At 63.0% G+C, this 56487-nt stretch carries 51 protein-coding genes (1 of these 51 only partly in view); 26 read left to right on the forward strand and 25 right to left on the reverse strand.

Going from position 1 to position 56487, the window contains the following annotated elements; genetic code table 11:
• A protein-coding gene (locus tag H621_RS0123680; protein WP_028945758.1) for a response regulator crosses the window boundary here: on the reverse strand, positions 1-892 show its 5' portion. The gene continues 722 nt to the left of window position 1, outside the view; the window shows 892 of its 1614 coding nt (coding positions 1-892); the start codon lies at positions 890-892; its stop codon lies off the left edge, out of view.
• Between the two features lie 282 nt (positions 893-1174).
• On the opposite strand from H621_RS0123680, the gene H621_RS0123685 reads away from it, so the two are divergent.
• From H621_RS0123685 to speA, 4 genes are all read left to right on the forward strand, one after another.
• Positions 1175-2248 (forward strand): DUF2333 family protein, encoded by a 1074-nt coding sequence (locus tag H621_RS0123685; RefSeq protein WP_028945759.1) that lies wholly within the window; start codon positions 1175-1177, stop codon positions 2246-2248.
• Positions 2249-2251: 3 nt separating this feature from the next.
• The gene (locus H621_RS0123690) at positions 2252-2788 is read left to right on the forward strand and encodes an NUDIX hydrolase (RefSeq protein WP_028945760.1); all 537 of its coding nucleotides are present in this window, start codon (positions 2252-2254) and stop codon (positions 2786-2788) included.
• A gap of 194 nt (positions 2789-2982) precedes the next feature.
• Complete coding sequence (locus tag H621_RS0123695; protein ID WP_010221702.1) at positions 2983-3354, forward strand: translation initiation factor Sui1; 372 nt, start codon at positions 2983-2985, stop codon at positions 3352-3354.
• Between the two features lie 153 nt (positions 3355-3507).
• Positions 3508-5421: an arginine decarboxylase gene (speA, locus tag H621_RS0123700; protein ID WP_028945761.1), complete on the forward strand. Its 1914-nt coding sequence runs from the start codon at positions 3508-3510 to the stop codon at positions 5419-5421.
• A 121-nt stretch (positions 5422-5542) separates the two neighbouring features.
• On the opposite strand, the gene H621_RS0123705 is transcribed toward speA, so the two are convergent.
• Positions 5543-6886: an MATE family efflux transporter gene (locus H621_RS0123705; RefSeq protein ID WP_028945762.1), complete on the reverse strand. Its 1344-nt coding sequence runs from the start codon at positions 6884-6886 to the stop codon at positions 5543-5545.
• A gap of 142 nt (positions 6887-7028) precedes the next feature.
• On the opposite strand from H621_RS0123705, the gene H621_RS0123710 reads away from it, so the two are divergent.
• Positions 7029-11936: an alpha-2-macroglobulin family protein gene (locus H621_RS0123710; RefSeq protein ID WP_028945763.1), complete on the forward strand. Its 4908-nt coding sequence runs from the start codon at positions 7029-7031 to the stop codon at positions 11934-11936.
• 119 nt (positions 11937-12055) lie between these two features.
• Here H621_RS0123710 and H621_RS0123715 read toward each other — a convergent pair whose 3' ends face one another.
• Positions 12056-12349, reverse strand: coding sequence for a hypothetical protein (locus tag H621_RS0123715; protein WP_028945764.1), 294 nt, complete (start codon positions 12347-12349; stop codon positions 12056-12058).
• Between the two features lie 104 nt (positions 12350-12453).
• Between H621_RS0123715 and pbpC the strand changes: the two genes are divergently transcribed.
• The 3 genes from pbpC (at position 12454) to H621_RS0123730 (ending at position 18393) form a co-directional block, all read left to right on the forward strand.
• The gene (gene pbpC / locus H621_RS0123720; RefSeq protein WP_028945765.1) at positions 12454-14808 is read left to right on the forward strand and encodes a peptidoglycan glycosyltransferase PbpC; all 2355 of its coding nucleotides are present in this window, start codon (positions 12454-12456) and stop codon (positions 14806-14808) included.
• Positions 14809-15047: 239 nt separating this feature from the next.
• Complete coding sequence (locus tag H621_RS0123725) at positions 15048-16622, forward strand: collagen-like triple helix repeat-containing protein (protein WP_028945766.1); 1575 nt, start codon at positions 15048-15050, stop codon at positions 16620-16622.
• Positions 16623-16725: 103 nt separating this feature from the next.
• Positions 16726-18393 (forward strand): ShlB/FhaC/HecB family hemolysin secretion/activation protein, encoded by a 1668-nt coding sequence (locus H621_RS0123730; protein ID WP_028945767.1) that lies wholly within the window; start codon positions 16726-16728, stop codon positions 18391-18393.
• Positions 18394-18565: 172 nt separating this feature from the next.
• On the opposite strand, the gene H621_RS0123735 is transcribed toward H621_RS0123730, so the two are convergent.
• On the reverse strand, positions 18566-18973 hold the full coding sequence (locus tag H621_RS0123735) for a response regulator (protein ID WP_028945768.1): 408 nt from the start codon (positions 18971-18973) through the stop codon (positions 18566-18568).
• A gap of 45 nt (positions 18974-19018) precedes the next feature.
• A complete protein-coding gene (locus tag H621_RS0123740) occupies positions 19019-19225 on the reverse strand; it encodes a Flp family type IVb pilin (RefSeq protein WP_028945769.1) in 207 nt (68 codons plus the stop codon).
• A 319-nt stretch (positions 19226-19544) separates the two neighbouring features.
• Between H621_RS0123740 and cpaB the strand changes: the two genes are divergently transcribed.
• From cpaB to H621_RS0123780, 8 genes are read left to right on the forward strand one after another with little or no spacing between them, the layout of a single operon-like run.
• Positions 19545-20465: a Flp pilus assembly protein CpaB gene (cpaB, locus tag H621_RS0123745; protein ID WP_028945770.1), complete on the forward strand. Its 921-nt coding sequence runs from the start codon at positions 19545-19547 to the stop codon at positions 20463-20465.
• Between the two features lie 24 nt (positions 20466-20489).
• A complete protein-coding gene (locus tag H621_RS0123750) occupies positions 20490-21770 on the forward strand; it encodes a type II and III secretion system protein family protein (protein ID WP_028945771.1) in 1281 nt (426 codons plus the stop codon).
• Positions 21767-22957: a CpaE/TadZ family protein gene (locus H621_RS0123755; RefSeq protein ID WP_028945772.1), complete on the forward strand. Its 1191-nt coding sequence runs from the start codon at positions 21767-21769 to the stop codon at positions 22955-22957. Before H621_RS0123750 ends, H621_RS0123755 begins: the two co-directional genes overlap by 4 nt.
• Positions 22954-24225, forward strand: coding sequence for a TadA family conjugal transfer-associated ATPase (locus tag H621_RS0123760; protein WP_036990356.1), 1272 nt, complete (start codon positions 22954-22956; stop codon positions 24223-24225). The genes H621_RS0123755 and H621_RS0123760 overlap by 4 nt, the downstream gene beginning before the upstream one ends.
• Positions 24222-25106, forward strand: coding sequence for a type II secretion system F family protein (locus H621_RS0123765; RefSeq protein WP_028945774.1), 885 nt, complete (start codon positions 24222-24224; stop codon positions 25104-25106). Before H621_RS0123760 ends, H621_RS0123765 begins: the two co-directional genes overlap by 4 nt.
• A 1-nt stretch (position 25107) precedes the next feature.
• Positions 25108-25998 (forward strand): type II secretion system F family protein, encoded by an 891-nt coding sequence (locus H621_RS0123770; protein WP_028945775.1) that lies wholly within the window; start codon positions 25108-25110, stop codon positions 25996-25998.
• Positions 25999-26012: 14 nt separating this feature from the next.
• On the forward strand, positions 26013-26717 hold the full coding sequence (locus H621_RS0123775) for a tetratricopeptide repeat protein (protein WP_028945776.1): 705 nt from the start codon (positions 26013-26015) through the stop codon (positions 26715-26717).
• 7 nt (positions 26718-26724) lie between these two features.
• Entirely contained in the window at positions 26725-26988 is a 264-nt protein-coding gene (locus H621_RS0123780; protein WP_028945777.1) for a DUF3613 domain-containing protein, read from the forward strand.
• Positions 26989-26997: 9 nt separating this feature from the next.
• Here the strand turns inward: H621_RS0123780 and H621_RS0123785 are convergent, their stop codons facing one another.
• Together H621_RS0123785 and H621_RS0123790 are read right to left on the reverse strand one after the other, a co-directional pair.
• Positions 26998-27780 carry a response regulator transcription factor gene (locus tag H621_RS0123785; protein ID WP_028945778.1) on the reverse strand — a complete coding sequence of 261 codons (783 nt, stop codon included), beginning with the start codon at positions 27778-27780 and terminating at the stop codon, positions 26998-27000.
• A gap of 135 nt (positions 27781-27915) precedes the next feature.
• Positions 27916-28386 carry a prepilin peptidase gene (locus tag H621_RS0123790; protein WP_028945779.1) on the reverse strand — a complete coding sequence of 157 codons (471 nt, stop codon included), beginning with the start codon at positions 28384-28386 and terminating at the stop codon, positions 27916-27918.
• Positions 28387-28459: 73 nt separating this feature from the next.
• On the opposite strand from H621_RS0123790, the gene H621_RS0123795 reads away from it, so the two are divergent.
• Positions 28460-28900 carry a TadE/TadG family type IV pilus assembly protein gene (locus H621_RS0123795; protein WP_028945780.1) on the forward strand — a complete coding sequence of 147 codons (441 nt, stop codon included), beginning with the start codon at positions 28460-28462 and terminating at the stop codon, positions 28898-28900.
• The gene (locus H621_RS0123800) at positions 28897-31590 is read left to right on the forward strand and encodes a PAS domain-containing sensor histidine kinase (protein ID WP_051270704.1); all 2694 of its coding nucleotides are present in this window, start codon (positions 28897-28899) and stop codon (positions 31588-31590) included. The genes H621_RS0123795 and H621_RS0123800 overlap by 4 nt, the downstream gene beginning before the upstream one ends.
• Here H621_RS0123800 and H621_RS0123805 read toward each other — a convergent pair.
• The 7 genes from H621_RS0123805 to H621_RS0123835 all read right to left on the reverse strand — a co-directional run bounded on the left by H621_RS0123805 (position 31575) and on the right by H621_RS0123835 (position 38177).
• Complete coding sequence (locus tag H621_RS0123805) at positions 31575-33506, reverse strand: pilus assembly protein TadG-related protein (RefSeq protein WP_028945782.1); 1932 nt, start codon at positions 33504-33506, stop codon at positions 31575-31577. The genes H621_RS0123800 and H621_RS0123805 overlap by 16 nt on opposite strands.
• Positions 33507-33607: 101 nt before the next feature.
• Positions 33608-34168, reverse strand: coding sequence for a DUF4136 domain-containing protein (locus tag H621_RS0123810; protein ID WP_028945783.1), 561 nt, complete (start codon positions 34166-34168; stop codon positions 33608-33610).
• Positions 34169-34187: 19 nt separating this feature from the next.
• Positions 34188-34835: a DUF4136 domain-containing protein gene (locus tag H621_RS0123815; RefSeq protein ID WP_028945784.1), complete on the reverse strand. Its 648-nt coding sequence runs from the start codon at positions 34833-34835 to the stop codon at positions 34188-34190.
• A gap of 19 nt (positions 34836-34854) precedes the next feature.
• Entirely contained in the window at positions 34855-35604 is a 750-nt protein-coding gene (locus tag H621_RS0123820; RefSeq protein WP_028945785.1) for a methyltransferase domain-containing protein, read from the reverse strand.
• The gene (locus H621_RS0123825; RefSeq protein WP_028945786.1) at positions 35601-35906 is read right to left on the reverse strand and encodes a MazG-like family protein; all 306 of its coding nucleotides are present in this window, start codon (positions 35904-35906) and stop codon (positions 35601-35603) included. The genes H621_RS0123820 and H621_RS0123825 overlap by 4 nt, the downstream gene beginning before the upstream one ends.
• A gap of 61 nt (positions 35907-35967) precedes the next feature.
• Complete coding sequence (locus H621_RS0123830; RefSeq protein ID WP_028945787.1) at positions 35968-36822, reverse strand: MaoC family dehydratase; 855 nt, start codon at positions 36820-36822, stop codon at positions 35968-35970.
• Positions 36823-36824: 2 nt separating this feature from the next.
• Positions 36825-38177, reverse strand: coding sequence for a 3-oxoacyl-ACP reductase (locus H621_RS0123835; RefSeq protein ID WP_028945788.1), 1353 nt, complete (start codon positions 38175-38177; stop codon positions 36825-36827).
• A 119-nt stretch (positions 38178-38296) separates the two neighbouring features.
• Between H621_RS0123835 and H621_RS0123840 the strand changes: the two genes are divergently transcribed.
• Positions 38297-39574: an acetyl-CoA C-acetyltransferase gene (locus H621_RS0123840; RefSeq protein WP_028945789.1), complete on the forward strand. Its 1278-nt coding sequence runs from the start codon at positions 38297-38299 to the stop codon at positions 39572-39574.
• On the opposite strand, the gene H621_RS0123845 is transcribed toward H621_RS0123840, so the two are convergent.
• Entirely contained in the window at positions 39561-40580 is a 1020-nt protein-coding gene (locus tag H621_RS0123845; RefSeq protein ID WP_028945790.1) for a bile acid:sodium symporter family protein, read from the reverse strand. The genes H621_RS0123840 and H621_RS0123845 overlap by 14 nt on opposite strands.
• An 87-nt stretch (positions 40581-40667) precedes the next feature.
• Between H621_RS0123845 and H621_RS0123850 the strand changes: the two genes are divergently transcribed.
• Positions 40668-41456 carry an AraC family transcriptional regulator gene (locus H621_RS0123850; RefSeq protein WP_028945791.1) on the forward strand — a complete coding sequence of 263 codons (789 nt, stop codon included), beginning with the start codon at positions 40668-40670 and terminating at the stop codon, positions 41454-41456.
• Between the two features lie 182 nt (positions 41457-41638).
• Complete coding sequence (locus H621_RS0123855; protein ID WP_028945792.1) at positions 41639-42532, forward strand: PA4780 family RIO1-like protein kinase; 894 nt, start codon at positions 41639-41641, stop codon at positions 42530-42532.
• 4 nt (positions 42533-42536) lie between these two features.
• Here the strand turns inward: H621_RS0123855 and cueR are convergent, their stop codons facing one another.
• Genes cueR through H621_RS0123870 form a run of 3 tightly spaced genes read right to left on the reverse strand, consistent with a single transcriptional unit; the run spans position 42537 to position 45780 of the window.
• Entirely contained in the window at positions 42537-42941 is a 405-nt protein-coding gene (cueR, locus tag H621_RS0123860) for a Cu(I)-responsive transcriptional regulator (protein ID WP_028945793.1), read from the reverse strand.
• Entirely contained in the window at positions 42938-45340 is a 2403-nt protein-coding gene (locus tag H621_RS0123865) for a heavy metal translocating P-type ATPase (protein ID WP_028945794.1), read from the reverse strand. The genes cueR and H621_RS0123865 overlap by 4 nt, the downstream gene beginning before the upstream one ends.
• A 53-nt stretch (positions 45341-45393) precedes the next feature.
• Entirely contained in the window at positions 45394-45780 is a 387-nt protein-coding gene (locus H621_RS0123870) for a hypothetical protein (protein ID WP_028945795.1), read from the reverse strand.
• Positions 45781-45927: 147 nt separating this feature from the next.
• Between H621_RS0123870 and H621_RS0123875 the strand changes: the two genes are divergently transcribed.
• Positions 45928-46125, forward strand: coding sequence for a heavy-metal-associated domain-containing protein (locus tag H621_RS0123875; protein ID WP_028945796.1), 198 nt, complete (start codon positions 45928-45930; stop codon positions 46123-46125).
• 111 nt (positions 46126-46236) lie between these two features.
• On the forward strand, positions 46237-47418 hold the full coding sequence (locus H621_RS0123880; protein ID WP_028945797.1) for a multidrug effflux MFS transporter: 1182 nt from the start codon (positions 46237-46239) through the stop codon (positions 47416-47418).
• Here the strand turns inward: H621_RS0123880 and H621_RS28800 are convergent.
• Both H621_RS28800 and H621_RS0123890 read right to left on the reverse strand, forming a co-directional pair.
• Positions 47402-47566, reverse strand: coding sequence for a hypothetical protein (locus H621_RS28800; protein WP_167332139.1), 165 nt, complete (start codon positions 47564-47566; stop codon positions 47402-47404). The genes H621_RS0123880 and H621_RS28800 overlap by 17 nt on opposite strands.
• Positions 47567-47691: 125 nt before the next feature.
• A complete protein-coding gene (locus H621_RS0123890) occupies positions 47692-48705 on the reverse strand; it encodes a zinc-binding alcohol dehydrogenase family protein (protein ID WP_028945798.1) in 1014 nt (337 codons plus the stop codon).
• A gap of 113 nt (positions 48706-48818) precedes the next feature.
• Between H621_RS0123890 and H621_RS0123895 the strand changes: the two genes are divergently transcribed.
• Together H621_RS0123895 and H621_RS0123905 are read left to right on the forward strand one after the other, a co-directional pair.
• Entirely contained in the window at positions 48819-49733 is a 915-nt protein-coding gene (locus H621_RS0123895) for a LysR family transcriptional regulator (protein ID WP_028945799.1), read from the forward strand.
• A 495-nt stretch (positions 49734-50228) separates the two neighbouring features.
• Positions 50229-50945, forward strand: a complete 717-nt coding sequence (locus tag H621_RS0123905) for an ArsR/SmtB family transcription factor (RefSeq protein ID WP_028945800.1) — start codon at positions 50229-50231, stop codon at positions 50943-50945.
• Positions 50946-51017: 72 nt separating this feature from the next.
• Here H621_RS0123905 and H621_RS0123910 read toward each other — a convergent pair whose 3' ends face one another.
• Positions 51018-51971, reverse strand: coding sequence for an adenosine deaminase (locus tag H621_RS0123910; RefSeq protein WP_028945801.1), 954 nt, complete (start codon positions 51969-51971; stop codon positions 51018-51020).
• A gap of 146 nt (positions 51972-52117) precedes the next feature.
• On the opposite strand from H621_RS0123910, the gene H621_RS0123915 reads away from it, so the two are divergent.
• Entirely contained in the window at positions 52118-53197 is a 1080-nt protein-coding gene (locus tag H621_RS0123915; protein ID WP_028945802.1) for a calcium:cation antiporter, read from the forward strand.
• Positions 53198-53202: 5 nt separating this feature from the next.
• On the opposite strand, the gene H621_RS0123920 is transcribed toward H621_RS0123915, so the two are convergent.
• From H621_RS0123920 to H621_RS0123935, 4 genes are all read right to left on the reverse strand, one after another.
• Positions 53203-53889 (reverse strand): SDR family oxidoreductase, encoded by a 687-nt coding sequence (locus H621_RS0123920; protein ID WP_028945803.1) that lies wholly within the window; start codon positions 53887-53889, stop codon positions 53203-53205.
• Between the two features lie 336 nt (positions 53890-54225).
• Positions 54226-54810: an IMPACT family protein gene (locus H621_RS0123925; protein WP_028945804.1), complete on the reverse strand. Its 585-nt coding sequence runs from the start codon at positions 54808-54810 to the stop codon at positions 54226-54228.
• A 10-nt stretch (positions 54811-54820) separates the two neighbouring features.
• Positions 54821-55483 (reverse strand): TetR/AcrR family transcriptional regulator, encoded by a 663-nt coding sequence (locus H621_RS0123930; protein ID WP_028945805.1) that lies wholly within the window; start codon positions 55481-55483, stop codon positions 54821-54823.
• A 62-nt stretch (positions 55484-55545) separates the two neighbouring features.
• Complete coding sequence (locus H621_RS0123935; protein ID WP_028945806.1) at positions 55546-56463, reverse strand: LysR family transcriptional regulator; 918 nt, start codon at positions 56461-56463, stop codon at positions 55546-55548.
• Positions 56464-56487 lie beyond the last annotated feature (24 nt).

Raw genomic sequence — 56487 nt, forward strand, 5'->3', positions numbered from 1 at the left:
GGATGATCAGGTCGGGCTGGAAATCCGCAAGCTCGGCCATGGTGCGGATCGGGTCGGTCAGGGTTCGGGTAACGATACCGGCACTGTTGAGCAGGCGCTCGGTGTGCATGGCCTGGGCCCGGGAGTCATCGATGATCAGCACTTTGAACGGTTCGTACTGGGTGACGCTGGTCAGCAGCTCGACCTTTTCCAGCAGGCTGGAGGCTTCCAGGGTGCCGGTGAGGAACTCCAGGCCGCCGGCGCGCACTGCGGCCAGGCGTGTTGGCGTGTCGGTTTCATCGAGGCTGAAGAACAACAGCGGTACCCGCTGCTCAAGGCCTTGCTGGGCCTGGGCCGCCAGATGCAAGCCGACACCCGTGCCGGTGAAATCGACATCCATGACGATGGCCGACGGCAGCCGTTCGATCATCGAGGCGCGAAAGGCATCGGCGCTGTACAAGGCTTGTACACCCAGGCCGAAGAACTCCAGCTGCTGGGCCAGGCGCTCGGCCCGATCGTGATCCTGGAGCAGGATATACACGGGTTTGCGCAGCGGCGGCAAAGGCACTTGCTCAAGCTGGTCGCCCTGGCGCAGGCCCGTGCGTGACAGGCGCTGCATCAGGCGATTGAGTTCGCTGATCAGCGGGCTGCTCAGGCGCGCGCTATTGGCTTCGACCGCTGCCAGGGTCTGGCCGATGGCTTCAGCCAGCAGGCTGTGCTCCGGTTGCTCGAAACGCTCGGCATAGCGCTGCAGGCGCAGGTTGGCTTCGCACAGTTCACCCAGGTCACTCGTCGACCACTCGCTGCGCTGCAGGCGTTGCCAGATCTCGAGTATCTGCCGAGCCTGATGAATGACCCGCTGGGCAAAGTGTTGCTTGAGGCGCTCACGATTGGGGTCTTCTGGCTCGGTCATGTCCTGACTACTTATAAGAGGGTGAGGCAGTTCGAGTGATGGCTCTATGCTAGCACCACTTGCTGGACAATCGAGTGCCTTGTATCAATTTACTGTACAAGTCTGTTTATTCAGTTGCCGACCCGCTAGTCGCTTATGCGAACCGGCGCGCTTGATTTATAGTGCTGCGATACTTGCCCACCCCGGCAGGCGGCGCGCTGCACAAAGCTCGCATAGCGCTGGCACGAAGCCCGGGGGTTGCGGTCGAACCCCTTGAACCGACGTGACATAAAGGACAACGCCATGCTGGACTGGAAAAACCGTACAGGCAAAGCCGAGGCGCGCGAGCGGGTCGAACCCCGCGGTGCCGCTACCCGCAGCTATTTCGGCGGGTTGTTTTTCAGCCGCGCCCTGGGCTCGCTGATCGGCATCTACCTGCTGGTGTGCGTGGGTCTGGGCTGGTACTGGAGTGCAGAGCCTGACCTGTTCCCGGTCCAGCAGAACGCGCAGATCGCCGCCGAACAGACCGGCAAACAGATGGTAGTGGGCTACACCACCGTCGAAACCCTCAAGACCGTTGCCGGCACCCTGCTGCACAAGCCGGGCGGCTACATTTCCAACGACCGCTTCCCGCCGGGCCTGTGGATGGACAACATGCCCAGTTGGGAATACGGCGTGCTGGTCCAGGTGCGCGACCTGAGCCGTGCCATGCGCAAGGACTTCGCTCGCTCGCAGTCGCAGTCCACTGAAGACGCCGACCTGGCCAAGGCCGAGCCGCGCTTCAACTTCGACAACAAGAGCTGGATCCTGCCATCGAGCGAGTCCGAGTTTCAGGAAGGCATCAACTCCCTGACCCGCTACCAGAACCGCCTGGCCGCACCGGACCAGCCGGGTGCGCTGTTCTATACCCGGGCCGACAACCTCAACAACTGGCTGGGCGATGTCGCCACCCGTCTGGGTTCGCTGTCGCAGCGCCTGTCGGCCAGCGTTGGCCGGGTCAAGCTCAACAGCACCCTGAAAACCGAAGTCGTGGTTGCAGGCCAGGCGCCGCAGCTGGACGAGGAAGTGGTCGAAACGCCATGGCTGCAGATCGACAACGTCTTCTATGAAGCCCGCGGCCAGGCCTGGGCCCTGTCGCACCTGCTGCGTGCCATTGAAGTGGACTTCGCCGACGTGCTGGCCAAGAAGAACGCCACTGTCAGCGTGCGCCAGATCATTCGTGAACTGGAAGCGTCCCAGGAGCCGCTGTGGAGCCCTATGGTGCTCAATGGCAGCGGCTTTGGCATGTGGGCCAACCACTCGCTGGTCATGGCCAACTACATTTCTCGCGCCAACGCTGCAGTGATCGACCTGCGCCAGCTGCTGTCCCAGGGCTGATTGATGGCCATCTCCAAGCAAGAGGCGGCGCATCGCGCTGCCTCCGACGCCGAACTGATCGCCTGGGTAGACGAACACGACCAGCCGCTGGGGGCCTTGCCCCGGGTCGAGTTGCGCGAGAAGGGCCTTATCGGTCGCGGAACCTACATCCTGTTGTTCAATTCGGTCGGTGAGCTGTGCGTACACCGGCGCACGGAAAGCAAGGCGATCTATCCGGGTTATTGGGACGTAGCCGCCGGCGGCATGGTGCAGGCCGACGAGAGCTTTGCCGCGTCGGCTGCCCGGGAGCTGGAGGAGGAGCTGGGCGTGGCCGGGGTCGAACTGACCTTCCATGAGCGGTTCTTCTTCGACCAGCCTGGCAACCGACTCTGGTGCGCGGTGTTCTCGGCCGTCTGGGACGGCCCTTTGCGCCTGCAGCCAGAGGAGGTCAGCGAAGCGCGCTTCCTGCCGCTCGAACAGGCCCTGGCCGACAGCCGGCAGCAGCCGTATTGCCCCGATTCGCTGGCTGCCCTGCAGCGCTACATCGACCGTCAAGCCTGACGTCGCTAAACCTGTGCAAAATGGCGCAGTTTTGTACTTAGCAATCGCGGCATTTATCGTTACACTGCGCGGCCTTTTAAGGCTGCCGCACCCTGGTGTGGCAGTTGCGCTGCCCCTGCCAGAGTGGGGCTTCGCGGTCGGTACCCTGCCCGGGGCGTCGACCAGTTTTTGTCCTCACCTTACGAGGATCAAAAGTGGCCAAGAAAGCCGCATCATTCGCCGCCCTCGGTGGCCTGGTGTTCTCCACTGATGCAGGTCGGCATTGTCCGGACTGCAGCAAACCCATAGATGCCTGCATCTGCAAACAGACGCTCATCCCCGAAGGCGATGGCATTGCTCGCGTGCGCCGCGAAAGCAAAGGCCGTGGCGGCAAGACGGTGACGACCATCAGCGGTGTTCCGCTGCCCCTGGAACAGCTCAAGGACCTGGCCAGCACGCTCAAGCGCCGCTGCGGTACCGGCGGCGCGTTGAAAGACGGGGTCATCGAAATCCAGGGCGATCACGTCGAGCTATTGTTGGCAGAGCTGATCAAGCAAGGCTTCAAAGCGAAAAAGTCCGGCGGCTAGAGACCGCATCGCGATTTTTTGCAATTCGCTTTCTAAACTCGTTCCCGTAGGAAGGGTCTATCCCTGAACACGGAAAATCGTCATTTCCAGGTTTTACACTGCGCCCGCCGATTGCTGGCCGGTGTTTTTCGACTTTTTATATAGGGGACTTCAATGTCCGTACGACGCACACGCAAAGACGATGGCAGCCAATGGACAGTTGCGGACAGCCGCAGTGTTTACGGGATTCGCCATTGGGGGGCCGGTTACTTCGCAATCAACGAGGCCGGCCGCGTCGAAGTTCGCCCCAACGGGCCAGGCAGTGCGCCGATCGATCTGTTCGAGCAGGTCGACGAGCTGCGCAAGAGCGGCCTGTCGCTGCCGCTGCTGGTGCGTTTCCCGGACATCCTGCAAGACCGCGTGCGCCAGCTGACCGGCGCCTTCGATGCCAACATCGCGCGCCTTGAGTACCAGAACGTGTACACCGCCCTGTACCCGATCAAGGTCAACCAGCAAGAAGCGGTGGTGGAAAACATCATCGCCACCCAGAACGTGTCTATCGGCCTTGAGGCCGGCTCCAAGCCCGAGCTGCTGGCCGTACTGGCCCTGGCACCCAAGGGCGGCACCATCGTCTGCAACGGTTACAAGGACCGTGAGTTCATTCGCCTGGCGCTGATGGGCCAGAAGCTGGGTCACAACGTATTCATCGTCATTGAGAAAGAGTCGGAAGTGGCGCTGGTGATCGAAGAAGCGGCCGAGCTGAAGGTCAAGCCGCAGGTCGGCCTGCGCGTGCGCCTGTCGTCGCTGGCGTCGAGCAAGTGGGCCGACACGGGTGGCGAGAAGTCCAAGTTCGGCCTGTCGGCTGCGCAGCTCATCTCGGTCGTGCAGCGCTTCCGTGATGCCGGCCTGGACCAGGGCATTCGCCTGCTGCACTTCCACATGGGCTCGCAGATCGCCAACCTTGCCGACTACCAGCACGGCTTCAAGGAAGCGATCCGTTACTACGGTGAGCTGCGTGCCTTGAACTTGCCGGTCGATCACATCGACGTCGGTGGCGGCCTGGGTGTCGACTACGACGGTACCCATTCGCGCAACGCCAGCTCCATCAACTACGACATGGACGACTACGCCGGTGTCGTGGTCGGCATGCTCAAGGAGTTCTGCGATGCCCAGGGCCTACCACATCCGCACATCTTCTCGGAAAGCGGCCGCTCGCTGACTGCCCACCACGCCATGCTGGTGGTGCAGGTGACCGACGTCGAGAAGCACAACGACGAAGTGCCGGTGATCGAAAACAAGGAAAGCCTGCCGGAAACTGTGCAGTGGCTGGCTGACCTGCTGGGCCCGACCGACATCGAGATGGTCACCGAGACTTACTGGCGCGCCACCCACTACATGAGCGACGTGGCAGCCCAGTATGCCGACGGCAAGATCACCCTGGCCGAAAAAGCCCTGGCCGAGCAGTGCTACTTCGCGGTCTGCCGCCGCCTGCACAACTCGCTCAAGGCCCGCCAGCGTTCGCACCGCCAGGTGCTGGATGAGCTCAACGACAAACTGGCCGACAAGTACATCTGCAACTTCTCGGTGTTCCAGAGCCTGCCGGATACCTGGGCCATCGGCCAGGTACTGCCGATCCTGCCGCTGCACCGCCTGGACGAAGAGCCCATGCGCCGCGCCGTGCTGCAGGACCTGACCTGTGACTCGGACGGCAAGATCAACCAGTACGTCGACGAGCAGAGCATCGAGACCAGCCTGCCGGTCCACGGGATCAATGAGGGTGAGGACTACCTGCTGGGGATCTTCCTGGTGGGTGCCTACCAGGAGATCCTGGGCGACATGCACAACCTGTTCGGTGATACCGACTCGGTGAACATCTACCAGAACCCCAACGGCAGTGTTTACCACGCAGGCATCGAGACCCACGATACCATCGAGGACATGCTGCGCTACGTGCACCTGTCGCCGGAGGAGTTGATGACGCACTACCGCGACAAGTGCGCCAGCGCCAAGATCACTGCGCGTGAGAAGACTCAGTTCCTGGATGCGTTGCGCCTTGGGCTGACCCGCTCGTCCTACCTGTCGAGCTGATGTGATCGGGGCTGGTGGGCATCTCCATTTTTGTGGTGATGCCACTGGCCATCGCGGGGCAAGCCCGCTTCCACCGAGGATGGATAGATTCGGTGGAAGCGGGCTTGCCCCGCGATGCTTTTCAGCGCTTCACAAACCACCCATCGATCCGCTGCAGCCGCCACCCCATCAGCGCCAGTGTCACTGCCCTCAGCGCCATGAACAGCAAGAATGCCATCCACAGCCCATGGTTGCCCAACCCCGTGGCCAGCCAGGCGAATGGCAAGGCGGTGGTCACGCTGATCAGCATGCCGTTGCGCATTTCCCGCGCCCGTGTCGCGCCAATGAACAAACCATCGAGCAAGTAGCTCCAGACCGCCACCAATGGCAACAGCGCCAGGTACGGCAGGTACTGGTACGCCGTTTCGCGCACGCTGGCGATATCGGTCTGCATATTGATGAACAGGTGTCCGCCAAACAGGAACAGTACGGCAAAGCCGCTGCTGGCCAGCAACGACCAGCCGCAGGCCACGGTCAATGAGCGACGCAATGCCTGGCGATCCCCGGCGCCGATGGCGTGACCGCACAAGGCCTCGACCGCATGGGCCAGGCCATCGAGGGCATAGGCGGTGAGCAGCAGGCCATTGAGCAGCAGTGCATTGGCCGCAACCGTGGATTCGCCCAGCCGCGCACCTTGCACGGTGATCAGGAAGAACACCGCTTGCAGGGCCAGGCTGCGAATGAAGATGTCGCGGTTGACCGCCAGCAACGGCCGCCAGCTCTGCCAACGGGTCAGCAGGGCCCAGGCGATGTGACCGGGGTAGGCGCGCAGGGCTGGGCGGGTGAGGGCCAGGCCCAGCAGGGCAGCGCTCCATTCGGCGATCACCGAGGCACGGGCCGAGCCCAGGACGCCCCAGTCCAGGCCCAGCACGAACCACAGGTTCAGGGCGATGTTGAGCAGGTTGGTGGTCAGCAGGATGGCCAAGGGGGCCCGGGCATTCTGGGTACCGAGGAACCAGCCCACCAGGGCGAAGCTGGCAAGCGCTGCCGGCAGGCCCAGCAGGCGGGTCTGGAAGAAGTCCTGGGTGGATTGCTCCAGCGCCGCCGACGGTTGCATCAATTGCAGCGCCAGGTGGCTGAAGGGCACGGCCAACAAACCCAGCAGCAAGGCGAACAGCATCGCCAGGATCAAGCCCTGCACCAGCACCTGACGCAATGCAGCGCCATCGGAGCGCCCGGCCGCCTGGGCGGCGAAGCCGGTGGAACCCATACGCAGAAAACCCATCACCCAGGCCAGGAAGGTGTACAGGCTGGCGCCCACGGCCACCGCCCCAAGCTGGTGGGCATGGGGCAAGTGGCCGATGACGGCGCTGTCGACCAGGGCCACCAGCGGTACGGAAATATTCGAAAGAATCATTGGCGCGGCCAGGGCCCAGACCTTGGTGTGGGTCGGGCGGTCGCGCCAGTCGCTCAGCAATCGGGACATGTCGGCTCCAGGCAAGCCGCACATTGTAGCCGCTACGGGCACCAAATCATCGGATTGCGGTCTGAGCCGGGTTGCCACGCTCGGATGCGGCGTGGGTGATATATAGTTCTTCCTTCAGATCTGCTGCCAAAGAGTGATTTCCATGCTCAACAAAGGATTGTTGCTGGCCTGCGCGCTGGCCTTGCTCAGTGCCTGCGACTCGTCTGCGCCGGACAAGCCCGCCACTGCGCCAACGCCCACCCCGACCCAGGAGGCCGCACCGGCACCCAAGCCTGCGCGGGAAAGCGCCGAAACCCTGGCCAAGCGTTATGCCGGTCGTGAGTTGAGCGTGGTGGATGTTTCCGAAGTCCAGGTCGATGGTGCCAGTGCATTGTCTCTGACCTTCTCGGTGCCGCTGGATGCCGAGCAGAATTTTGCCGACCGAGTGCACCTGGTCGACACCGTCAAAGGCAAGGTCGATGGCGCCTGGGAACTCTCCGACAACGGCATGGAACTGCGCCTGCGCCACCTTGAGCCGCAACGCAAGCTGGTGCTGACGGTCGATGCCGGCCTGCAGGCCGTCAACGGCAATCGCTTGGCGGCAGAATCGGTGAGCCGTCTGGAAACCCGTGACATGCAGGCCACCATCGGTTTTGCCAGCCGTGGCTCGCTGCTGCCGACCCGCCTGGCCGAAGGCCTGCCGGTAATCGCGCTGAACGTCGACAAGGTCGATGTCGAGTTCTTCCGCATCAAGCCAGAATCGCTCGCCACCTTTCTCAGCGCCTGGGGCCGCAACAGCAGCCTGTACTACTACCAGTCGAAAGAAACCCTGGACATGGCCGAGCTGGTCTACAGTGGCCGTTTTGACCTCAACCCCGCTCGCAACACCCGCGAAACCGTGTTGCTGCCGATCGCCGGCATCAAGCCGCTGCAGGAGCCGGGGGTGTACCTGGCAGTGATGCGCGCCTCCGGCACTTATGACTATTCGCAACCGGCGACCCTGTTCACCTTGAGCGACATCGGCGTGTCGGCCCACCGCTACCACAACCGGATGGATGTGTTCACCCAAGGCCTGGAAGGTGGCAAAGCCCTGAGCGGCGTTTCCCTGGAACTGCTCGATGCCGAAGGCCGGGTACTCGGCCAGGGCCAGACCGACAGCGACGGCCATGCGCAATTGCCGATGCCACCCAAGGCCGACGTATTGCTGGCCCATCAAGGCGTACACACCACGATGTTGCGCCTGAACAATGCGGCACTGGACCTGGCCGAATTCGACATCACCGGCCCCCAGGCCAATCCCCTGCAGTTCTTTGTGTTCGGCCCGCGCGACCTCTACCGTCCGGGTGAAACCGTGCTGCTCAATGGTTTGCTGCGCGACCAGGATGGCCGTCCGCTCAAGCCACAGCCGGTGACTGTGGAAGTGCGCCGACCGGATGAGCAGATCAGCCGCAAGTTTGTCTGGGAACCAGGCAGCAACGGCCTGTATCAATACCCGCTGCAATTGGCCAGCGAAGCCCCGACTGGCCGCTGGCAGCTGCTGTTCGACCTGGGCGGTGGCAAGAAGCAGATCTATGAGTTTCTGGTCGAAGACTTTCTGCCCGAGCGCCTGGCGCTGGAGCTCAAGGGCAGCGATGCGCCCCTTGGACCGGAGCAGGCCGCTGAAATCGAAGTGAATGGCCGCTACCTCTATGGCGCCCCGGCCTCGGGCAACCGCTTGAGCGGCCAGGCCTATCTGCGTCCGCTGCGTGAGGCGGTGCCGGCGCTGCCGGGCTATCAGTTCGGCTCGATCACCGAGCAGGAGCTGAGCCAGGACCTGGAGCTGGAAGAAATCACCCTGGATGCCGAAGGCAAGACCACGCTGAGCATCGAGAGCAAATGGGCCGAGGCCCGCTCGCCGCTGCAACTGACCGTGCAGGCCAGCTTGCAGGAGTCCGGCGGCCGCCCGATCACTCGGCGCCTGGAGCAGCCGATCTGGCCAGCCGAGCGCCTGCCGGGGGTGCGCGGGTTGTTCGATGGAGAAGAAACCGACAGCGATGGTCCGGTGGAATTCGAAGTGCTGGTCGCCGATCGCGACGGCAACAAACTGGCTGCCGACAACCTCAAGGTGCGCCTGATTCGCGAGCGCCGTGATTACTACTGGAACTACTCCCAGAGCGACGGCTGGAGCTACAACTTCAACGAAAAATTCCTCACCCAGAGCGAAGAGACCATCAGCGTCAAGGCGGGCGGCACCGCACGGCTCAACTTCCAGGTCGAGTGGGGGCCGTACCGCGTCGAGGTCGAAGACCCGCAGACGGGCCTGGTATCCAGCGCCCGCTTCTGGGCCGGCTACCGCGCCCAGGACAACGCCGACGGGGGGGCGGTACGGCCGGACCAGGTCAAACTGGCGCTGGACAAACCCTCCTATGCCGATGGCGCAACGGCCACTATCACCGTGACCCCACCTGCGGCCGGCACGGGCTATCTGATGGTCGAGTCCAGCGATGGGCCGCTGTGGTGGCAGGAAATCGACGTGCCGGCCGAGGGCAAGACCTTTGCCGTGAAGCTCGACCCGAAATGGGCTCGCCATGACCTGTATGTGAGTGCCCTGGTGATTCGCCCGGGCGAGCGCAAGGTCAATGCCACACCCAAGCGCGCCGTGGGCGTTCTGCACCTGCCGCTGGACCGCGCCGAACGCAAGCTGGCCGTGACGCTTGCCGCGCCGGAAAAAATGCGACCCAAGCAGCCGCTGACCGTCAAGGTACAGGCGCGCAATGCCGACGGCAGCGTGCCCAAAGAGGTCCATGTGCTGCTGGCGGCGGTGGACGTGGGTATCCTCAATATCACCGAATACCCGACCCCGGACCCGTTCACCGGCTTGTTCGGGCGCAAGGCCTATGGTGCCGACCAATTGGACATTTATGGCCAGTTGATCGAAGCCGGGCAGGGCCGTCTGGCCAGCCTGGCATTTGGTGGCGATGCGGCCATGGCCAAGGGCGGCAAGCGTCCCAATACCAGTGTCACCATCGTTGCCCAGCAGAGTGCCCCAGTGACACTCAACGAAAATGGCGAGGGTGAAGCCACTGTCGACATTCCCGACTTCAACGGTGAGCTGCGTCTGATGGCCCAGGCCTGGACCGATGAGCGCTATGGCGTTGCCGAAGGCAAGACGGTAGTTGCCGCCCCGCTGATTGCCGAACTGTCGGCGCCGCGCTTCCTCGCCGGTGGCGACCGCACCACCCTGGCGCTGGACCTGTCGAACCTCTCGGGGCAGGCGCAGAAACTCACTGTGCGCGTAAGCACCGAAGGCCAACTGAGCCTGTTGGGCGCCGCCGAGCAGAGCCTGGATCTGACCCAGGGCCAGCGCGTCACAGTGCTGGTACCCGTGCAGGCCAATGGAGGCCTGGGGCAGGGCAAGGTCAAGGTCGAGGTCCTGGGCCTGCAACTGCCGGGCGAGCAGGCCGCAGCCTTCAGCCGTGACTGGACCCTGGGCGTGCGTCCGGCCTATCCGGCGATGCTCAAGCAGTACCGGGTAGCGCTCAAGGATCAGCCCTGGAGCCTGCCCGAGGGCGATCTGGCCGCGTTCGAGCCGCAAGGTCTTGAAGCCATGCTGGCGTTGTCGAGTCGGCCACCGCTGAACCTGGCCGAGCAGATCCGCGCCCTGGAAGCCTATCCGTATGGCTGCCTGGAGCAGACCGCCAGCGGCCTGTACCCCTCGCTCTACGCCGATGCTGCAACGCTCAAGCGCCTGGGCATCACCGGCGAGCCGGCCGAGGTGCGCAAACGCAAGATCGAAATGGGCATCGAGCACTTGCTGGGCATGCAGCGCTACAACGGCAGCTTCGGCCTGTGGAGTTCGGATGACGAGGAAGAGTATTGGCTGACGGCCTATGTCACGGACTTCCTGCTGCGTGCCCGCGAGCAGGGGTATGCCGTGCCGGCCGATGCCTTGAAAAAAGCCAGCGAGCGTCTGCTGCGCTACCTGCAGGAGCGCAACCTGATCGAGGTCAGCTACAGCAAGAATGCCGAGCACAGCCGCTTTGCCGTGCAGGCCTATGCCGCACTGGTGCTGGCGCGCACGCAACAGGCGCCGCTGGGTGCGCTGCGCAGCCTGTTCGAGCGGCGCAGCGATGCCCGTTCCGGCTTGCCGCTGGTACAACTGGCCATCGCCCTGGACAAGATGGGCGACAAGCCACGGGCCGAACAGGCCTTGCAGGCGGGCCTGGCGGTCAGCCGCAGCAGCGACGACTGGCTGGGAGACTATGGCAGCCCGGTGCGTGACCAGGCGTTGATCCTGGCCTTGCTCGAAGAGAACAACCTGGCCAGCAATACCCTCGATGCGCGGTTGTTCGAACTGTCGGATGAGCTGGCGGCCAATCGCTGGCTGTCGACCCAGGAGCGCAACGCGCTGTTCCTTGCCGGCCGTGGCCTGCTGGGGAAGCCGGAGGGTAAATGGACGGCACGCCTGGATAGCGCGGGTGAAGTGCGGGAACTGGATGCGGCGCAATCGGGATTGAAACTCGAAGGCCCGCTGCTGGCCTCGCCGCTGACCGTGCAGAACCAGGGCAGCGACACACTGTTCCAGCAACTGACCGTGTCTGGCTACCCGCGTCAAGCGCCGGCGGCCAGCAGCAACGGTATGACCATCCGCCGTGAATTCCTGGGCATGAATGGACAGGCGCTGGACCTGCGTACTCTCAAGAGCGGTGACCTGGTGCTGGTGCATCTGGCATTGACGTCGACAACGCGGGTGCCGGATGCCCTGGTGGTCGACTTGTTGCCGGCGGGCCTGGAGCTGGAAAACCAGAACCTGGCGCAAAGCGCGGCCAGCCTTGAGAACGCCAGCAGCGCCGTGAAGCAGTGGCGTGAATCGATGCAGAACGCCAACGTGGTGCATCAGGAGTTTCGTGATGACCGCTACGTGGCGGCGCTGAACCTTGAAGGCTATGGCACCACGCACCTGCTGTACCTGGCGCGAGCCGTTACGCCGGGCACCTACCGGGTGCCGCCGCCGCAGGTGGAGTCGATGTACCGACCGAATGTGCAGGCGGTGGGTGAGACAGCGGGAGAGTTGGTGGTCAAGGCCCGCTAGCGCGATATAGCTGCTGCCGTCAGGCTGCGATCGGTCGCGAAGCGACCGCAAATGGCGACTGCTATGCAGTCGATCGCAGCCTTGGGCAGCGGCTACGGGTAGTCAGTCGTTCCCGGCGATCAGTGAATGATCCAGCTCAACACCCACAACCCCAGCAGCAACCAGATAATGCCGAGGATGATCGAGGCGCGCATGAAGGCACGGATGGCCGAATACAGCAGCATCAGGCCGATGATCAGGGCGATGATGCTGACCAGTGAGGTGTCCATGCCCAAGGTCCGCGCCAGGCCATCGATGAAGTTGCCCCCGGCGTTGGCCAGCAGGTTGAACAACCCGCTAAGACCATCGACGACAAAGCGGATCAGCGCCCCCAGTGCCTGGCCAAGCCACTCGAAAAAACCTTCTACATGCATAGTTGCTTCCTGATGATCGATTCGGCGAGTCTGCCGTTGCCAAGCCTTTGGCCATTCACTGGCCAGGTCAGTTCCCTGTTCACTGTCAGTCACAGGGTTGCCCGATGCACATCTTAGCTTGCCCGCGCAGTCCGATGGCAAAACGGCTGAGTGCTGTGGCAGGTGCCGTGTTGCTGGTGTGTGCCGTGCTGTGGGGCGCTGATCGCCTGTGGCCATTGCCCCTGCCGGCTGATGATCTGGCGCGGGTGGTGCTCGCGGAGGACGGCACGCCCCTCTGGCGTTTTGCCGATGCCGAAGGCGTGTGGCGTTACCCAGTGAGCAGCGATCAGGTGTCGCCGTATTACTTGCAGGCGCTGCTCACCTACGAGGATCGCTGGTTCTATCACCACCCCGGGGTCAATCCCCTGGCCCTGGGCCGGGCAGCCTGGCAGAACGTGCGCGGTGGACGCGTGGTGTCGGGGGGCAGCACGCTGTCGATGCAAGTGGCGCGCTTGCTCGATCCGCACTCGCGTACCTTGCCCGGCAAACTGCGCCAGTTGTGGCGCACCGCGCAGCTGGAATGGCACCTGTCAAAGGCGCAGATTCTGGAGATCTACCTCAATCGCGCGCCTTTTGGCGGTACCTTGCAGGGCGTGGCTGCCGCCAGTTGGGCCTACCTGGGCAAGTCGCCGCTGCACCTGACCCCGGCAGAGGCAGCGTTGCTCGCGGTGTTGCCCCAGGCACCGAGCCGCTTGCGTCCTGATCGCCATCCGGCGCGCGCGCAAGTGGCCCGCGACAAGGTGCTGCAACGTCTGCTCGACTACCAGGTGTGGCCACAGCAACGGGTGGCCGAGGCGCTGGAGGAACCCTTGCTGCTGGCGCCCAGGCAAGAGCCGGCTCTCGCCCCCTTGCTGGCCCGGCGCCTGAACAGACCACACAGCCCACCGCTGATCCGCACCACCCTCGATGCTTCGTTGCAGCGCCGCCTGGAGGACCTGCTGCTGGGCTGGCGGGCGCGCCTGCCGGAACGCACCTCGGCGGCGATCCTGGTGGTGGAGGCACAGAACATGGCGGTGCGAGCGTACCTGGGTTCGGTCGATTTGAATGACGAGCGCCGCTTTGGCCATGTCGACATGATTACTGCACTGCGTTCGCCGGGCTCCACGCTCAAGCCCTTCCTTTACGGCATGGCCATGGACGATGGCCTGATCCACTCCGAATCCCTGCTCCAGGATGTGCCCCGACGCTATGGGGATTACCGGCCAGGAAATTTCTCCATGGGGTTCAGTGGCCCGGTGGCGGCCAGCTCGGCCTTGGCGCTGTCATTGAACCTGCCGGCGGTGCAGTTGCTTGAAGCCTATGGGCCCAAGCGCTTCGCCGCGCAGATGCGCAGCGGTGGTGTACCTCTGATCCTGCCGCCCCTTGCCGAGCCCAACCTGTCGCTGATTCTCGGTGGTGCCGGCAGCCGCCTTGAAGAATTGGTAGCCGGTTACGGTGCCTTGTCGCGGGGCGGCCTGAGTGCGCCGATCCGGTTGCAGCCGGGCGCGCCATTGGCCGAGCGCCGATTGTTGTCAGCAGGCAGTGCCTGGATCATCCGGCGCATTCTCAGTGGTCAGGCGCGGCCGGATCGCGACCCCCATGCCGAGCTGGTGCAGCGCCCGTTGCTGGCGTGGAAGACCGGCACCAGTTATGGCTTCAGGGATGCCTGGTCGATTGGTGTCGGGCCGCGTTACCTGATCGGTATCTGGATCGGCCGGCCCGACGGCACGCCGGTGCCCGGGCAGTTCGGCCTGGCTTCTGCGGCGCCGCTGATGCTGCAGGTTCACGACGTGTTGAGTAACCGCGACAGCCAGCGCGGCATTGCCGCTCCGGTGGCGGCGGTACCGGCCAATGTCGGCGTGGCGGCGATCTGCTGGCCGTTGGGGCAACCGCTGGCGCGGCAGGACACCAATTGCCGGCGCCAACGCTTTGCCTGGACCCTGGATGGCACCACGCCGCCCACCCTGCAGGCGGCCGATCAGCCCCTGAGCGTTGGCCTGCGTGAAACGGTCTGGGTCAACGCCCAGGGGCTGCGGGTCGATGCCAGTTGTGCAGGTGCCGCGGCCCGGGAGATTGCCCTGTGGCCCGCGCCACTGGAGCCCTGGTTGCCACGGGTGGAACGGCGTGAAGTGCGCCTGCCCAGGGTCGATCCCGCTTGCCCACCGCACGTGCCGGCCAGTGCGCCACCGTTGTCGATAGTCGGCGTTCGCCAGGGCGATGAACTGCGCCGTCCAGCCACCAGCAGCGAGCCGCTGCGTCTGGAGGTGTCGGCACTGGGGGGCAGCGGCAGGCGCTGGTGGTTCCTCAATGGCGCGCCGCTGGGTGAATCGGTTGGTCAGGAGCGCCTGAGTGCGCGTTTCGAGCAGGCCGGTCGGGTCGAGTTGAGTGCGCTGGACGAGAGCGGGCAAACCGCCCGGGTCGAGTTCCAGATCAATGAATAAGGGGCCTGATGCCCCTTCAATTAGTGATAGCGCCAAAGTGGAGTGTGCCTGGATGCTGCCTTTCGGCTCACCCAAGTCATTGATTGGATGGCCGATATTTTTACCGGCTAAAGGTATAGAAGGGGTTAATACCAAGTTCTGGATTGTTTGCCGTCGGTGCCCGCGCTCAGATGTTCGTAACGGAGAATGGCGCTGCGTGTGTCGTTCTCTTACAACGAGCAGCGGCAACGGAGTCGCCCATGAAATCTCAAGCGTGGAAAGCAAGTACAGCCCTGGTCCTGGCCCTGGCGGTCAGTCTTGGTGGCTGTAGCAGCGGCGGCGGTGGCTCCAAGAGCCATGTCGACAGCTCGACACCCACCGAAGCCGGCACCGACGCTGGAACCGGGGGCAGCGGTGATGGCAGCGCAGGTGGCGGCACGGGCGGCACCGGGGATGGCGGCCTAGCGGGTGGCGGCGCGGGTTCAGGCGGAACCGGCGGTACGGGAGGCACTGGAGGTACAGGTGGGACGGGAGGGACAGGTGGCACCGGCGGCGGCGAGGGTGGCACCGATCCGGGCACCGGAAACCCCGGCACCGGCAATCCCGGCGGTGGCGATCCGGGCAGCGGTGCGACCACACCTCTGGTCACCGGCCAGGTGGTCGATCAGGTGGGTAACGCCGTGGCTGGTGTCGGCACTGGCGTTGCAGGCGTAGGGACGGCCGTCGATACCCTGCCCGTAGTGGGCAGCACTGGTGCCGGAGGCCTGGTGACCTCGACAGGCAACGCGGTGAACAGCATCGGCACCGGGGTGAGCGCCGGCCTGGGCCAGTTGGGTACCGGCAACAATGCCCTCGGCACCACGGTGGCCGGTGTTGGCAACGGTGTGTCCGACCTTGGCGGCGGCGTCCAGCAATTGGGCGGCAGCGACTTGATTGAACACATTCCGGTGGTGAACACCGTGGTAGGAAATGTCGGGCAGGCCGTGACCATGCTCGGCGATACCCTGAGCACCCAGAGCACCACCGGCCCCTTGGGCAGTCTCAACGACAAGTTGAGTAACCAGGTATTGGTACCGGTGGTCTCGCTGGTAGAGACCACTACCGGCAATCTCGGCAACCAGACCAAGCTTGGTGGCCCGCTGGATTCAGTACTTGGCAAGGTGGGCGGCACACTCGATGGCGTGGGTGACAAGGTCGCCGGCGCTGGCGGTGGCAATCCGTTGACCACTGCGGTAGGTGGACTGGTCAGCAATGTCGGTGGCGCGGTCGACACGTCCGGCGGCCTGGTGAACGGTCCTGGCGGCAAGCCGGGCCTTCTGGAAACGGTGGGCGGCGCGGTGGCTGGTGTCGGCACTGGCCTTGATGCAGGCAGCAACAATGCCTTGCTCGGCACCACGGGCGGTGCTGCGGTGGCGGTGGGCAACACCGTGGCCTCAGTGGGCACGCTCGTGGGTGGCAACGGCGTAGCCAGTGCCGGCGCGGCTGTGCCGACAGCGGCACTGACCACCAACGTAGGCGCTGCGGTCACGCCTGTGGTGAGCAGCGTCGCCAGCGTTACCGGTCAAGTCGGCGCGGCCACCGGTATCGGTGCGCCGGTCGACAACCTGGTGAGCAAGGTGGGTGGGGCGGTGAGCGGCCTGGGTACCCAGGTGGATGCGGCCAGCAGCAACCCGGTGGTCAGCACCGTGGGGGCTACCGTCAACGAAGTCGGTAAGACAGTCGATCAGGTGGGCGGCTTGCTCACCCCAGGTGGGCAGCAGGGCGGAGGCCTGGGCGGAGCACTCAATGGATTGGTTGGCGGCCTCAAGAATGGACTGACCGGGGCGCAACCTTGAAGCACCCGCCTTCATTAGACGATTGTTCGGGCAACACCTACGCTTGAGTCTGACGAGGGAACCACTTGGGTTCCCTCGTATTTTCGGGATCATGGAGCGTCCAATGCGTCCATTGGTGGTTGCGATTCTGGGGTTGTCCTGGGCAAGCGTGCTAAGTGCCGAACCCCTGCCAAGCTTCCTCAACAGCAACGATGTCGAACGCAGCCTGCCGGCGCCCAACCTGCCCGCCGATGCCTTTCGGCCCTCGACGCCTGACCTGCAAACGCCAGCGCCCGTGCCCCAGCAGCAACCGTTGCTGATGAGTACCCGGGTGATGGTGCGCAAAGTGCGCATCGAGGGCGGTACGATCTACCCCTTGAGTGACCTGCGTGACAACTACCGGGACCTGGTCAACCGCGAAGTCACCCTGGCCGAACTGATCGAGGCGACCCGCCGTCTGACGCAACGTTACCAGCACGATGGCTACCTGCTTTCGTATGCCTACCTGCCCCCTCAGGATTTTGCCGATGGACGTGTGCGGGTGGTGCTGGTCGAAGGCTATATTCGTGACTTCGAACTGCGCGGCGATATCGGCCCGGCATCGGCGTACCTGGACAAACTGTTCAGCAAGCTCAAGGCCGAGCGCCCCCTCACGCGCCAGTCGTTCGAGCGCTACACCTCGTTGATGAGCCGGGTACCGGGCATCACCTTCCAGGCGCAAGTGCCGCCGCCGGCAACCACCGATGGCGCGACCAAACTGGTTGCCCAGGCTTCACGCAAGCCGTTCACTTCGACCCTTAACCTGACCGACGGCAGCCGCGAGGACATTCAGGCGCTGCTGGGGGTGAGCAGCAACGCCCAGACCTCACTGGCCGAGCAGGTGAGTTTCAGTGCCCTGTTCCCGCCGGGAGATGATCACGAACACTACTATCGCCTGGACTACGCCCAGTACCTGGACAGCGAGGGCAGCCAGTTGACCCTGTCGGCCTCGCAGTACCGCAGCGACCCCAGTGCCCTGGTGCGCCTGAACAACGGCATCAACCTGAAGCAGCACCGCGAGAACGATCGCTATTCGATTGGCCTTGGCCAAACACTGATTGCCTCGCCCAACGAATGGCTCAGCGTTGCTGCACGCTTGTATGCCGTCAATGACAACACCGATTACCGAGTCGTCGGCTTCCCGCTCAAGATCAGCAGCCGCACCGACTTGAGGGCCCTGGCCTTCGAGGGGGACTGGCGCGTGGCGGATGCCCGGCAACTGCGCATCGTCAGTGTCGGAGCCTATCAGGGGCTGGATTACCTGGGGGCCAAGACCGACAGCGACATCGACCTGGATTTTTTGCGCCTGCGCCTGTCGGGGGTGCAGAGTGACCGGTTTTTTGACAACTGGCAGGGCGTGGCCTCGGCAGCGTTGTACTGGAGCGGCGACAGCCTGCCGGACAGCGAGCGGGCAGTGTTCGGTGGGCAGAGTTTTGGTCGTGGATATCCCAGTGACCAGGCGTCGGGCGACAAGGGCTGGGGGGCAGCCTATGAGGTCAACTACAGCTTCAAGCGTGATGGCGACTGGCTGAAGATCCTGCAGCCTTATGTGGTGCTGGATGCGGCGCGCAGCTGGTTCAACGAGCTTGAGGTGCGCGATTCGAAGCTGTCGTCGGCGGCGCTGGGGTTGAGGTTTGGTGATGCCCGTTACTACAACATCTCGCTGGAGGCGGCCAAGCCGATGTCGGACATTGCACTGGACAGCTTCAACCGCCGGCCGCGGTATACCTTGAGTTTCAGTTACCAGCTGTAATTGCGATAGGGATCACGACCGCTGCGCGGCCGATCGCAGGCTATCGCCAGCGGCTACAGGGCCTGCAACCTGTAGCCGTCATCAAGGCAGAACTGGCCAACGCGGGGCAAGCCCGCTCGTGCCGGGGAGGGGGACCCGGTAGGAGCAGGCTTGTCCCGCGATGAAGGCTTGGTCAGTTCACCAGGTGCAGGCGTGGTTGAGGGAAGAGGTTGTCGAGGGTTTCCAGCAGGCGGGTGTGGTAGATGGGCTTGCGGAACAGGTCCAGCACCTGCAGGCGCAGCAGGTCGCTGATGTCGTCCATGTCGGCATGCCCTGAGGTGACGATCACCGGCAGGTGCTGGCGGGCAGTGTGCTCGCGCAGGCGCTTGATCAGTGAAATGCCACTCTCTTCGGGCATGCGCAGGTCGGTGATCACCAGTGCCACGTCCGGGTGGCGGGTGAGTTGTTGCAGGGCGAGTTTCACCGAGGTAGCCGTGTAGCAGCAAAAACCCTCGCCCTCCAACAGTTCGGCCAGTTCCAGCAAGGCATCCTGTTCGTCATCCACCAAGAGTATCTGTTGACGTGACATTGACATGGTCATTCCTTTGGCGGTGGTGGATGTGGTTAACACAGCCTCATCGTACGATTACGCACCACCACTAGGAGCAGGAGTAGGCTTGAGAGATGTTTCGATTGTTTCGAACGTCGTTTTGACATGTCCGGAGATATCCCCAACGAACCCCGCCAATACCACCGCAACCATCGCTGCAATGATGGCGTACTCGATACCGGACGCCCCGTCCTTGCGATAGAAGAATTCTTTGCAGCTCTTGAGAATCCGGGATACACGCATGGCACTTCTCCTTGCGCACAACGGCGCAGATGGCAGGGGCGGGTCGATGATTCCCCTTTGCCATCACAGCATCGTCAACCGCTGAAAAACCAGCAAATGTAAGAAGGCATTAATACGAAAGTGATAGTGCGGAAACTGACGCCAGTAAGTCGTTGATTCAGAGGGTTGTCAGTATTACGACGGAAAAAATTCTGGCGGGTAATGGCGTTTTGTCTTCGCTGCGCTACCTTCAAATAGCGAAATAGTTGCTTTCAGGGCAACGCTGTTGGCCGGTTCAAAGGCGGTTGCAAGGGACGGGCAGTGCAAAAGGAGTACCGGCATGGGCAGTCGCTTAACCATCATTCTTGCGGGACTCTTTTTGCTCGGCGCTTTGCTGGCAGGCTATTGGGGGCTGGAACTCAGCCGTCCTGCCCAAGCCCCTGTCGCAGCCCCCGTTACGGCCCCTGTGGTGCAACAGGTCGTCACCAGCGCCACGGACGAAATGCGTCAACCCGTGGTGGTCCTGCGTCGCGATGTGGCGCCCTATACCCCACTCACTGCCGACGACCTGCTGCTGGAGCGCTTGCAGGTAGCACCAGCGGGCAGCTTCCAGACTTTCGAGCAAGTGCTGGGGCGCAGCAGTTGGCGGGCCCTGCCAGCCGGTACCTGGCTGGAGGCGGGCAGCTTCGAGGCCGGCGGCCCGCTGGCCCGCATGATCCACCCGCATGAACGTGCGCTGGCCGTGGCGGTTGACGAGGTGGTCGGTGCCGCCGGCCAGTTGAGCCCGGGCGATTACGTCGATGTACTGCTCTATCTGCGCGAAGCGGAACATAATCCCCAGGCCACCGCCCAGGTGGTACTGCCCGCCCTGCGCCTGCTCAGCGTCGGCACACAATTGGGGTTGGCCAATGACGGCAAGCCGGTCAATCCACCGGTCGATGAAAAGGCGCGCCAGGAGCAACAACGCAGCGCCGCCCGCACCGTGGTCCTGGCCGTACCCGAAGCATTGGCCAGCCGTTTGATGCTCGCCGCGCAGACTGGCAGCTTGCGCCTGGCGGTACGCAGCGCCGAAGAAAAACTGCTGGCGCGCTACTGGTCCGATCCACAAAGCCGCGTGGCGGAGATGGACAAAGCCAACCGCGAACTCTACCGCTTCAGTCAGTTGGCCCAGGCACCGGTGCCTCAGGCTGTTGCCGGTACCTCGGCGCGTCGCGGCATGGAAATCATCCGAGGCAATCAATCCGGCCAACCTACTCCCTGACTCAACCAGCTAGGATGCCCTTCAATGAGCAGTCGTTCCGTGCGGGTAACTCAACAAGTGCTGTGCGTGTGGCTGTGTGCCGCCGCGCTGGTTTCTCAGGCCCGGGCGGCCAACACCGGGTGTGCAGCGATCGAGCGGCTGCCGGCAGCGATCGAGATCGACCAGGGCCTGCAACAAGAGGTGCGGGTGCCGGTGCATATCACTCGGGTGGCCGTGGGTGATTCGAAAATCGCTGATGTACAGGCCAGTGGCGACGACGCTGTTCTGTTGACGGCGCTCAACCCCGGTGCCACCAGTCTCATGCTCTGGACCGCCTGTTCGAAGGCCCCGCGCCAGGCCATGGTGTTCGTCAAGGGCGTGGCCACCGCCGACATGGCCGAGAGCGCCTTGCCGCCGTCGCAAGACCCTGCATTGCCCAGTCAGGTGCAAGCTGATATCCGCTTTGTCGAAGTCAATCGCACCAAGTTCAAGGAAGCGGGGGCGCGACTGTTTTTCAAAGGCTCCAATAATGCCCTGTTCGGCTCGCCGGGCACGGTGCCCAATACCTTCGTCAGGCCCGACCATGTGCCGGGGGTAATGACCGCACCTGGCCAGTACGCCGACATACGCCCGGGTATCCCGCTGGACAACGATGTATTCAACATTGTCTTTGGCGGCGGCAGCAGCCGATTTCTCGCCGCCATCAATGCCCTGGAAAACAGCGGCTTTGCCTACACCCTGGCGCGTCCCAGCCTGGTAGTGCTCAGCGGTATGACCGCAAGCTTTCTGGCCGGCGGCGAAATACCCATTCCGGTGCCCAGCAGTGGCAGTGACAGCGTGTCGATCGAGTACAAGGAATTTGGTATTCGCCTGGCCTTGTCGCCCACGGTGATCAGCCGCGACCGTATCACCCTCAAGGTGGCGCCAGAAGTCAGCGAGCTGGATTACGGCAAGGCAGTCAACATTGCCGGCACCCTGGTGCCGGGGCTTACGGTACGACGCACCGACACCAGTATTTCCCTGGCTGATGGCGAAAGCTTCGTGATCAGCGGCCTGATCAGCAGCACTACGCGCTCGGCGGTCGACAAGTTCCCGGGACTGGGCAACCTGCCGATCATCGGGGCGCTGTTTCGTCAGTCGTCTGTGGCGCGCGATGAAACCGAATTGCTGATGATCGTCACCCCGCACCTGGTTCAGCCCCTGGCGGCCAATGCCCAATTGCCGTCGTTGCCGGGCGAAGGGCTGCGCAATTACGACCCGAGCTGGGGCCGGCTGTTCTTTCTGGAAAACGGCGACTTTGAAGGTCGCAGCGGGTTATCCCAATGAGCGAAAGCCTGAGCCAGACGTTTATTGCCATCACGCGAAACGACGAAGACCTGCAGTGGTTGCAAGGCGCCCTGGCGCCGCTGGGGCAGGTGGTCGGTACCGGCCGTGGCAGCCTCGATGAGCTGTTGGCGCTGATCGACGTCACCTTCGCCAACCTGATCTTCGTGGGCCTGGACCGCGAGCAGGTGGTCAATCAGTGCGCCTTGATCGAAGGGGTGCTGGAAGCCAAGCCGATGCTGGCGATCGTCGCTCTGGGCGATGGCATGGACAATCAACTGGTGCTCAACGCCATGCGCGCCGGCGCCCGGGACTTTGTCGCCTACGGCTCGCGCTCAAGCGAAGTGGCCGGGCTGGTGCGGCGCCTGAGCAAGCGCTTGCCGGCGGTTGCCAGCAACCCGAGCCTGGGTGGCTTGACCGTCCTGTATGGCAGCCAATGTGCCTCCGACGGTGCCTTGCTCACCACCCACTTGGCGCGGGTGGTGCAGGGCAGCGGCCAGCAGACCTTGCTGCTCGACCTGGGCTTGCCCCGGGGCGACAGCCTGGCCCTGCTGGGACTTGAAGCCTCGTTTCATTTTGGCGATGCGTTGCGGCATTTGCGGCGCCTGGACAACACCCTGATCGACAGTGCCTTCACCCGGGAGAGCTCGGGCCTGCGCCTCCTGGCCTACGGCGAAACCGACGAACCGCTTGAGCGCACCAGCGCCGCCGAGCTGTACATGTTGCTCAGTGCCTTGCGCCAGCATTTTCAGCACATTGTGGTGAACCTCACCGGCCAGTCCGATTGCGAGGCCCTACGTACCTTTGTCAGTCATTGCGACAAGCTGGTCTGGTACACCGACCAGAATGTCATGGAGTGCAGACGCAACCTTGATGTGCTGACCCTGTGGCGGGAAAAAGGCATGAAGCTTGAACATGCAAGCTTGCTGGTGGACCGCTACCTCAAGGGTGTGGCCCCGGATTCCGAAGCCTTGAGCAAGCGCTATGGCCTGCCGCTGCTGGTGGTGTTGCCCTACAGCCCCGAGGTGCGCCTGAATGCCAAGAACCAGGGCCTGACCCTGTTCGAACTGGCCCCGCGGGAAAGCCTTACCCACCACCTCAAGGCCCTGGGTGAGCGGCTGGCCCGGCGCTCGGAGCACAGCAAACCACCCTCGGGGAGCTGGCTCAACAGACTCTGGGGGCAAAAATGAGCACCGCTGATGAGCTGTTCGGTGGCGCCCGGCATAACCTGGGCAATGACCCTCAGGGGCTCAAGCGCGCCTTGCACCGCTTCATCATCGATGCCATCGAAGACAGCGGACGCAATCTGCTGGAAGGGTCGCGCCCGGCGCTGGCGCAGTTTGTGGTGGAGCAGGTGGGTGACTACATCGCCCGGCTGCACCTGGCGCTGTCACGCTACGAGATGGAGCGCCTGGCTGAAGAAATCGTCGATGAGCTGACCGGCTTCGGTCCGCTTGAGGTGCTGCTGCGCGATGCCAGCGTCACCGAAATTCTGGTCAACGGTCCGCACCGGGTGTTTATCGAGCGGGCCGGGGTGCTGCAGCAGACGGACCTGCGTTTTATCGATGCCCACCATGTGGAGCGGGTGATGCAGCGCATTCTTGCGCCCCTGGGGCGGCGCCTGGATGAGTCCTCGCCGATGGTCGATGCACGCATGCCCGACGGCAGCCGGGTCAACGCGATCATCCCGCCGGTAGCGCTGGACGGGCCTTGCCTGTCGATCCGCAAATTCCGCAAGGACATGCTCAAGAGCGCCGACCTGATCGCTACCCGCACCATCGATGCAGACATCCTCGACTTCATTCAACTGGCGGTGTCCAAGCGCTGCAATATTCTGGTCAGCGGCGGCACCGGCACCGGCAAGACCACCCTGCTCAACATACTCAGCCAGTTGATCACCCCCAATGAGCGGTTGGTGACCATCGAGGATGTCGCCGAGCTGCAGCTGGACCATCCCCATGTGGTACGCCTGGAAACCCGCCCACCCAATGCCGAGGGGCATGGCGAGATCAAGGCCAGCGAACTGATCCGCAACGCCCTGAGGATGCGTCCCGACCGTATCCTGCTGGGTGAGATCCGCGGCGTCGAAGTGCTCGATGTGCTGACGGCGATGAACACCGGTCATGACGGCTCGATGAGCACCGTGCATGCCAACTCCGCTCAGGATGCCCTGTTGCGCCTGGAGACGCTGGTGGGCCTGACGGGTCGCCAGGTGGCCGAGAAAACCCTGCGCCAGATGATCTGCGCAGCCCTGGATGTGGTGATCCAGCTGACCCGGCTCGCCGATGGCCGTCGCTGTGTCAGCGAGGTGCTGGAAGTGGTCGGGGTGCGCGACGATGTGTACGTCACCAACACCTTGTTCCGCTTTGACCGGCGCACCGGCGAAGGTTTTGTTCGTGAGGCACCGAACCCGGCCAGCGCCAAACTGCGGCGCGAATTTTCGGAGCCTCATCCGTGATCGCACTGGTGCTGGCTTTGATCTGCCTGGCCTTGCTGGGGGTATCGGTTCGTTTGTTCTACGCCGGTATGCGCAAGTCGGCGACCGAGCGCATCCTGCAACGGCTTGGCCAGGCACAGGATGTGTCGTCTGCGGTGACGGCGCCTCGGCGCGACTGGCTCGACAGCCTGCTGCAACGCGCCGGTCTCGAGCGGCACAACGAGCGACTGTTATCGTGGCTGGCGATCTGGGCGCTGCTATCGCTGATGGCGGGCCTGGCACTGAGCTGGGTGGCGGGAGTGGGGTTGCTGCTGCTCGGGCCGCTGCTGTTTCGCCTGTACCTGGGCTGGCGCTATCACCGTCGGCGCCAGCGCATGATCGAACAGCTGCCGCAGTTGCTCGACCATAGCGTGCGCAGCCTCAAAGCCGGTCGCACCCTGAGCGATGCTGTGCTGGGGGCGATAGATGCCGCCAGGCAACCCTTGCAGGGTGTCTTGCAACGGGTTCGGCGCAACGTGCAAATGGGCGTGGGCCTGGACGACGCCGTGCAGGACTTGGCCGAGCTGTACGACCAGGACGAACTGCGTTTGTTTGCCCTGGGCCTTCGGATCAACCACCGCTATGGCGGCAATGCCAGCGAGCTTTTGGAAAACCTCATCAAGACCATCCGCGAGCGCGAGCAGGGCGCCCGGCAATTGCGCGCCATGACCGGAGAAACGCGCATGACTGCCGTGGTGCTCGGGGCGTTGCCGGTGAGCATGGCGGCCTACTTTCTGTTCAGTAATCCCAAGTACCTGTTGAGCATGTGGCAAGACAGCAGTGGCCAGATCATGTTGATCAGCGCCTTTGCCTTGCAGGTGTTCGGCTGCCTGGCGCTGTGGCGCATGTTGCGGAGTCAATGAGATGGCCTTGATGCTCTGCGCCGTGCTGTTCTTCGCCGCCTTCGTGCTGTTGTGCGGGCACCTGCTGCGCCAGCAACGCCGGCAACGCCTGGTGGCGCAGCGGCTGCAGGGGCAGTTGGCCCGGGACAATCGTCTGGACAACTGGCTGCATCAACTGGGTAGCAGTCACCTCGCGCAACGGCTGCAGACCCTGGACGGCGAAACCCGGCAATTGCTCGATCGCATCGGCTGGCGTCGCAGCCGCCAGCGGGCGGTGTTCGCCGCCTGCCAGGTGGGCGTGCCGTTGCTGGCGCTGGGCATTGCCGTGGTGGTCGAAGAAACCTTGTACCGCGACAGCCCCACGGCCTGGCTGGTGATGCCGATATTTGCACTGGGTATCGGCTACCTGTTGCCCAAACGGTTGTTGGCATGGGCGGCGTCCAGGCGCCAGCAACAGGTTGCCCGCGAGGTGTCCACGTTTATCTCCTTGCTGCGCATCCTCTTTGAATCGGGCCTTGCGGTAGAGCAAGCGCTGCGGGTGCTGAGCCAGGAAGGCCGGCAATTGCTGCCGGCGCTCAGTGAAGAATTGCGCGGCGTTTTACTGCGGGTCGACTCGGGCCTGGCCCTGGTGCCGGAGCTTGAGAAAACCTCGCAGCTGCTGGCGGTGGATGAGTTCAGCGACACCTGCGTGATCCTCAAGCAGTTGCTCACCCAAGGTGGCGGGGCAATGAAGTCGCTGCTGGCACTCAAGCAACTGCTCGATGATCGGCGCCTGACGGGGATGCAGGAACGTGTCTCGAAGATGTCCGGGAAAATGTCGGTGGTGATGATGGTGTTCTTGTTTCCGGCCTTGCTGATTGTGCTCGCCGGTCCCGGTCTTACGGCATTGGCCAAGGCCTTGGCTTCGTCATGAAGGGAGATGCATGCATGAAAGCAGTCGTGGTGATCATCAGCCTGATGGTGCTCGGCGGTTGCGCCACGGACGGCCGCGCGCCCTGGTCGGCCCTTGCCGGGAACACGGCCAGTTGTGCCAAGCTCGATTCGAGCCAGGAGCTGGCATTGAGTATGGCCGACGAGATGCTCGGCGAAGGCCGGCCCCATGCCAGCCTGGCGCATCTTGAGGCCTTGCCCGCGGACATGGCCCAGGTGCGTCTGCGCAAGGCCAAGGTGTGGCGTCTGCTCGGTCGTAGCGAGGCCGAGCCCTTGTACCGCAGCTTGCTGGGCAGTTGCCTGGCAGCCGAAGGCGAGCATGGCCTGGGTCAGCTGGCTTCGGCACGCGGTGACAACGTCCAGGCTGAGCGTCATTTGCTGCGGGCGGTACGTCTGGCACCGACCGATGAGAAAATGCGCAACGACCTGGGGGTGGTCTACCTTGACCTTGGCAACGTCGAACAGGCCCGCTTCGAGTTCCTGACTGCCATCGAGCTCAAGGACAACAACTCCCTGGCGGCGGTCAACCTGGTCAGCCTGCTGCTGTACCAGGACAAGTGGCAGCAGGCTGCAGACCTGGTCTCGCGCTTCAAGTTGAGCCCGGCGCAGTTCAGCGAGGCGAAGTATCGTGCCGAGCAGCTCAAAAAGCCAAACACGTCAGCGCCGGCCAGGATCGATCAGGTCGCGGCGGTACAACAGTGAGGTGGGTATGAAACCTGGATGGATACTACTGCTGGCATTGATCAACCTGCCCTTGGTTGCACAGGCCATCGAAGAAGGACCGTCGTCGCAGGCGCAGAAGGGGACTGAAACCTGGCTGCAACTGCAGGCGCGCAATCAACAGGCATCGAAGATACCGCAGACGGCAACACCCAAGGAGCGCGAGCGCAGCATGCAGCGCTGGCTCGACAGCTACAAGTATGAAATTCCAGAACACTTTGACTACGACAGCATAGGCGCGGGCGACAAATAGCGGCGCGTGTCAGTGTGCCGTCAGCCGCTGGTGCTGCGGCGCATTGCCCGGCGAAAGGGCCAGCGCCAGCTGGGTGCGGTTGCGCATGTGGGTCAAGCGCAGCACCTGGGACACATAGAGCTTGACGGTGTTTTCGGTGATACCCAGTTCACAGGCGACCTGGTAATTGGTCTTGCCCTTGCCGACCAGGCGCGCCACGTCCAGCTGGCGTGGCGACAGCTGCTCGAAGATTACTGGAATGGGGTCATTGTCGAGCTCGCCGTCGAAGTCTGTGGCGCGACGCAGCACGCCGTGCCCTCGGGCCTTGCCCAGGTCCTGGCAGAGGTCGTCGATGGACTCGGCCAGGTACTGCAGCTTCTGGTTCAGGTGACCCAGGTGCTGGTAGTTTTCCCGACGTATCTGCAACGCCGCTTCCTGGCGTTGAATGCCTTCAAGCAACTCGTTGAGATCGACCGGTTTCTGGTAGTAATCGGCAAAGCCTTCTCGCAGCGCCTTGATCACGTCCTGCTTGTCGGCGCGCCCGGTGAGCATGATGGCCTCGAAGAGCCGCTGCTGTCCGGCAATGATCTTCAGCGCCCTGACCAGTTCGATGCCGTCACGCTCTGGCATGGACAGGTCACACAGCACCAGGCCAATGGCCGGGTCGGCGGCAAAGCGCTCGATCGCCTGGGTGCTGGACTGGCAGGGGACGCAGCGGTAACCGCTGCTTTCGAGAAATTCGCACAACTCTTCCACGATCAGTGGCTGGTCATCGACGACCAGCACCTTCACTTCGCTCACAGGCTTGTTCACGCGCGACTCCCTGCTTGAAGTGCCCTTGCTTCCGAGGTTTGGACGGCCTGGGCATCGACCGACAACACTGTAGAAAGTAGTCGTACTTGAGCACGATGTACAAGGTTTGTACGCCCGGAAAAGGCACTCAGGCGACTAGTGGACCCATACAGCCGCAAGTAGAAAGCCGGCCAATATGAAGGGGGCAAAGGGTTGTTTTTTTGACGATTCTTCCAGTACTTGCTTGAGTCGGCTCTTAACCTTTTGACTTAGCAGGGACCACAGCCAGCGCCGTGTCGACAGCCACACCAGCACGGCAATACCGGCGCCGATAAAGGTTCCCAGGACGTACATTCGGTCAGTGGCCAGCGCCAGCGCAGCAAGCAGCTTGACGTCACCTGCACCGAAGCGCCCCAGCATGTAGCCGGGCAAGGTCAGCAGCATGACGATGGCCAGCGCCCAGCCACCTTCACTGGCGTCGGCGCCGATCCAGGTGTGTCCGGTCATGAACAGGTAGACCAGCGCGCAGGCTGCGGCGCCGAGGGTCAGGGTATTGGCAATCTGGCGCTCACGCACATCTTGTTCAGCGCATAAGGCAAGCCACAACAACAGGACAATGCTTTGCATCGTGAAATGCATCCCTTTGTGGTGAATGATTCTATGCTGTCAGACAGGTGTCACTGTCAGGGTAGACGCGATCATGAAAGCAAGCCTGTGCAATCGGCAAAAAGGCGCTGCGGCGCTGGAGTTCGTGGCGGTATTCGTGATCTTCTTCGCAGTGTTCTATGGTGTGGTCAGTTATGCCCTGCCCATGCTCATGTTGCAGTCCTTCAACCAGGCCAGCAGCGAAGCGGTGCGTCGTTGCGTGGCACTGGACCCCACCAGCAAGACCTACGGTGCCGACGTCGACACGCTGGCCAGGCAAGTGCTGAACCAGCAGCTGGCGTGGATGCCCAATTCCCTCGGTTTCGAGGCCAGCGACGCCACGGTGACGCTGTCGCCAACCCATCTGTTGACCGTAAAAATAGATTACGCCCGAGACAAACTGACCTCCGTGATACCGGTACTCAACCTGCCGGTGATCGGCCAGGTACCGCGATTGCCGACCAGCCTCAAGGCTGAAGCGAGCCTGCAACTGTGAGTGTGGGGCAGCGCTTGTTGGCGCTTTGGGGCGGGCGTGCCGCCACCCCCCCGGAGGCGGAGCCAGAACCCTTGGCTGTACCCGTCTCGGGGTTGCAGGTGTGGCTGGATGACAACGCCCGGGTGCTGCGCCTGGCCGGTCCCTTGCGCTCGGCCCTGGCTTTGCCTGCGCAAGCCCAGGGGCGCCTGCAGGATTATGTGCAGCCCTGCAGCCTGCTGGTACTCGAAGGTGAGCCCATGGACTGGCAGGGCCAGCCCCTGGACCTGGACTTCAAGGCCGCCGGTGGCACTACCTTGCATACCCGTGGCTGGCTGCAGCAGCACGCCGGGCAATGGTTGCTGCAGGTGTTCGATGTCGGCGACCTGTTGCAGCATCGCCAGCAATCACTCATCGCCGAGCGACAGCGTCACCTGACCAGCCACCTGGCCTGTGCGGTGCGTGACTGCAGCATCGAATGCCTGGAGGCGGTGGCAAAGGAGCAACTGCAATGGCTGGCGCGGCATTGGCAGGCCTCAGCCGTACAGGTTTTGCTGCAGGGGGCCGAGGGGTGGCAAACCTATGTCGCCAGCGGCGAGATCGTACACGGGATTGCTGACTCGGTACTGAGCCCGCTGCTCGACCACATGGCGCCGGGCCAGGTGTATTCAAGTGCCGCGCATCCGGACTTGCACCTGCTGTATGCAGCCAGGCCAGCGTCGTTTGTGCCCTATGCCTCCGGGCTGCAGGTCAAGGCCTGGCTGTTATGTGGCGGGCCCGGTGCGCCGCTGGTGGGGGCCGAGGCATTGAGCATTTTTGGCGCTTACGCCGAGCCGCTGGTGAGCCGGCTGGTGGCGTTCGAGCTGGAACAGCAGAGCGAGCGTCTGGACAGTCTGCAAGTACAGTTGCGCGCCGGGTGGTGGCAGTGGCGATTGATTACCCCCAACTTGCAGTTGGACCCAGGATTGGCCCAGCGTCTTGGCGTGCCTGCGCAATTGACCCTTAGCCAGTGGCTGAGCCGGGTACACCCCGCTGATCGCGAGGCAGCGCAATTGGCCCTTGGGCAATTGCAGTGCGAGGGGCGTGACCTGGAGCTGACCCTGCGCTTGCTCGACAACAATTTGCAAGCCAACCCGCGTTGGTATCGGTTGTGCGGGCAAGTGCGCGGCAACGGGCCACAGCGTCGCCTGCAAGGGTTGATGCTCGACATCAGCGACAGCAAGGCACAGCAACTTCAGGCCGCTGCCGCCCAGGCCCGGCTGGAGAACCTGATCGCCAGTTCTCCCGCCGTGATCTACATCCAGCGCTACAGTGAGGGCGCGCTGTACGCCGAGTTCTTCAGTGCCAGCCTGCAGCCGATGCTGGGTTGGGAGACCCCACAAGAAGGTGTGTTGCAGCCTGGGAAATGGGTCCACCCGCAGGATCAGTCGCTGTGGCTGGAGCGCACCCGCACCTTGTTGCGCGAGGGGCAGGTGCGCAGCCGCTACCGTTTGCGTGACCGCCAGGGCGACTACCACTGGGTGCTCGATGAAGCTCGACTACTGCGTGATGACCTGGGTTTGCCGGTGGAAGTGGTGGGTATCTGGCTGGATGTCAGCGAGGCCACTGAAGCCGCTGAAAAAATGCGTGAGAGCGAGGAGCGCTACCGGGTGCTGGTGGAGGATTCCCCGGCGATGATCTGCCGCTACACCCCCTCGCTGGAGCTGGTATTCGGTAACCAGCCGCTGGCCGATTACCTGGAGTGCAGCCCGGCACAATTGCCTGGCATCAACCTTGGGCAATGGATGTCGCAGACTCAACGTGTGGCGTTTGTCGAGCGCCTGGCCAGCCTTACGCCAGAGCAACCCGTAAGCACGGCCGAGATCTGCCTGCAGCTACCTGGCCGCGAGCATGCGTGGTGGGTGTGGTCCGACCGCGGTTTGTTCGATGAGCACGGCAAGTTGCTGGAAATCCAGGCGGTGGGGCGCGACAACACCCAGGTACGGCGTACCCGTCAGCAACTGGTGCAGAGCGCGAAAATGGCTACCCTCGGCGAGATGGCCACCGGACTTGCCCATGAGATCAACCAACCCCTGAACGTGATGCGCATGGCCGTGGTCAACGCTCTGAAACGCCTGGAAAATGGCGAGGCGCAGGTGGACTACCTGCAGGAAAAGCTCACCCGCATCGATGCCCAGGTGCAGCGTGCTTCGCGGGTGGTGGAACACATGCGTGTGTTTGGCCGCCGCTCGGAGGTCGATCAGCAATTGTTCGCGCCGTGGCAGGCGGTGGAGGGTGCCTTGTCGCTACTTGCCGACGGCTTGCGTGGCAAGGGCGTGGACCTGCGCGTCGATGCCCCGCAGGAGCTGCTGCAGGTCAGCGGTCATCAGGATCAATTGGAGCAGGTGCTGATCAACCTGCTGGTCAATGCCCGTGATGCCTTGTTGGCGCGTCGTGAGGGCGGGTTGCTGGAGCCCTGGATCGCATTGCGCCTCGAGCAGGATGAGCGCCAGGTTCGCCTGCTGGTCGAAGACAATGGCGGCGGTATCGACCCTCGCCTGCTGGAACGGATTTTCGAGCCGTTCTTCACCACAAAGCCGGTGGGCGTCGGCACGGGCCTGGGCTTGTCGGTGAGCTACGGGATCGTGGACGCCATGGGCGGTTGCCTGAGCGTGGAGAATGCCGCCGAAGGGGCGCGCTTCTGCATCGAACTGCCGGTTCACAGCACCAGTTGAGCGCGGGTGCTGGAGCAGGTCAGGTTGGCGCTGACTTCGGTGGTGTTGAGGTCGATGCCGAGGACTTTGAGGAGTGAGTTGATCAGGGGGTCGACCAAGGGGCTGAGCAGGTTTTTGATCATCGGTTTGAGAATCTTGGTTACGTCGGCCAATACGCTTGCAGCGACGTCTAGCACGCCCCCCAGAATGTCGCCGTTCTGAGGCTTGTAGACGTGAAGGGGTAAGGTGTCGATGGTGGTATTCAGGCTCGCGATGATGTTGTTGGGTTGCATGGCGAGGTAGGGCGAGGACTTTCCGACCTCCAGCAGGTTGGCGCCCTGGAAAAGCATGTCTTCGTGGCGCGCCAGTACTACCAGTGGATCAGGTTTGATACCCACGCCTCCGCCAACGAAGGGGACGCGGGTGCCACAGGTTTTGCCAAGTCCCAGAAGGCTGCTGCAAATATTGGTGCCGATATCGATCAGTGGAATCGGGTTGATTGCGCCGGTGCCGTCATTGAGAAATGCGTTCGGCGAGTCGATTTTGCCAATGGATATCTGCGCGCCTGCGCTGTCAGTTGCAGCGGTCAGTTGTCTGTCGGGCGTACACCTGAAATCGCTGACTCTGCTGGTCGCCTTGACGGTACTGACACTGATAGTGAATTCCGCCGCTTGGTCGAGCGCTTTGATATCGCTGACTTTGCAGGGTACGCCGAGTGCACAGAGCAATGAGTCGACGGTCCCTTTGAGGTTCAGGTGCAGGAGGTTGTTCAGGATATTGGTCAGTGGCTCCGCCAGTTCTGCTACGGCATTGACGATACCGGCCAGGCTTTTGATCACCGGCGAATTGACCGACACCATGGTCCTGATCTGCGCCGTTTGCACGCTGATGTCGTCGGTCTGAGGGTTACCTATAGCAGAGACTTTCGGCGGCTCGATGACCTTGATCTGAATCTTTCCATTGACCAGGCCCAAGAGCTTGATCGGCAACTCGACCACCGCCGCATTCTCCTTGTTCGACAGCAATATCACCCCTTGCACCAATTGCAGCAGCTGCAGGCTGGTGTCCAGCCCGGCCTTGGGCGTACCCGCATTCACCTGAAGGATATCGGCAAGCTTGAGCACTCGGTCGTCGTCGGTCGCAACGGTGAGTTTGGCCAGGTTGCTGGCGACATCCAGGACTTTGTTGCTGCCGTTCTTCATGACCTCGGCTGCCGCCTCGATCAGGTCGGTTGCCGAGACGTTGGTGTTCAACAGCTCATCGTAATTGCCGGCCTGCACGCCGACCTCGATCGCCAGTTGATCCAGGTATTCAAGCAGGTTGATGTCGGTATTGGCCAAGCCTCGCCATCCCAGTACATCCAGATTTATCCGGGCACCCAAGGGGTCGGCCAGCGCATTGAGCAAGGCGGATTTTTGCGAGTCGATGGTTGCCAGTGTGGTGCGGATCCTCAGCATGGCCAGCGGCGGCCTGGGTGTTGCCGCCACGGCTGTGGCAGTGAGGGTGACGGTGGTGGGCAAGTCGTTGCCTTTGGCCAGGGCCAGCACGCCGGCTGCAACGCTGGTGGCCACATCGCGGTGGACGATCACTCGGATGGCTTCATTGCGGGTGGCATCGACACTGAAGCGGCGCAGGCTGTTGGCGCCGGTCTGCAAGGTGCCGCAGGCGGTCTCAAGACGCCCGGCCGCATCGAGCCCGTTGCGTTTTGCCCCCAACTTGGCCAGTGCATCGGCCGACGGCCCGACGCCATTGCAGGTGCCCAACTGCCCCGCGGCTTCCAGCGCCGACATATCGGCGACCCGTTGCAGCTTTCGCTGCTCCAGATACAGCCTGCCGCTGTCGACCACCATCAACAGAAACAGCAGCCCCATGCCCAGGGTCAAGGCCGCCATCAGTCCGATTGCACCGCGTTGCCGTGCGGGAAAGCGTGAAGACACGAGCACTCCTTTGCTGCCCATGGCCACGCAGGGCAACAGCTGCAAGAAGTGTAGACAAGATAATGGCCAGTCGCCTTCAAGGCGACCGGCCATGGCAGGGATCAGTGTGGCGGGTAGTTGGCCAGCACTTTGGCCACGGTGTTGCGGATCGCCGTGTTGCGCTCTTCCGGGCTTGGCGGGTAGTTGTTCATGATTTGTTCGGCACTGCCGCGCCATACCAGCTTGCCGTCGCGGCTGTCGAACAGGTCGACCTGGATGGTTGCCACCTTGTAGTCGACACTGCGGGTTTCGTTGTACATCGGCCCGCCCCAGTAGTTGCCCCAGTAACCGCCCCAGGCACCACCATAGTTGGTGGTGATCTGCTGCTGGCGGTTTTCGACGATCAGGTAGGTCTGCACTTTCAAGTCAGCCGGGGTGTTGCCCTGAGCCGGGCGCAGGCCGCGTTGATCGAGCTGCCCGGCCACGGCCTGGCGAATGCGCTGTTCAGTCAGGTCGCTCTTGATCCGCGGATCATCCGGGCGGTATTGCAGCGCCGGCTCCTGCCACACCCAGCTGCGGTAGCCGGCAAAGTCGCGGCTGGCATCGAAGTCCTGGGTCGCGTTGTTGCTTGAGCAGGCGCCCAGCAACACCACCATTGAGAGTACAGCGAGACGGCGCAACATGATGGATCTCCAATTGCCTTTAGCTGGGAGGATAGCCGTTGAGGGCTTTTTTAACGGATTCGCGCAGGGCATCTTCGCGCTCGCCCTGGGAGCCCTGGCTACTGGTCTCGGCGCTGGCGCTCCACACCGGTTGGCCGTCGCGGGCGTCATACAGGTCGACCTGTACCACCATCACCTCGACTTCATAGGTGCGTATCAGCGGCACGCTGGCGTACGCCCCGTAGCCGTTGCGGTAACCGCCCACGCCGCCATAGGCGCCATAGCCTCCATAGGGATAGCCGCCATAGGGGTAAGCGCCGTAGGGGTAGTAGTCTTCGCGCACCTGGCGCAAGCGACGCTCCAGGCTGAGGTTGGCAGTGACCAGCAGATCGCCCTGGCCATTGCGCGCCGGTCGCAGGCCGCGCTGGTCCAGGGCGTTGCTGACTGCATCGGCCAGCTGTGCAGGTTCGGTCAGGGCGACACCCGACGGCAACTGACCGTCGCGCCAGGTCCAGCTGCGGTAGCGTCCATAGTCGCGAGGCGGTGCCGGGTAGGCGCTGGCGTCGAACGTAGTCGCCGCCTGGGGCGGCGCCGGTGGCAGCGGGAGGGAGCTGGCGACATACGGGTTCGGGCTTTGGCACGCCGCCAGGCTCAGGCACAGCAGGCCCAGGGTCAAACGGTACGGCATGTCACCCTCCAGGCAGGTGTCAGCGGGGTCGGCAGATCCAGTGCAGGTAGCGCCCAAGGCCGGCAAAGGCTGGATGACGCCGATGGGCCAGCTCCATTTCCAGCAGGTCGAGCAGCTCGGCCCTGGCCTGGAACTCACTGGGCATGTAGTCGTGGAAAACGCGCACGCCGCTCTCTGTTTCGACCTGCCACAGATCTTCAAGTTGCGCCCTGAGCGTGCGCGGATCAAGTGGTTTTTGCGGGGTCAGGCTCTGCTTTTCGCCGGCCATGTCGTTGCGCCGCAATTTGCGGAAATGGCCCTTGAGCAGGTTGCGGTAAACCAGTGCGTCGCGATTGTAGAAGGCCAGTGACAGCAGGCCATCGCTGCGGGTCAGCTGGTGCAGCACAGGCAGGATGGTTTCAGGTTCGGCCAGCCATTCCAGCACGGCGTGGCACAGCACCAGGTCGTAGGGCTCGGTCAGCTGCCCGAGCAGTTCCTGCCAGGGCGCCTGGATGAAGATCGCTGGCTGACCGGCCTGGGCGAAGCGCTCGCGGGCACCGGCGAGCATGGGCTCGGCAGGTTCGGCCAGCGTCACCTGATGCCCGCGTTCGGCCAGCCACAGGGCCATGTGGCCCAGGCCGGCGCCGATATCCAGGACCCGCAGGGGACGGTCGGGAAGGGCTTCGGCGAGGTCCGCCTGCAGGACCGCGAGGCGGATGGCACCCTTGGCGCCGCCGTAGATCTTTTCTGCGAAGCGGGTGGCCAGGGCATCGAAGTGACGGTCGTTCATCGGGCAAACCGCCGTTCATTGTCGGCCAGCTTGCTGCGTACCACCTGCTCCATGTCCAGGCCCAACTCACTGCACAGCAGCAACAGGTACAGCACCACGTCACCGACTTCCTGGCCGGCGTGCTCCAGTTGCTCGGGGGCAAGCGTGCGCGATTGGTCTTCGCTCAGCCACTGGAAGATCTCGACCAGCTCGGCCATTTCCACACTGGCGGCCATGGCCAGGTTCTTTGGACTGTGGAAGCCACGCCAATCGTTGTTGTCACGGATGCGGTGCATGCGTTGGGTCAGTTCGTGCAGGTTCATCAAGACTCTCCTCAAGTCGCATAGCTTCAGGCGGGCGCCGTCGCAACGCAAGAGGGCCTTGTCAGTCCAGCCGCCGCCAGGTTCCGCGCATGTGCTGCAGGTCACCGTGGCCGTCCAGTTGCAGCTGTCCTTCGGCTGCAGTCGGGCTTGCGTTGAGGATGACTTCACTGGGCAGGCGCACGGGTTTGAGGAAGTCCACGGCAATCTCGTAGCCGCTGACCGGCAAGTGCCCGCGCAATGCGGCCAGGGTCATGGCTTTGCTCCACATGCCATGGGCGATAGCTGTAGGGAAGCCGAACAGTTTTGCGCTGGTGGCGCTGAGGTGGATGGGGTTGTAGTCGCCGCACACCTTGGCGTAGTGCCGGCCGATATCGCTGTCGGCGTACCAGCGGGTCAGTTCGCTCAAGGAAGGAGTGGCAGGTTCGACATCCGCTTCGGGCTCGCCCGTCAGTTTCAGCCCGCGGCACAGCATGCGGCTGGTCTCGGCCCAGATCAGCCCCAGGCCGTCCGAGGCTTCGGTGACCAGATCGAAAGAGCCCCCCTTTTCATGGGGCTGCAGGTTCTGCACATGTACGCTGAAGCGCAAATGGCTGATACCGCCCAGCGGCCGCACCACACGGATGCTGTTGTGCAGGTGGACGAGGCCAAGCAAGGGGAAGGGGAAATCCTTGTCGGTCAGCAGTTGCAACTGCAGGGCGAACGCCATCACATGGGGGAAGGTGGGCGGCAGGCGCCCATCGTCACTGAAGTGACAGAGCTTGCGGTAGTCCTCGAGTTGCTTGGGGTTGACCTCAAGGTAACTGCGCAAGCCCTGTTCGGGCAGCGTATCGCCGGTGATCTTGCGTTTGCGTGCCGCGCGCAGGTACAGGCCGGACAACGCAGCGGTGCTACTCAGATCGTGCCACTGTCGTGTCATGTTCAAGCCCCCATCACGGCCTGGCCACATACCCGCAGCACCTGGCCATTGACTGCACCGGTACCGGGTTGTGCCAGCCATGCCACGGCTTCGGCGACATCCTGGGGCAAGCCACCCTGGCCCAGGGAGCTCATGCGCCGCCCGGCTTCGCGCAGGGCAAAGGGAATGGCGGCGGTCATGCGCGTCTCGATGAAACCGGGGGCCACGGCGTTGACGCTGCCGCCGCGTTCGGCCAGCTTCGGTGCCCAGGCCTGAGCCAGGCCAATCAGCCCGGCCTTGCTGGCGGCATAGTTGGACTGCCCGCGGTTGCCGGCGATGCCGCTGATCGAGGCCAGCAACACGATGCGCGCGTTGTCGTGCAGGGCGCCGCTGTCGAACAGGGCCTGGGTCAGGAGCTGGGGGGCCTTGAGGTTGACCGCCAGGACCGAATCCCAGTATTCCGGGGTCATGTTCGCCAGAGTCTTGTCGCGGGTGATGCCGGCGTTATGGACCACGATGTCGATGCCATCGGGCAGCCCTTCGATCAGTTGCGCCGGGGCATCGGCGGCGCAGATGTCCAGGGCCAGGCTGCGACCGCCCAGGCGCGCGGCCAGGGCTTCGAGGTCGGCCTTGGCCTGGGGTACATCGAGCAACACCACCTCGGCACCGTCGCGGGTCAGGGTTTCGGCAATAGCCGCACCAATGCCACGGGCGGCGCCCGTGACCAGGGCCTTGCGTCCGGCCAAGGGGCGGGTCCAGTCCTGGACGCTGCTGGCGCACGCGCCAAGGCGCAGCACTTGCCCGGAGATAAAGGCGCTCTTGGGCGACAGGAAAAACCGCAGGGCGCCTTCGAGCTGGTCTTCGCCGGTGTCGCTGATGTACAGCAACTGCAGGGTGGCGCCCGCTCGCAGTTCTTTGGCCAGGGAGCGGCTGAAACCTTCGAGGGCGCGTTGGGTCACCTGGGCCAGCGGGTCATCGAGCTGTTCCGGTGGCCGTCCAAGAATCACCACATGGGCGCTGGGTGCCAGGCTGCGCAGGAGCGGCTGGAAGAACTCGCGTAATTGCTTGAGCTGGTCGGTGTCTTCCAGTTCGCTGGCATCGAACACCACGGCCTTGAGTTTGGGGCCAAGCCCGGCAACCCATTCGGTCGCGCCCAGCTCGGGACTGGCGAAGCTGTAGACGTCGTCGGTCAGGCGCTGCGCGAATGCCTCGACCCTGTTCGCCAAAGGCCCGCCTCCGAGCAGCAGGGCGCCGTCCACAGGCCGCAGGCGACCGGCCTCCCAGCGTTCCAGGCGCGCTGGGCTGGGCAGGCCCACGGCCCCCACCAGGCGCCGGCCGAGGTCGGAGTTGGCGAAGTCGATATAGCGGTCGCTCATGTGCGCGTCTCCCTGAAATAAGCTTCAAAGTGTGGACCATGATTGGCCGTTGGTCGTTCGACCGCGCAAAAAACACCTACGCTGTAGCGGACTGTTTGCTGATAAAGAGGACATTACGCATGCGTTCATTGCGCCGGGTCGCGATCATTGGCGGCAATCGGATTCCCTTCGCCCGTTCCAACGGCGCCTACGCCACTGCCAGTGACCAGGCGATGCTTACCGCAGCCCTCGAAGGGCTGATCGAACGCTATGGCCTGCACGGCCTGCAACTGGGCGAGGTGGCGGCCGGGGCTGTGCTCAAGCACTCCCGGGACATGAACCTCACCCGTGAATGCGTGCTCGGCTCGCGTCTGTCGGCGCAAACGCCCGCCTACGACCTGCAACAGGCTTGCGGCACGGGGCTTGAGACGGCGATACAGGTGGCCAACAAGATCGCCCTGGGGCAGATCCACAGCGGGATTGCCGGTGGTGTCGACACCACTTCAGATGCGCCCATCGCCGTCAACGAGGGCTTGCGTCGCATTCTGCTCCAGGCCAATCGCGGCAAGACCACGGCCGACAAGCTCAAGGCCTTTCTCAAGCTGCGCCCGGGTCACCTCAAGCCCGAACTGCCACGCAACGGCGAACCGCGCACTGGGCTGTCGATGGGGCAGCATTGCGAGCTGATGGCGCAGACCTGGCAGATTCCCCGCAACGAGCAGGACGCACTGGCGCTGCTCAGTCACCAGCACCTGACGGCCGCCTATGCCGAAGGCTGGCATGATGACCTGCTCACCCCGTTCCAGGGCCTGACCCGCGACAACAACCTGCGCGCCGACCTGTCCCTGGAGAAACTCGTCAGCCTCAAGCCAGCGTTTGAGCGCAGCGAAAAAGGCACCCTGACGGCGGGCAACTCCACGCCGCTGACCGATGGTGCCTCGGTGGTGTTGCTGGGCAGCGAAGACTGGGCTCGTGAGCACAATCTTGAGGTGCTGGCGTATCTGGTCGATGGCGAAACTGCGGCGGTGGATTTCGTCAAAGGTCAGGAGGGGCTGTTGATGGCGCCGGCCTACGCGGTCCCCAGGTTGCTGGCGCGCAATGGCTTGAGCCTGCAGGATTTCGACTACTACGAGATCCACGAAGCCTTCGCTGCCCAGGTGCTGTGTACCCTCAAGGCTTGGGAAGACCCCGACTACTGCCAGCGCAAGCTGGGCCTGAGCGAGCCACTGGGGGCCATTGATCGCAGCAAACTCAACGTCAAGGGCAGCTCACTGGCAGCCGGGCATCCGTTCGCTGCCACCGGCGGGCGCATCCTGGCCAATATGGCCAAGCTGCTGGCCACTGCAGGCAAGGGCCGTGGTCTGATTTCTATCTGCGCCGCCGGTGGTCAGGGCGTTACGGCGATCATCGAGCGCTGACCAGCGCTGGCGCTTCGACCGTGGCCGGGCGATTGGCATAGTGCTCGGCCATGATCGAGCAGACGATCAGTTGCAGCGGGTGGTAGATCATGATCGGCAGCAGGATCAGGCCCAGGCCCGGGTGGGCACCGAAGATCAGCGCAGCCATCGGCGCACCGGCGGCCAGGGACTTCTTGCTGGCACAGAACACCGCGGCCACTTCGTCGGCCGGGCTCAAGCGCAGGGCTCGCGCGGTGCGGGTGGTCATCCACAGGATCAAGGCCAGCAGCATGGCGCTGCCCACGAACGCCGTGACCAGCACCCCGTTGCCTTGCTGCTGCCACATGCCCGACACCATCGAGTTGCAGAACGCGGCATACACCAGTAGCAGGATCACCAGCTTGTCCATGATATTGGTGTAGCGCTTGTGCCGAGCGAAGAAGCGGCCCAGCCACGGGCGCAGCAGCTGGCCTAGCAGTAGCGGCAACAGCAGCAGGGCGCAGAGGTCGAGCAGGGTGGCGGCCAGGTCGATGCCGCCGCTGCCGCTGCCCACTACCAGGCTGACCAGCCAGGGGGTGATGAAAATGCCGAGGACGCTGGACAGGCTGGCATTGAGAATCGCCGCCGGCACATTGCCGCCTGCGCTGCCGGTAAGGGCCACCGAGGATGAGATGGTCGAGGGCAGGGCACACAGGTAGAAAAAGCCCAGCATCAACAGCGCTGGGACCTGGCTGCCGAGTACGCGGTCGGCCAGCCACCAGATCAACGGAAAGATCACGAAGGTGAAACCCTGCACCATCAGGTGCAGGCGCCCGTTCCGTAGACCATGGCGAACCTGTTCGCTGGAGAGGTTGATACCGTGCAGGAAGAACACCAGGAATACGCCGGTATTGATGACGTACTCGGCATGCATCGCGCCGCCGCTGCTGCCGAAACTTGGGAACAGCCAGGCCAGGAAAGTGGCGAGGAACATGCCGCATAGGAACCAGTCGGTAACCACGCGTTTGAGGTGCTTGAGCGCTTGCATGGGCGGGCCTTTGAATCATTTTGCAACCAATGAGGCATGAGGCTACCCTGCCCGGAATAATGCCGTCTTGCGATATAAGGCCAACCGATGCCGACAAACGGACAAAGACAGGGCCCTCGTCCGATCCCCGCCCTGACGCAACTACCCAGGCCTGTGTACGCACGGGCCGAAAGCTTGAGCGCCGGTTCCTGGACCACCCGCCACCAGCATGATTGGGTGCAGTTTTCCTATGCGATCAGCGGGGTGCTTGGGGTACGCACTGCCGAAGGCAGCTATTTCGCCCCACCACAATGGGGGGTGTGGATACCGGCGGGCGCCGAGCATGAGGTGGAAACCTCGATGCGGGCCGAGATGCGCAGCCTGTATGTTCACCGCGACGCTTGCCGTTGGGCGCCGGAGCAGTGCCGGGTACTGGAAGTCACCCCACTTGCTCGCGAGCTGATCAAGCAGTTTTGCCTGTTGCCGGTGGACTATCCCGAAGACGACAGCCCCGAGGCGCGGCTGGTCGGCGTATTGCTTGATCAGTTGCAGGCGTTGCCGCAAGTGGGCTTTTCCTTGCCCCTGCCGCAAAACCCGCGCTTGCTGGGGCTGTGCAACGAATTGCTCGCGCATCCCGAGGAGGGGCAAACCCTTGGCCAGTGGGCGCAGCAGCTGAATACCTCGGAAAAGACCCTGATGCGCCTGTTCCAGCGAGAAACCGGCCTGAGCTTTCGTGGCTGGCGCCAGCGCATGCGCCTGTTATCGTCGCTCACTGCCCTCGAAGCGGGACAAAGCGTTACCGACGCCGCGCTGGGCTGTGGCTATGACTCGACATCGGCCTATATCGCCGCCTTCAAGAGCCTGTTCGGCATGACCCCGGGGGGCCTGCGCCTGTGAGTGGCAACGTATTCTGATGATTTTTGTGAACGATTGTGCTCCGAGAGATACAAAAACAATGGCAAGTCGGACGGTTTGTCGTTACAACGCAGAGCGGTCTTGATACAGCGACAATCCGGTGCAGCACCGGTGACCTACAAAAATCCATGTGTCTGGCAGAACAGGACCCCCGACAAAAGCCGATGAAGACTCCAAAACGCATTGAACCACTGGTTGAAGATGGACTGGTCGACGAAGTACTGCGACCACTGATGAGTGGCAAGGAGGCCGCCGTGTACGTGGTGCGCTGCGGTCAGGAACTGCGTTGTGCCAAGGTCTACAAAGAGGCCAACAAACGCAGCTTCCGCCAGGCCGCCGAGTACCAGGAAGGGCGCAAGGTGCGCAACAGCCGCCAGGCCCGGGCCATGGCCAAGGGTTCCAAGTACGGGAAAAAGGAAGCCGAAGACGCCTGGCAGAACGCCGAGGTTGCCGCCCTGTTCCGCCTGGCCAACGCCGGTGTACGAGTGCCGCGGCCCTACGACTTCCTTGACGGTGTGCTGCTGATGGAACTGGTGGCCGACGAGTACGGCGATGCCGCGCCACGGCTCAACGATGTCCACCTGGAGCCAGAGCAGGCGCGCGAATACCACGCCTTTGTGATCCGCCAGATCGTGCTGATGCTCTGCACCGGCCTGGTGCATGGCGACCTGTCGGAATTCAACGTGCTGCTAGGCCCCGACGGTCCGGTGATCATCGACCTGCCACAGGCAGTGGATGCGGCGGGCAACAACCACGCCTTCAGCATGCTGGAGCGAGATGTCGGCAACATGGCGGCCTATTTCGGCCGCTTTGCCCCGGAACTCAAGCAGACCCGCTATGCCCGGGAAATGTGGGCCCTGTACCAGGCTGGCGAGCTGCTGCCAGAGACCGAGCTCAGCGGCCAGTACCAGGACGATGAGCACACCGCCGATGTCGACGGGGTCATGCGCGAGATTGATGCCGCCCGTCTGGATGAGGCCCGCCGGCGTGCTGCCAGGGACGACGCCGAACGGGGCCCCAGCAAGGAAGAGGAGCCCGCGCCGCCCTGGCTGCAGTAATGCTTCAGTGACAGCAACTGCTGCCGGCTGCCAGGTCCTTGAGGATCGGGCAGTCAGGGCGGTCGTCGCCCTGGCAGTGGGCGACCAGCTCGCTCAAGGTATCGCGCAGACTCACCAATTCTTCAATTCGCCGGTTCAAGTCATCAATGTGCTGGCTGGCCAGGGCCTTGACGTCGGCACTGGCACGCTGACGGTCTTGCCACAGGGTCAGCAGCCTGGCGACTTCCTCCAGAGAAAAGCCCAGATCACGCGAGCGCTTGATGAATGCCAGGCTGTGCAGGTCGTCTTCCGAGTACAGGCGATAGCCGCTGTCGCTGCGCAGGGGCGGCTTTAGCAGGCCGATGGACTCGTAGTAGCGGATCATCTTGGCGCTCAAGCCGGAACGGCGAGCGGCTTGTCCGATATTCATGGGGTGTCGTCCTGTGGCGGGGTTTCGGGTTTCCAGGTTTTGAGCATCAGGGCGTTACTGACCACACTGACACTCGACAGGGCCATCGCCGCACCAGCCAGTACCGGGCTGAGCAGTCCGAAGGCGGCCAGGGGAATGCCGATCAGGTTGTAGATGAACGCCCAGAACAGGTTCTGGCGGATCTTCGCATAGGTCTTGCGACTGATCTCAAGTGCGGCCGGTACCAGGCGTGGATCTCCGCGCATCAGGGTGATACCGGCAGCCTGCATGGCCACGTCGGTACCTCCGCCCATGGCGATGCCGATATCGGCGGCGGCCAGGGCTGGGGCATCGTTGATACCGTCGCCGACCATCGCTACCACTCCCGATTGCTTGAGCTCGGCGACTTTCGCCGACTTGTCGCCGGGCAGCACCTCGGCATGCACGTCGGTAATACCCAGGGCCAGGGCCACTACCTTGGCGCTGCCGCGGTTGTCACCGGTCAGCAGGTGGCTGCTGATGCCCCGGTCGGCCAGTTGACGCACGGCCTGGCCGGCACCTGGCTTGAGGCTGTCGCCAAAAGCGAACAGGCCCAGTACACGCGGTTGCGGGCTGCGCTCGATCAGCCAGGACAAGGTCCGGCCTTCGGCTTCCCAGGCATTGGCATCGGCTGCCAGCCCGCCCGGTTGCAGGCCGCTCTCGTCGAGCATCCGACGGTTGCCCAGCGCCAGGTCGCGACCGTCCAGGGTGCCGGCGATGCCGCGACCGGTAAGCGACTGGCTGTTGCTGATGTCGGCCACGGCCAGGCCTTGTTCTTCACAGGCATCCAGCACCGCCTTGGCCAGCGGGTGTTCGCTGCCGCGCTGCAAGGCGCCGGCCAACTGCAACAGTTGGGCCTGTTCACCGACCGCCGCTTTGCTATGGACAATGCGCGGGCTGCCGGAAGTGAGGGTGCCGGTCTTGTCGAATACCACGCGGTTGACGGCGTGGGCGCGTTCCAGGGCCTCGGCGTCTTTGATCAGGATGCCGTGGCGGGCGGCGACACCGGTACCTGCCATGATTGCCGTCGGTGTGGCCAGGCCCAGTGCGCAAGGACACGCGATGACCAGCACGGCGATCGCGTTGATCAGGGCAGTTTCGATCGGCGCACCGGCCAGCCACCAACCCACCAGGGTAATCAGCGCTATCACCAGCACCGCCGGGACGAACACCTGGCTGACCCGGTCCACCAGCTTCTGGATCGGCGCTTTGGCGGCCTGGGCGTCTTCGACCAGGCGGATGATGCGCGCGAGTACTGTTTCAGTCCCCAGTGCCAGGGTACGTACCAGCAGGCGGCCTTCACCGTTGATGGCGCCGCCGGTGACCTTGTCGCCCGGTTGCTTTGGCACCGGCAGGCTTTCACCGCTGATCAGCGCTTCGTCGGCATGGCTCTGGCCTTCTATCACTTCACCGTCGACGGGGAGGCGCTCACCGGGCTTGACCACCACCAGGTCATGCAGGCGCAGTTCGCTGATGGCCACGTCACGCTCCTGGCCATCGACCAGCAGCAGCGCGCGTTCAGGGCGCAGGGCCTCGAGGGCGCGGATTGCGCTGGCGGTCTGGCGCTTGGCGCGGCTTTCCAGGTATTTGCCCAGCAGCACCAGGGCGATCACGACGGCAGACGCTTCAAAGTACAGGTGCGGCGTAACGCCGGGCGCCGCCTGGGCCCATTCATAGAGGCTCAGGCCATACCCGGCGCTCGTGCCGATGGCTACCAGCAGGTCCATGTTGCCGGCACCGGCGCGCACGGCTTTCCAGGCAGCCACATAAAAGCGTGCACCGAGGATGAACTGCACCGGTGTGGCGAGCACGAACTGGGCCCAGGCCGGCAACATCCAGTGGATACCGAATGGCTGCAGCACCATCGGCAGTACCAATGGCAAGGCCAGCAATACGGCCAGCGCCACCGACCAGCGCTCCTTGCGCAGGCGGCGTTCGGCATCGTCCTTGTTGACCTTGGCGCTTTGCGGCAGGGTGGCCGAGTAACCGGCATGGGTGACGGCGTCGATCAGCACGCTGCTGTCGACAGCACCGAGCACTTGCACATGGGCGCGCTCGTTGGCGAGGTTGACGCTGACGGTCTGCACCCCCGGCACTTTGCCCAGGGCACGCTCGACACGGCCTGCGCATGAGGCGCAAGTCATGCCGCCGATCTGAAGTTCCAGCGACTGGCTGGGAACACTGTAGCCGGCCTGTTCAACCGCCTCGACGAGGGCCGGCAGGCTATCGGCCGGGGCCTGGATGCGGGCTTGTTCGGTGGCCAGGTTGACGCTGACCTGTTCGGCACCGCTGACCTTGCGCAGGGCGCGCTCGACGCGGCCAGCACAGCTGGCGCAGGTCATGCCGGCAATTGGCAGATCGAACGTGGTAGATGCAGACATGGGCACTCCTCCTTGGACAGGCCATTAGCATCAACCTTGCCATGCGGGTAAGGTCAATAGCCCAGGCCGGCCCTGATCAACGTGAGGCCATTCTGATCGACTGCAATGCGGTATTTATTGATCTGGCCAGCCGCAAGCTGCAAACGAGTGCTGCGCTGGTTCTCGATACCTGGCTGGCAGCCCGGCACTTGTCCGGGCAGGTAGCGCAGGCGCACATCGAGTTCGCCCGGCGGCAAGTTGAACGAGGTGGATTGCTCCTGGAACAGCCGGCCTGCCAGTTGATCATTGATGTACACGCCGATCTCGCACGAAGTCGCCACTTCAAGGCGCTCACGCGAGATGATCAGAATGCTGTAGTCGCTCGGCCCTGCGGCGTGGGCCTGGGGAAGCAGGCCGACAATACCCAACAAGCCAAAAAGGCCGAAAGCTGCCCTGCGCATGAAATGAAACTCCTGCATCGTCAATCATCAGGCTCGCAGCTTGGCCGACACGGTGAATGATTTCCAGCCCGGCAGCGTGGCGAAAGTCTTGACCTTGTCCCGATGGCAAGCTTGAAACTGCGCTCAAACCCACAGGAGGCAAGCACCATGCAAGTGTTCAACGTTCAAGGAATGACCTGCGGCCATTGCGTCAAGGCCGTTACCCGTGCGGTACAGGCTCAGGATCAAGACGCGATTGTGGAGGTCGACCTGGCCCAGAAGCAGGTGAAGGTACAGAGCTCGCTGCAAGCCCCGCAGATTCTTGAGCTGATTCGCGAAGAGGGCTATCAGGCCGAAGCGGCCTGACCCGGTGGCCCGCGCCATGAATGAAGTTTCGTGCGCGGGCCAACTCTTCGCAGCGCAACCCTCGCAGGGCGGTTAGACTAGCAGACTTGCTTAGCCTGCTATGGATTTCCGATGAACCTGCGAACCATCCTGATTCTGGGCGCCCTCAGTGCGTTCGGGCCCCTGGCAATCGACTTCTACCTGCCAGGTTTTCCGGCCATGGCGTTGGCCTTTGGTACCGATGAAAAACACATCCAGACCACCCTGGCCGCCTATTTCCTGGGCTTGTCCATCGGGCAACTGGCCTACGGTCCGGTAGCCGACCGTTTTGGCCGCAGGATTCCGCTGCTGGTGGGGGTTACCCTGTTTACCCTGGCTTCGGTGGCCTGTGCCTTTGCCCCCAATCTCGATGCGCTGATCGTGGCACGCTTCGTCCAGGCCCTGGGCGGCTGCGCCGGTATGGTGTTGTCGCGGGCGATTGTCAGTGACAAATGCGATGCGGTGGCCTCGGCCAAGGTGTTCTCGCAGTTGATGCTGGTGATGGGCCTGGCGCCGATCCTGGCGCCGATGCTCGGTGGGGTAATGGTCAACCTGTATGGCTGGCAGTCGATCTTCCTGGCGCTGACCGTGTTCAGTGCGCTGTGTACCCTGGCGGTCGCCATGGGCCTGCCGGAAAGCCTGCCGGCCAACCAGCCGCGCCAGCCACTGTCCGGCGCGCTGCGCCAGTACGGGCGCTTGCTCAAAGACCGGATTTTCGTCGGCCATGCGTTGACCGGCGGCATTGCCATTGCCGGCATGTTTGCCTATATCGCCGGCTCGCCGTTTGTCTTCATCAAGCTGTACGGCGTGCCCGCCGAACATTACGGTTGGCTGTTCGGCAGCAACGCGGCGGGGTTCATCCTGGTGGCGCAGGTCAATGCGCGGTTGCTGGCCAAGCGCGGGCCGGCGTTCCTTCTGGCACGTACGGTTTGGGTCTATCTGGGGGCGGGGCTGGCGCTACTGGCGGTGACGGCACTGCATCCGGCGGTGCTCTGGCCGTTGTTGATTCCGCTGTTCATTTGTGTGGCGAGCCTGGGCTGCATCATCCCCAATGCCTCGGCCTGCGCCATGAGTGGTCAGGGCGCCCGCGCAGGCAGCGCCTCGGCACTGCTGGGCTGTATACAATTCAGTATTGCCGCCGGTGCGGCGGCTCTGGTGGGGGTGCTGCACGATGGCAGCGCCGTGCCGATGGCCCTGGTCATCAGCCTGTGTGGCCTGGGAGCGGCGGCGGTGGCCATGGGCACGCGTCGCTTGCAGCTCAGCCGGCCCGTTTGAGTGGGTGCGGCGCCTGCAGACGGGTTTGCAAGGTGTTGACGAAGGCGCGGGCTTCGGCCTCGCTACGGAAACTCACCACATGTTGGTCCAGTCGAACCTGCCACGGGCAGCCTGGTTTCTGGCCTGATGCACTGACTTGAATGATCATCGCTGCATACCTGCGATTGGCGTTGGCTGAAGAATTGTAGCGCTGCCTGCCAGCAGGGAAATGACCTGCGTCAGTTGTCGGACTGACGGTCACGCCCACCCCGAAATTGGAGTGGGCGTTTTATTTCAGAACCCTTCAAGGACAATCTTGCCCTTGGCTGCACCGCTTTCCAGCAGGGCGTGAGCACGGCGCAGGTTGGTCGCGTTGATGGTGCCGAAGTGCTCACCCAGGGTGGTCTTGAGGGTCCCGGCGTCGATCAGTTCGGCGACTCGATTGAGCAGCTTGTGCTGCTCGATCATGTCGGCGGTTTCAAACAGCGAGCGGGTGTACATGAACTCCCAGTGCAGTGACAGGCTCTTGCGTTTGAGCAGGCCGACGTCCAGCTGTTTGGGGTCGTCGATGAGGGCCAACTTGCCCTGCGGGGCTAGCGCCTCGACCAGTTGCGCGAGGTGCTGGTCGGTCTGGGTCAGGCTGGCCACATGGGTGACCTGATCGATGCCTTGCGCCCTGAGCGCCTGGGCCAGCGGTTGGCTGTGGTCGACCACATGGTCGGCGCCCAACTGGCGCACCCACGCCTGGGTCTGCTCGCGTGAGGCGGTACCAATCACCATCAGGCCTGTCAGTTGGCTGGCCAACTGAGTGAGGATAGAACCCACACCGCCGGCGGCGCCGACGATCAACAGGCGTTGGCCCAGGTTGTCTTGGCCTTGCACAACCTGCAGCCGTTCGAACAGCAACTCCCAGGCCGTGATAGCCGTCAGTGGCAGGGCAGCGGCCTCGGCAAAGCTCAGGGACTTGGGCATGTGGCCGACGATGCGCTCATCGACGACGTGCAGTTCGCTGTTGCCCCCGGCACGGGCGATCGAGCCGGCGTAGTACACCTTGTCGCCTGGCTGGAACAGGCTGACGTCACTGCCCACTGCCTTGACGATACCGGCGACATCCCAGCCCAGCACCTTGGCTGCGCCCGCCTCCGGCTGGGAGTTCTGGCGCACCTTGGTATCCACCGGGTTTACCGAAATGGCACGGACCTCTACCAGCAGGTCCCGCGCACCCGGCTCGGGGGCAGGCAGCTCGATGTCTTGCAGGGAGGCCGGGTCGGTGATGGGCAGGGAGTGATAGTAGGCAATAGCTTTCATGACGGTCGTCCTCAGGGAGAATGGATGGACGCCATGATTGGTGCTTTCACTCTTGGTTAAAAGCCGATAAAACCACAGATACTTTCAATATTTTTTTGTTAATGGGGGCCGCGGTGCGACTTGATGACGTGCTGTTGTTTGTCCGTGCAGCGGAGCTGGGCAGTTTGTCGGCGGCGGCACGTTTGCTCGACCTGTCTCCGGCAGTGGCCAGTGCAGCGCTCAAGCGCCTGGAGGCGCAATTGGGCGCCCGGTTATTGGCGCGGTCCACCCGCAACCTGCGCCTGACGGCCGATGGCGAAGGCTTTCTTGGGCACGCCCGTGCCGCCCTGGCAAGCCTGGAGGAGGGGCAGCGCCTGCTTGCCCAGGGCCAGGACCAAGTGAGCGGGGTGCTGCAGTTGTCTGCACCGTCGGATTTCGGTCGCAATGTATTGCTGCCCTGGCTCGACGAGTTGCAGCGTGAGCACCCGCAACTGTCGGTCCGCCTGCTGTTGGGGGATCGCAATGCCGACCTGTTTCGCCAGGCCGCCGATGTTGCCGTGCGCTATGGCGCACCGGAAGACTCCAGCCTGGTGGCGCTGCCGATATGTTCCGACAATCGCCGGGTTCTTTGCGCTTCGCCCGCCTACCTGGCGCGTCATGGCGAGCCAAGGGAAGTGGCGCACCTGGCGCAGCACAATTGCCTGCTGTACCAACTGGGTTCTCGGGTGCATGACCACTGGTGTTTTGGTCAGGGCTCAAGCGAAGTAGGCCTGACCGTTCGCGGCGATCGCTTCTGCGACGATGCAGACGTGGTTCGCCGCTGGGCCCTGGCCGGCCAGGGCATCGCCTACAAGTCATGGCTGGATGTGGCGATGGATATCCAGGAGGGACGGTTGAAACTGTTGCTGGGGCATTTGCCGGGTGAGCCCGCGCCCTTCAACCTGATGTGTACGCATCGCGCTCAGTTGGGTAAGCCGGTCCAGCTGCTGCGCAACATGCTTCGGGTGCGTTGCCAGGCCCTGCTTGAACAACGTGCGCGGGCAGTGTGATTGAGGGTGCGGAACTTGCTATTTAGTGTGTGGCTTGTAGTTAAGTTCGTTGTAGGTTTTATCGCTTATTTTTTGATACCAATTATTGGGTGCGCGAAGAATAGATATAGCCGGCGCGGCTCGAGACAGTTTTTTCAGATTAAACATTTTGTGGCCTCGAAGATCAGGGTGTCCGAGGTTTGCAATAACAGGCTTTGTTTGACGTCCCCGGCGTCGGCGGGCTCGATAATCGCACACGTAAAGCGGCTTATAATCGCTGCAGCAGTCATTTCCAGCGAGAGACACTTCCATGCCAAAGGTCGGTAAGTAACGCTACTCACTCGAATACTGTCTGAGCTGCAATACGGGCTGCTTGTTTGGCCAACCGTTCGATTGCTGCACGCGCAGCCGGCGTCTGTAACTTCAACTTCCTGCTGGCATTGGGCACCTCGCAGTAAGTGCTGCTGGCATGGTTATTCAATCGACATCTGTCGTGATCTCTCAGGGAGTTGAGATATGAAACCTGTAACAAGCATCAGCCAGATCGCCAGCCTGCTCGCCGACCCCAAACGCAGCGCAATGCTCTGGGCCTTGATCGACGGCATGGCGCGGCCGTCCGACGAGCTGGCGAACCTGGCCGGACTGACCCCCTCTTCGGCGTGCGCTCACCTGGCCCGACTGTCAGCCAGCGGTCTACTAAAGCTCGAACCTCGGGGGCGAAAGCGTTACTTCAGGCTGGCCGGTCCGGAAGTCGGCGCTGCTGTGGAGGCCCTGGCCAGTGTTCAGGTGACTTCACGGGAGGCCAGCCTGGAGCAGGGCGTGACCGGCATACCGCTGTCCATGCGCAGGGCACGATTGTGCGGCGATCATCTTGGGGGAGAGCTGGCCGCGGACCTTTACCTGCGGTTGTTCGAGGCCGGGTGGCTGGAGGGGCTGGAACAGCAGATCGAGGTGACACTGGAGGGGCGGGCCCAGTTTGCCCGCTACGGCATCTACATCGAGGCGCTGGCCCAGCATCAACGCCGAAGCTTCAGCAGTTGCCGTTGTTGCAGCGAGTGGAACGATCACCGTCCGCACCTGGGCGGTGCGCTGGGCAGCAGCTTGTTGAAGCTGTTCATGCAATCGAGCTGGATTCGCGAGAGCGAAACTTCGCGCATGCTGCACATTACTGCGATCGGCTTGCACCAGATCAACCGGATCGCCGAACCGAGGGCGCTCAAAACCGCCGGCTGAAACCCGCAGGAGCGGGCTTGCCCCGCGATGCGACTATTGCATCGCGGGGCAGGCCCGCTCCTGAATTGGGGTCTACGGTTTGACCAAGCGCGCATCCAGGCTGTTCTGGGCCAGGCGTCGGGCCTGGTCCTGGGTCATGCCCAGATGGGTATGCAAGGCATGGAAGTTCTCGGTGACGTAGCCACCGAAGTAAGCCGGGTCATCGGAGTTCACCGTCACCTTCACGCCGCGCTCGAGCATGTCGAGGATGTTGTGCTGGCTCATGTGGTCGAACACGCACAGCTTGGTGTTGGACAACGGGCACACGGTCAATGGAATTTGCTCGTCGATGATGCGCTGCATCAGACGCTCATCTTCGATGGCGCGGACGCCATGATCGATGCGCTGAATCTTGAGCAGGTCGATGGCTTCCCAGATGTACTCGGGCGGGCCTTCTTCACCGGCGTGGGCAACGGTCAGGAAGCCTTCGCTGCGGGCGCGGTCGAACACGCGCTGGAACTTGCTCGGCGGGTGTCCCATCTCCGAGCTGTCCAGGCCGACGGCGATGAAGGCGTCGCGAAACGGCAGGGCCTGGTCGAGGGTCTGGTGTGCTTCATCTTCGCTCAGGTGGCGCAGGAAGCTCAGGATCAGGCCGCTGCTGATGCCCAGTTGCTGCTGGCCGTCCTTGAGGGCGCGGCTGATGCCGTTGAGCACGACTTCGAAGGGGATGCCACGGTCGGTGTGGGTCTGCGGGTCGAAGAACGGCTCGGTATGTATCACGTTCTGCGCCTTGCAGCGCTGCAGGTAGGCCCATGTCAGGTCATAGAAGTCCTGCTCGGTGCGCAACACGTCGGCACCCTGATAATACAGGTCGAGAAACTCCTGCAGATTGTTGAACGCATACGCCGCGCGCAGGGCTTCGACGTCGTTCCAGGGCAGGGCGATCTTGTTGCGTTCAGCCAGGGCGAACAGCAGTTCGGGCTCCAGCGATCCTTCCAGGTGCAGGTGCAATTCTGCCTTGGGCAGCGCGTTCAGCCAGTCGTACATAAAGTCTGTTTCTCATCAGGTGCGGATGGCGCCATTCTACAGGGTTGCCGGGAACTGGCGCACAAAGCAGACCAGCCGGACCGGCGCCGAAACCTTCTACAGTGACTACAGTCTCCTAGCCTCTAGCCAATGGATGCAACCTGCCGATGCTTGCCCTGATCAACCAGGAAAAACCCCTGTTGCTCGCATTGCTGCTGGCGATTGTGGCCTGGCCGCTGCAGGCGCAACTGCTGGGCCATGGCCATGCGGTGGCGCTGTTGTCGGGCATGGTGCTGGTGGCGGCGATCATCTGTGCGTCGATGCGGGTGGCCCAGCATGCCGAGCAACTGGCGGAAAAGGTTGGCGACCCCTACGGCACCATGATCCTGACCCTGTCGGCGGTGATGGTCGAGGTGCTGGTGCTGGCCATCATGATGAGCAACCAGCCGTCGCCCACGCTGGTGCGTGACACCATCTATTCGGCGGTCATGCTCGATATCAACGGTATTCTCGGGCTGGCTGCCTTGATGGGCGGCCTCAAGCACGGCGAGCAGCCGTACAACGATGACTCGGCGCGCACCTACAGCGTGATGATCATGACGGCCATGGGCGTGTCGATGGTGGTGCCGGAGTTCATCCCGCGCGCCGACTGGAAGCTATATTCGGCCTTCACCATTGCTGCGATGTTGCTGCTGTATGCCTTGTTCCTGCGTATGCAGGTTGGCCCCCACAGCTATTTTTTCAGTTACAGCTATCCGCAGAAAAAACGCCGCAATCCCTTGTTGGTGCCGGTGAGCAAGTTCCGCTCGATCTTCATTCTGGTGGCCGGGGTGGTGATTATCGGGGTACTGGCCGAAACCATGTCGCATCCACTGGGGTACGGACTGGAGGGCAGTGGCGCGCCACCGGTATTGATGGCGATTGTGGTGGCGGCGATTTCTGCCGCACCGGAGATTCTCACTGCGTTGCGTGCGGCGCTGGCAAACCGCATGCAGTCGGTGGTCAATATCGCCCTGGGAGCGTCGCTGTCGACGGTGATATTGACCGTCCCGCTGATGGAGGCAATGGCGTTGTACACCGGCCAGCCCTTTCAGATGGCCATGACGCCGGTGCAAACGGTGATGATCTTCATCACCCTGATCGTCAGCGCCATCAACCTCAACGATGGCGAAACCAATGCCATCGAGGGGATGACGCATTTTGTCCTGTTCGCCACTTTCATCATGCTGGCGGTGCTGGGCCTGTGAGGGCTTTACCAGATCAGCGTTTCGCCCTTGTAGTTGATGAACGCCAGGCCACCTTTCCCGGCTTGGGCCTTGACCTGTTCGAGCATGCCGCGGGTGCTGGTGGCCACATCAATGTCGGCGCCGTCGCCGCCCATGTCGGTTTTCACCCAGCCCGGGTGCATGGCCAGTACCGTGAGATCAGTTTCGCCAAGTTGCACGACAAAACTGTTGATCATTGAGTTGAGCGCCGCCTTGCTGGCTTTGTACAGGGCCATTTCCGGGGCATCGGGGATAGTGATGCTGCCCAGTACCGAACTCATGAAGGCGATCACGCCGCCCACCGGATTCACCTGCGAAGCAAAGCGCTGGGCAACACGAATCGGCGCCACGCTGTTGGTCATGAACAGGTCGCCGACATCGGCCAACTGTGCATTTTCAGGGTTTTGATCATTCGGGCCCTTGACCCCGGCGTTGACGAACAGCAGGTCGAAGGTCTGGCCGGCGAGTTGCTGTTGCAGAGTGTCGAGTTGTTCGGTGCTGTTCATTTCCAGTGTCTTGACCTCGACCCCTGGCACTGCCGCCAGTGCGGGTGCTTTTGCCGGATCGCGGACCGTGGCCACGACATCCCACCCGTCGTCGCGCAGGCGTTGCACCAGTCCAAGCCCGAGGCCGCGTGAGGCGCCGATGATCAGGGCGGTTTTGTTCGAGGGCATGGGGGAACTCCTTTCAGTGGGTGACTCATTGATCAAAGAATAACCAGTCTAGCCAAGCCGTGGCCGAATGGGGCGCTGGCACAGGGGTGCACGGCTTATCCACAACTTGCTCCACAGTTATTGTGAGCAAGCGTTGGGTGTGGATATAAACACTGGAGGGTTACTTTTCGCGGGCTATGAATGGGGATAACTGACTGATTTTCGGGCAGTTCGAGCGCTGTCATCAAATCTTGATCAAAATATGATCGTTTGCCTGGAACCCACGGATTCAAAGGCGTGCAGGCGAATGCCCAGAGCTTATCCACAGCCGGGCCCACAGTGAATGTGGGCAATTGATCAGCGCCGCTCCAGCAGGATCCGCCCACGGCTCAGATCGGCCAACTGCCGTTGCAGCGGCTCGATCTGTTCTTCACCCAGGGCCAGGCGTAAATCGACGCCATTGGCGGTGAAGTCTTCCGCCAACACCAGGCCATCGGCTTCGGCTACCCGAAGCTTGAGCAGGGCCAGTTCACTGAAGCTGCAACTGCAACTGATCTCGGTGCGGCTGACCAGCAGGCGTTTTTCCGCCTGCTGCAGGCATTTGTTGGCGCCGCCGCCATAGGCGCGGGCAAGCCCACCGGTACCCAATTGAGTTCCGCCATACCAGCGAATCACCAACACCACGACCTGATCGCAATCCTGGGCCTCGATGGCCGCCAGAATGGGTCGCCCGGCGGTACCGCCAGGCTCGCCGTCGTCACTGCTGCGGTACTGCGCGCCGATCTTCCAGGCCCAGCAGTTGTGGGTGGCAGCCAGGTCGCTGTGCCGGTCGATGAAGTCCATGGCCTCGGCGGGGCTGTTGATTGGCGCCGCCAGGGTGATGAAGCGGCTCTTGCGAATCTCTTCGCGAAACTCGCAGGTGTCGAGCAGGGTAAAAGGCATAAACGCAGGTTCAGTCGGGAAGTTTCAGGCCACAGCCTTTGAGAATGATGTGGATAAGATTGTTGCTGGCATCTTCCATGTCTTGCTTGGTCAGGCGGCTACGGCCGGTGACCTGGCAGATCTGGGTGGCGAAGTCGGCGTAGTGCTGAGTGCTGCCCCAGAGCAGGAAAATCAGGTGCACCGGCTCGACCGGGTCCATCTTGCCGGCGTCGATCCAGGCCTGGAATACGGCGGCGCGGCCCTTGAACCAGTCGCGGTAGTCCTGGCTGAAGTAATCGCTCAGGCACTGGCCACCGCTGATGACCTCCATGGCGAAGATCCGCGAGGCCTGGGGGTTGCGCCGGGAGAACTCCATCTTGGTGCGGATGTAGCTGCTCAAGGCCAGGGCTGGGTCGTCCTCGACGCTCAAGGCGTTGAAGGTGCTGTCCCACAACTCGATGATGTTGCTCAGTACCGCTACGTACAAGCCAAGCTTGTTGGTGAAGTAGTAGTGCAGGTTGGCTTTGGGCAGCCCGGCCTTGAGGGCGATGGTGTTCATGCTGGTGCCCTTGAAACCGTGCCGGGCGAACTCGTCTTCGGCGGCCTGGATGATGGCTTGTTCGTTCTTCTGACGAATGCGGCCGGCGGGCTTGCCCGGGGCGTTGAGGCGATGCGCAGGGACTTCAAGGGACATGGACGGTTCCAGACAAGGCAATGGGTATCACTTGTGACTGGCTAACCTACCAGCATTAGTGCTCAGCGAGTAGCCGCCAGGGCTTCGAGAAAACTCTCCAGCACCAGATGCGGGCGGCGACCCTTGCGCGTAACCCAGCACAGACTCAGGTCGTAGAAACGCTGCGCGGGCTTTAGCGCGCGCAACCGGCCCTGTTGTACCCAGAAACTGGCGTAGTGGTCGGGCAGGTAGCCGATGTAGCGACCGGTCAGGATCAAAAAGGCCATGCCCTCGCGGTCCGAGGCACTCGCGGTACAGTTCAAGGCCTGGTAGTGGGCCTGGACATCGGCCGGCAAGCGGAAGGTCGGGGCGATGGCGTCCTGGGTATTGAGGCGTACATCGTCGAGTTGGCGATCGTCGGCATAGAACAAGGGGTGGCCGACAGCGCAATAAAGCAGCGAGCGTTCGCTGTACAACGGTTGGTACTCCAGCCCCGACAGTGGGCTGGTCTGCGGTACCACGCCAACGTGCAGGCTGCCGTCGAGCACGCCTTGTTCGACCTGGCTGGGGGCGATCATGCGGATCTGGATGCGCACATCCGGGCCACGGTCCTTGAGCTGGGCCAGGGCGTGGGTGATGCGCATGTGCGGGAGGGTCACCAGGTTGTCGGTCAGACCGATGTTCAGCTCGCCCCGCAGATGCTGGTGCAGGCCGTTGACCTCGGTGCGAAAACTCTCGATGGCACTGAGCAGTTGCAAGGCCGAGTGATACACCTCGCGGCCTTCCTCGGTGAGCGAGAACCCGGCGCGCCCCCGTTGGCACAGGCGCAAGCCCAGGCGTTGCTCCAGGTCGCTCATTTGCTGGCTGATGGCTGAACGGCCAATACCCAGGACGTTTTCCGCCGCCGAGAAGCCGCCACACTCCACCACGCTGCGGTAAATCTTCAAAAGGCGGATGTCAAAATCGCTGACTTGGGCCAGGGGATCGGGACGACGGCTCATAGTTTAGTGATCGCCTATCTGAAG

The sequence above is a fragment of the Pseudomonas vranovensis DSM 16006 genome (genome assembly GCF_000425805.1).
Taxonomy (GTDB): domain Bacteria; phylum Pseudomonadota; class Gammaproteobacteria; order Pseudomonadales; family Pseudomonadaceae; genus Aquipseudomonas; species Aquipseudomonas vranovensis.

Bases quoted from the DNA above. Each gene is read 5' to 3' on its own strand.
- H621_RS0123685 (WP_028945759.1), top strand. From the start codon at position 1,175: ATGCTGGACTGGAAAAACCGTACAGGCAAAGCCGAGGCGCGCGAGCGG.
- H621_RS0123690 (WP_028945760.1), top strand. From the start codon at position 2,252: ATGGCCATCTCCAAGCAAGAGGCGGCGCATCGCGCTGCCTCCGACGCC.
- speA (WP_028945761.1), top strand. From the start codon at position 3,508: ATGTCCGTACGACGCACACGCAAAGACGATGGCAGCCAATGGACAGTT.
- H621_RS0123705 (WP_028945762.1), bottom strand. From the start codon at position 6,886: ATGTCCCGATTGCTGAGCGACTGGCGCGACCGCCCGACCCACACCAAG.
- H621_RS0123710 (WP_028945763.1), top strand. From the start codon at position 7,029: ATGCTCAACAAAGGATTGTTGCTGGCCTGCGCGCTGGCCTTGCTCAGT.
- H621_RS0123715 (WP_028945764.1), bottom strand. From the start codon at position 12,349: ATGCATGTAGAAGGTTTTTTCGAGTGGCTTGGCCAGGCACTGGGGGCG.
- pbpC (WP_028945765.1), top strand. From the start codon at position 12,454: ATGCACATCTTAGCTTGCCCGCGCAGTCCGATGGCAAAACGGCTGAGT.
- H621_RS0123725 (WP_028945766.1), top strand. From the start codon at position 15,048: ATGAAATCTCAAGCGTGGAAAGCAAGTACAGCCCTGGTCCTGGCCCTG.
- H621_RS0123730 (WP_028945767.1), top strand. From the start codon at position 16,726: ATGCGTCCATTGGTGGTTGCGATTCTGGGGTTGTCCTGGGCAAGCGTG.
- H621_RS0123735 (WP_028945768.1), bottom strand. From the start codon at position 18,973: ATGACCATGTCAATGTCACGTCAACAGATACTCTTGGTGGATGACGAA.
- H621_RS0123740 (WP_028945769.1), bottom strand. From the start codon at position 19,225: ATGCGTGTATCCCGGATTCTCAAGAGCTGCAAAGAATTCTTCTATCGC.
- cpaB (WP_028945770.1), top strand. From the start codon at position 19,545: ATGGGCAGTCGCTTAACCATCATTCTTGCGGGACTCTTTTTGCTCGGC.
- H621_RS0123750 (WP_028945771.1), top strand. From the start codon at position 20,490: ATGAGCAGTCGTTCCGTGCGGGTAACTCAACAAGTGCTGTGCGTGTGG.
- H621_RS0123755 (WP_028945772.1), top strand. From the start codon at position 21,767: ATGAGCGAAAGCCTGAGCCAGACGTTTATTGCCATCACGCGAAACGAC.
- H621_RS0123760 (WP_036990356.1), top strand. From the start codon at position 22,954: ATGAGCACCGCTGATGAGCTGTTCGGTGGCGCCCGGCATAACCTGGGC.
- H621_RS0123770 (WP_028945775.1), top strand. From the start codon at position 25,108: ATGGCCTTGATGCTCTGCGCCGTGCTGTTCTTCGCCGCCTTCGTGCTG.
- H621_RS0123775 (WP_028945776.1), top strand. From the start codon at position 26,013: ATGAAAGCAGTCGTGGTGATCATCAGCCTGATGGTGCTCGGCGGTTGC.
- H621_RS0123780 (WP_028945777.1), top strand. From the start codon at position 26,725: ATGAAACCTGGATGGATACTACTGCTGGCATTGATCAACCTGCCCTTG.
- H621_RS0123790 (WP_028945779.1), bottom strand. From the start codon at position 28,386: ATGCAAAGCATTGTCCTGTTGTTGTGGCTTGCCTTATGCGCTGAACAA.
- H621_RS0123795 (WP_028945780.1), top strand. From the start codon at position 28,460: ATGAAAGCAAGCCTGTGCAATCGGCAAAAAGGCGCTGCGGCGCTGGAG.
- H621_RS0123810 (WP_028945783.1), bottom strand. From the start codon at position 34,168: ATGTTGCGCCGTCTCGCTGTACTCTCAATGGTGGTGTTGCTGGGCGCC.
- H621_RS0123815 (WP_028945784.1), bottom strand. From the start codon at position 34,835: ATGCCGTACCGTTTGACCCTGGGCCTGCTGTGCCTGAGCCTGGCGGCG.
- H621_RS0123820 (WP_028945785.1), bottom strand. From the start codon at position 35,604: ATGAACGACCGTCACTTCGATGCCCTGGCCACCCGCTTCGCAGAAAAG.
- H621_RS0123825 (WP_028945786.1), bottom strand. From the start codon at position 35,906: ATGAACCTGCACGAACTGACCCAACGCATGCACCGCATCCGTGACAAC.
- H621_RS0123830 (WP_028945787.1), bottom strand. From the start codon at position 36,822: ATGACACGACAGTGGCACGATCTGAGTAGCACCGCTGCGTTGTCCGGC.
- H621_RS0123835 (WP_028945788.1), bottom strand. From the start codon at position 38,177: ATGAGCGACCGCTATATCGACTTCGCCAACTCCGACCTCGGCCGGCGC.
- H621_RS0123840 (WP_028945789.1), top strand. From the start codon at position 38,297: ATGCGTTCATTGCGCCGGGTCGCGATCATTGGCGGCAATCGGATTCCC.
- H621_RS0123845 (WP_028945790.1), bottom strand. From the start codon at position 40,580: ATGCAAGCGCTCAAGCACCTCAAACGCGTGGTTACCGACTGGTTCCTA.
- H621_RS0123850 (WP_028945791.1), top strand. From the start codon at position 40,668: ATGCCGACAAACGGACAAAGACAGGGCCCTCGTCCGATCCCCGCCCTG.
- H621_RS0123855 (WP_028945792.1), top strand. From the start codon at position 41,639: ATGAAGACTCCAAAACGCATTGAACCACTGGTTGAAGATGGACTGGTC.
- cueR (WP_028945793.1), bottom strand. From the start codon at position 42,941: ATGAATATCGGACAAGCCGCTCGCCGTTCCGGCTTGAGCGCCAAGATG.
- H621_RS0123865 (WP_028945794.1), bottom strand. From the start codon at position 45,340: ATGTCTGCATCTACCACGTTCGATCTGCCAATTGCCGGCATGACCTGC.
- H621_RS0123870 (WP_028945795.1), bottom strand. From the start codon at position 45,780: ATGCGCAGGGCAGCTTTCGGCCTTTTTGGCTTGTTGGGTATTGTCGGC.
- H621_RS0123875 (WP_028945796.1), top strand. From the start codon at position 45,928: ATGCAAGTGTTCAACGTTCAAGGAATGACCTGCGGCCATTGCGTCAAG.
- H621_RS0123880 (WP_028945797.1), top strand. From the start codon at position 46,237: ATGAACCTGCGAACCATCCTGATTCTGGGCGCCCTCAGTGCGTTCGGG.
- H621_RS28800 (WP_167332139.1), bottom strand. From the start codon at position 47,566: ATGATCATTCAAGTCAGTGCATCAGGCCAGAAACCAGGCTGCCCGTGG.
- H621_RS0123890 (WP_028945798.1), bottom strand. From the start codon at position 48,705: ATGAAAGCTATTGCCTACTATCACTCCCTGCCCATCACCGACCCGGCC.
- H621_RS0123905 (WP_028945800.1), top strand. From the start codon at position 50,229: ATGAAACCTGTAACAAGCATCAGCCAGATCGCCAGCCTGCTCGCCGAC.
- H621_RS0123910 (WP_028945801.1), bottom strand. From the start codon at position 51,971: ATGTACGACTGGCTGAACGCGCTGCCCAAGGCAGAATTGCACCTGCAC.
- H621_RS0123915 (WP_028945802.1), top strand. From the start codon at position 52,118: ATGCTTGCCCTGATCAACCAGGAAAAACCCCTGTTGCTCGCATTGCTG.
- H621_RS0123920 (WP_028945803.1), bottom strand. From the start codon at position 53,889: ATGCCCTCGAACAAAACCGCCCTGATCATCGGCGCCTCACGCGGCCTC.
- H621_RS0123925 (WP_028945804.1), bottom strand. From the start codon at position 54,810: ATGCCTTTTACCCTGCTCGACACCTGCGAGTTTCGCGAAGAGATTCGC.
- H621_RS0123930 (WP_028945805.1), bottom strand. From the start codon at position 55,483: ATGTCCCTTGAAGTCCCTGCGCATCGCCTCAACGCCCCGGGCAAGCCC.
- H621_RS0123935 (WP_028945806.1), bottom strand. From the start codon at position 56,463: ATGAGCCGTCGTCCCGATCCCCTGGCCCAAGTCAGCGATTTTGACATC.